The sequence below is a fragment of the Rhodococcus sp. ARP2 genome, assembly GCF_001029585.1.
GTDB lineage: Bacteria > Actinomycetota > Actinomycetes > Mycobacteriales > Mycobacteriaceae > Rhodococcus_F > Rhodococcus_F erythropolis.
The window spans coordinates 1-56090 of record NZ_LEKE01000060.1 but is presented as its reverse complement, the minus strand read 5'-3'; the positions used below and the strand labels follow the sequence as shown (position 1 = coordinate 56090).

The window sequence follows — 56090 nt, the reverse complement described above, 5'->3', positions numbered from 1 at the left end:
GCATCGAAATAACCGCCGAAGGGTCGAGAAGCCTTGTCCTCTAGAGAGATCGGAGGGGCAAGCCTGCTGTAGCCCGAGGTGTCGCCAGTGCCGCGGACCCCGAACATCCCTCTCGCGCCGGTGTTACCCGAGGTCATCGCAGCAGCCCCTTCATGTCGATGGTGGGGGTGGATGCCAGTGCGGCGCGCTCGGCTGCCGCGCGTGCCTCTTCGCGGTTCACGCCGAGGGGCATTTCCTGGATCTTTCGGTGCAGTTCGATGATCGCGTTCAGGAGCATCTCCGGCCGCGGCGGACAGCCGGGCAAGTAGATGTCGACCGGCACGATGTGGTCGACGCCCTGAACCACTGCGTAGTTGTTGAACATTCCGCCGGACGACGCGCATACACCCATGGCCAGAACCCATTTCGGCTCGGCCATCTGGTCGTAGACCTGACGAAGTACCGGGCCCATCTTTTGACTGACCCGCCCGGCCACGATCAGAAGGTCTGCCTGTCGCGGCGACGCGCGGAATGCCTCCATACCGAACCGCGCCAGGTCGAAGCGACCCGACGTGGTTGCCATCATCTCGATGGCGCAACACGCGAGCCCGAAGGTGGCAGGCCACAGTGATCCTTTGCGGGCATAACCTGCCAGGCCCTCGACCGTGGTCAGTAGAAATCCGCTGGGGAGCTTTTCTTCGAGACCCATATCCGACTCTTTTCAGTCGTAACAGCTGCGGTGTGACCGGTTTTGTCTGACTCGTGTGTGCTGTTCCTGTGTTCGCTGAGCTAGTCCCAACCGAGACCGCCTCGTCGCCATTCGTATGCGTATGCCACCGAGACGTTGACTATGAAAAGGCCCATCGCCGCGAGGCCGAACAAGCCGAGCGAATCGAAATGCACCGCCCACGGATAGAGGAAAACGATCTCGATGTCGAAGATGATGAACAGCATTGCCGTCAGATAGAACTTGACGGGAAACCGTCCGCCACCAGCGGTACGGGGTGCCGGTTCGATTCCGCATTCGTAGGCTTCGAGTTTCGCCCTGTTGTACCGCTTCGGGCCGACCACGGACGCGAGAACAACCGACACCACAGCGAAGGCCATCGCGATGACCCCGAGAACGAGAATGGGGATGTAAGCGTTCATCTCACCCGAACTCCTCTCCGCTGTGCGGATGTCCGCCTAGCCCGAAGGTGCCGTTAACCCGAAGGTGCCGTTAACCCGAAGGTGCCGTTAACCCGAAGGTGCCGTTCGATTTCGATACTGCCAGCAATTCGACACTTATGTGACCTGCGACACCCACACTAGGGGAGGCCTCCGACATTGGGTTGATTTTCGAGGTGCCGAGTTTCGCTCTCGAAAGTCCGAAGTAGTCGGCGCCGCAACGAATCACCGCTGCAACGGGTGCTCACCGGCTCAGTTGCCGACGCAGAAGCGCGATGACGGTGGAAGAGAGTTCCATCGGATCTATCGGCTGCGGCACTGAGGCTTCCGCTCGCGACCACGACGCCAGCCACGCATCGTCGGGTCGACCGGTCAGTACGAGGATCGGCGGACAGTCGACGATCTCGTCCTTGAGTTGTTTCGCGACGCCCATGCCGCCCGCCGGACTCGCCTCGCCGTCGAGGATGGCGAGATCGATTCCGCCGGCATCGAGCTTGTCGACGACGATCGGCGCCGTCGCGACCTCGACGTAATCGATGGTGGGCATCGAAGGATGTGGGCGCTCTCCGAGAGCGAGCCGAACTTGCTCGCGGGTGTGTGCGTCGTCGCTGTAGACGAGGATGCGCACGGGTGCCATGGAGTTGGGCTCTGCGGTCTCGGCGGACACGCGGCCGACGTTACTCCGGGCGGTCCACGGCTACCGGCGAATGTTCAACATCGGCAAGAACTTCCGAGAAATCGCAGCTGGGCTTCACAGCAAACGGCCCCTACCCGGCGATGAACGCCGAAGTAAGGGCCGCCTGAATTGCGTGTGCGCTCAGAAGTTTTCGACGAACTTCGTCAGGCCCTTGCTTGCAGTTTCCAGGGCCGTCTTCTGCGCCTTCTTCACCAGGAAGCCCGGCAGCGGGATCTTGGGATCGATGGTCAGTTCGAAGGTGACCTTGGTTCCACCATCGGTGGGAGTCAAGACGTACGAGCCGTCCTGCTGGTTCTGCTGGCCGCTCTCGACGAGGGTCCAGGTCACCTTGTCGTCGCCCTCGAAGGTGTAGTCGACTACCTGCTCGTCGTTGATTCCCAGAATGGACACGGCCATGCGAACGCGATGGGGTCGACCGTCGTCGTGAGTGCTCTCGATGGTGATCTTCTTGTGCGCAGACGACCACTCCGGCAGCCGATCGACTGCAGCTACGGCCTTCATCACCGTTTCCGGATCAGCCTTGATCTCGAATTCCTTGACGCCCGAAACGGCCATGAACGTGCTCCTTCTCGCCTTGCGGCAACGGTTCGTGATTACTGCAGTTGCGCAATTAGATCATCGGCGATCAGGGTGGCGTCGAACTAGTCCATGCCGTTCTTGCGCATCTGGTCCCGCAATGCGCCCTGAACGGCTTGTGAAACCCACGAGTTGAGGGAGACTCCGTTCTGATTGGCTGCCTCCTCGGCGCGGGCTTTGATCTGCTCCATCATCCTCAACGTCACTCGGCTGATATCGCCGCTGACGTCGTCGAACGAGTAAGTGGAGTCCTTTCTCTCATCGTCTGCCTTCTCGTTTCCGCCCTCGCCGCCGGTCGAATTCGTCGGGCGGACGACGTCGGTCACGATCTCGTTGCCGTCGAGATTGACCCTGACCTCACGGCCGTCGAGTTTGGTCCCGATCTCCTTGGCCAACTCCGTCGCCGCGGCCAACAAGACCAGGCGGACCGAGGGTTCGATGGCGGCGGACAACGACGCCGCAATCCGGCGCGTGTGATCGTCGCCGAGTTCGGCTGCGGTGACGAGGTCATTCTGCAGCTTCGCGGTGTACTCCGAAATGTCCATGACACCAGAGTGACGTCAAAAGTGACGTCAGTCAAGGATGTGATGACGTCACTCGATCTCGGGGGTGGTTGACCGCTATAGAGTTGCCCAGCACCTGAGGCGAACGGCGCCCGGGTTTCGTGCTGGTCGTTTCGTGCTTGTCGAGGAGTGGGTTGTGCCGAACACGGTGTCGCTGAAAGTGCAGTTGGTGGCGAAGTCCGAGTTCTTCCCGCCCGAGGACATTCCGTGGGAGACGGACGCGGATGGCGGCGAAGCGCTCGTCGAGTTCTCCGGCCGAGCCTGTTACCAGAGTTGGTCCAAGCCGAATCCGCGAACCGCAACCAACGCCGGCTATCTGAGACATCTGCTCGAGGTCGGACACGTTTCGGTGCTCGAGCATGCGACGGTGAGCTTCTACATCACTGGTATCTCGCGCTCGTGCACTCACGAATTGATTCGTCACCGGCACTTCTCGTACTCGCAACTCTCGCAGCGATTCGTTCGCGAGAATGATGCGAACGTTGTCGTGCCTCCCGCGGTCGAAGGTGATCCCGAGCTCGAAGCACTGTTTCTGTCTGCCACCGACGAGAGCCGTCGCGCTTACGGCGAACTGCTGACCGCCCTCGAGGGGAAATTGCAATCAGTGCCCGGTGCCCCGATGCGTGGGAAGCAAGCCAGGCAAGCTGCGCGCTCGGTGCTGCCCAACGCAACCGAGACGCGCTTGGTCGTGACCGGGAACTATCGGGCCTGGCGGCACTTCGTCGAGATGCGCGCCACCGAACATGCCGACGTCGAGATCCGGCGAGTCGCGATCGAGTGCCTACGTCAGCTTCGTGACGTCGCCCCAAATGTGTTCGGGGACTACGAGATTCTCCGCGGAAGCGACGGATCGGAAATCGCCGTCAGTGCATTTGCGGCCGAGTCGTGACTCGTGTGCAGAAGTAAGAGCTGAACCGGGTAACCTTCTGACCATGACCTACGGTGATTCCGCTTCTCTTGTCGAGCGTCCGTTCGGCACCATTTCCGTTGCGATGGTGACCCCGTTCACTGCCGACGGGAAGTTGGACGTCGACGCGGGAGTGCGCCTCGCAGCCCATCTCGTCGACAACGGCTGCGACGGCCTCGTTCTTGCCGGCACGACCGGTGAGTCTCCCACCACCACCGAGTCCGAGAAGCTCGACCTGCTCCGCGCAGTGATCGACGCCGTCGGCAACCGCGCGAAGATCGTTGCAGGCGCCGGGAGCAACGACACCGCCCACAGTGTCGAACTCGCCCGTGACGCGGCTCGCGCCGGTGCGCACGGTCTGCTCGTCGTCACCCCGTACTACTCGCGTCCGCCCCAGGCCGGACTCTTTGCACACTTCACCGCCGTCGCCAACGCGACCGACCTGCCCGTCATGTTGTACGACATTCCGCCCCGCTCCGTCGTCCCCATCGAGACCGAAACGATCCGCCGACTCGCCGAGCACCCGCGGATCAAGGCCGTCAAGGATGCCAAGGGCGACCTCAACGCCGGCGCAGAGTTGATCGGCACCACCGAGCTTCAGTTCTTCTCCGGTGACGACCCGCTGAACCTGCCGTGGCTCGCTGTCGGTGCTACCGGCTTCGTCAGCGTCATCGGCCATCTCGTTCCAGGTCGCCTCCGCGACCTCCACACCGCGTTCGTGTCCGGCGACATCGCCCGCGCACGCGAGATAAACCTCAGTTTGATCCCTGTGATTCGTTCCGTTGCCCGCCTCGGCGGTGTCAGCGCTTCGAAGGCGGGTCTGCGACTCATCGGAATCGATGTCGGAGAACCACGCCTTCCGCAGGTTGCACCCACTAAAGAGCAGATCGACGGTCTTGCCGCCGATCTGCATGCGGCAGGAGTTTTGTAAATGACCCGTCCCCCCCGACGTCGTAGTGCCAGTCGTCAAGCCGGTCCGCCTTCGCCTCCGGCTCCCGAAACGGCCGCGAAGGCCGCACCGGTAGAGGCACCAGCTGCGCCGGCGGCAGAAGCGGCCCCCTCCGCAGCCGCCCCGCCCAAGAAGGCCGCAGCAGCCAAATCTGCAGCGACCAAGTCCGCAGCCACCAAATCTGCTGCACCCAAGAAATCGACCGAAGACAGGTCGCCACGCAAATCTGCCGGCGGCAACCGTCCGGCAGCGTCGAAGGCGGGCAACGGGCGCGGAAACAAGCGCCCCGAGAACCGTCCGGCCGTCGATCCCACAGGTCGCCTCGGAACACCCCCGAAGGCGCCGGCATCAGGTCTGCGCATCGTTGCTCTCGGCGGCATCGGCGAAATCGGTCGCAACATGACGGTGTTCGAGCACCGCGGCAAGTTGCTGATCGTCGATTGCGGTGTGCTGTTCCCCGAGGACCAGCAGCCCGGCGTCGACCTGATCCTCCCGGACTTCCGCTACATCGAAGACCGTATGGACGACGTCGAAGCCGTCATCTTGACTCACGGCCACGAGGACCACATCGGTGCTCTGCCGTTCTTGCTGCGCCTGCGCGCGGACATTCCGGTCATCGGCGCGAAGTTCACTCTCGCCCTCGTTGCCGCCAAGTGCCGCGAGCATCGCCTGCGACCGAACCTCGTCGAGGTCGTCGAAGGAAACACCACCACTCACGGCCCGTTCGACTGCGAGTACTTCGCCGTCAACCACTCGATACCCGACGCGCTCGCGATCGCGATTCGCACCGACGCCGGAGTTGTACTGCACACCGGTGACATCAAGCTCGATCAGCTGCCTCTCGACGGCCGCCTGACCGACCTCGCCGGTTTCTCCCGCCTGGGCGACGAGGGTGTCGACCTGTTCCTCGTGGACTCGACCAACGCCGAGGTCCCGGGATTCGTCACGCCCGAGCGTGAAATCGGGGGAGTGCTCGACAACGTCATCGGCAAGGCGAAGCAGCGCGTCATCGTGGCATCGTTCGCCAGCCACGTGCACCGCATCCAGCAGGTCGTCGACGTTGCCGCTCGGTACAACCGTCGCATCGTCTTCGTCGGCCGCTCGATGGTCCGCAACATGCAGATCGCCCAGGATCTCGGCTACCTCACGGTGCCAGACGGACTGGTCGTCGACATCGACACCGCCGCCACCCTTCCCGACGATCGCCTCGTTCTCATCTCCACGGGTTCGCAGGGTGAGCCGTTGGCAGCGCTCTCGCGGATGGCGCGCGGCGAGCACCGCCAAATCAACATCCGGGCCAACGACTTGGTCGTTCTCGCGTCCTCCCTGATCCCGGGCAACGAGAACTCCGTTTTCGCCGTGGTCAACGGTTTGGCCAAGCGCGGTGCCACCGTCGTGACCCAGCAGAGCGCCAAGGTTCACGTCTCGGGCCACGCGTCGGCCGGTGAGCTGCTCTACCTGTACAACGCGGTTCGGCCCACCAACGCCATGCCCGTCCACGGTGAATGGCGGCACCTGCGTGCCAACGCCGCCCTGGCCAAGGCCACCGGCGTTCCGGAAGAGCGCATCGTGCTGGCCGAGGACGGCGTCGTGGTCGACATGGTCGACGGCCTCGCCGAGATCGTGGGACGCGTACCGGTCGGACACGTCTACGTCGACGGTCTTTCCGTCGGTGACGTCGGCGAGCCGACGCTCTCCGATCGCCTCGTACTCGGTGAAGGCGGCTTCATCGCCATCACCATCGTCATCAACGAGTCGACAGGACGCGCAGTCAGCACTCCCGAGGTGTCCGGTCGCGGCTTCTCCGACGATCCGACGGCACTCAAGGCCGCCGCGGATCTCGTGGAATCGGACCTGGCCCGGTTGGCGAGCGAAGGCGTCATCGACGCTCATCGCATCGCGCAGTCCGTGCGCCGCGTCGTCGGACGCTGGGTCGCGGACAAGTACCGCCGCCGTCCGATGATCATTCCGACGGTCATCGCGGTTCCGTAGATTCGGCACAGCAGGTCGCTTCCGCTCGAACCCGGTCCGGTTCGAGTACTTTGGCGAAGGTGACCTTCGCTCATGACGAACGACTCGCCCTGGTGGACAGCATGGTCGAGTTCGGCCCCGATGCTCCGACACTGTGTGGGGAGTGGACCAATCGTGACCTGGCAGCACATCTGATTGTCCGGGAGCGGCGTCTCGACGCCGCTCCCGGAATCATGTTGAGCCCTCTTGCCGGTCACACCGAGAGCGTGCGAAAGGCCGCAGCGGCGCGTCCGTGGGAGGAGATCCTCGACGACGTTCGGAGCGGGCCGCCGCGATGGTCGCCGATGTACTGGCTCGACGCGCAGGTCAACACCACCGAGATGTTCGTTCACCACGAAGACGTACGCCGCGCACATCTGAACTGGGCGCCGCGTCCGTTGTCGGAGGGTCGGCAGGCTCAGCTGTGGAAGTACGCACGCCAGATCGGCAAGATGGGCTACCGCAAGGCCGCTGTCGAGGTAATTTTCGAACTTCCCTCCGGCGAGAGTGCGGTCGTCCATAAATCCGGCTCTCGCAGTGTTGTCTTGCAGGGCGAACCCGCCGAGTTGCTGCTGCACGCATTCGGTCGCAACGAAGTGAAGATCGAAGCCAAAGGTGAACTGGCCGACGTCCAATCCGTGATGGCGCTCGATCGCAGTTTCTGATTGCCTTTTTCAACCTGAGTGGCGCTCGACAGACGGGTTGCGAAGATCACGTTTCGCACTCGCGACCAGTGTTGCTGGTGTTGCGGATGGTCCAGATGGGGTCGCACAGACTAGCCTGAACTCCATGGCAGGTAAGTCGAGCGCCCGGGGATCCAGTACAAGCACGTCCACGTCCAGGGCATCGACCAGGTCGTCAGCCTCCACTCCGAGTGCGCGCACGACCGCAAAACCTCGCACCTCCCGCACCACACGGACCGTGTCGACTCCTCGGAACGTCACGACTTCGGCCAGGGCTGGTGGGCGCCCGGCCTCGGGCAAAGGCTCCAAGCCAGCGCCCAAGAAGGCCTCCGGTACGTCGTCGGCCGCGCGCCGCCCGGTATCGAAAACGTCTCAGCGGGCCAGTCCGTTGGCGGCTGTCGGCAAGGGAATCGGAGCCGGGTGGTCCCTGGCTGCCCGCGGCGTCGGCGCCACCACACGCACCGTCAGTAAGGTCGGCGAGATCGAAGCCGGCCACCGCCGCGACGGAATAGCGCTCGGCCTGATCGCATTCAGCGTCGTCATCGCCGGCGGCGTCTGGTTCAAGGCCGGTGGTCCGATCGGCGGCGGCATCGACACCCTTGTGCGCGCTATCTTCGGCGCGGCCTCGGCCGTGCTCCCCATCGTCGGCGTCGGCCTCGCGATCCTGTTGATGCGCACAGAACCGAAACCTGAGATCCGCCCCCGACTGATCATGGGATCGTTGCTGGTCGGTCTGCCGGCGCTCGGCCTCTGGCACATCATCTCGGGTTCACCGACAGACTCCACCGGTCGCTCCAACGGTGCAGGGTTCGTCGGGTACGTCGTGGGCGGCCCGCTCACCAACGGGCTCACCGTCTGGCTGTCTGCGCCGCTGCTGGTCATCGCCGCCGGATTCGGAATCCTCCTTCTGACCGGAACCACGCTGCGTGAGGTGCCGAGCAAGTTCCAGTCGTTCTTCGGTGCCTCGTATCGCTCGGACGAATACGGCGACTACGGATCCGAATTCGACGAGGACGGCGAGCACCACTACGGCGAATCTGCTTACGATCCTTCACTGTTCGACGCCGACGGCTACCCGGTCGACACCTACGCCGAGCCACCGCTCAAGCCCGCCAAGCGGACCAGCCGACGCGCACCGATCGACAACTACCCGACGGACGAGTTCGAATCCGGCGACAAGAAGACCGAAGTACTCGGTCTGTGGAACGCCGACGACACCGCAGTACCCGACGAGCCCGTCGTGGCTGCTGCCGCGCCCGTCGTGGAGACTCCGGCGCCGCGCCCCAAGGTGCCGGCCCGTTCCGTCCCTATCGCCAAGCCTGTGCCGAAACCCGAACCGGAGCCGGAGGAGAAGGAACACTTCGTCACCGATCGGGTCACCGACGGCGACTACAACCTCCCTCCGACGACGTTGCTGATCGAAGGGGACCCGCCCAAGCTCCGCAGTTCTGCGAACGACGCGATGATCGAAGCGATCAGCGAGGTCCTCGAACAGTTCAAGATCGACGCCGCCGTGACCGGATTCACCCGAGGCCCGACAGTGACGCGGTACGAGGTCGAACTCGGCCCAGGCGTGAAGGTCGAGAAGATCACCGCGCTCGCCCGCAACATCGCCTATGCAGTGGCTACCGACAACGTCCGTCTCCTGGCCCCCATTCCGGGTAAGTCCGCCGTGGGCATCGAGGTACCGAACTCCGACCGCGAAATGGTTCGCCTCGCCGACGTGCTGAACGCGCCGAGCACCCGACGCGATCACCATCCACTGGTGATCGGTCTGGGCAAGGACATCGAAGGTGACTTCGTCAGTGCCAACCTCGCGAAGATGCCCCACCTCCTGGTGGCAGGTTCGACCGGCTCGGGTAAGTCGAGCTTCGTGAACTCGATGCTCGTCTCGTTGCTCACCCGAGCAACGCCGGAAGAAGTACGGATGATCCTCATCGACCCGAAGATGGTCGAGCTCACGCCGTACGAAGGTATCCCGCACCTGATCACGCCGATCATCACTCAGCCGAAGAAGGCCGCGGCAGCGCTGGCCTGGTTGGTCGAGGAGATGGAACAGCGTTACCAGGACATGCAGGCCAACCGGGTGCGTCATATCGACGACTTCAACTCCAAGGTCAAGTCCGGCGAAATCACCGCCCCGCTGGGCAGCGAGCGCGTCTACCGTCCGTACCCGTACATCCTGGCAATTGTGGACGAGCTGGCCGACCTCATGATGACCGCTCCCCGCGACGTCGAAGAAGCGATTGTCCGCATCACGCAGAAAGCCCGTGCTGCCGGTATCCACCTGGTGCTGGCAACGCAGCGCCCGTCCGTCGACGTCGTCACCGGCCTGATCAAGACCAACGTGCCGTCTCGTCTGGCGTTCGCGACGTCTTCACTGACGGACTCGCGAGTCATCCTCGATCAGCCAGGCGCCGAGAAGCTCATCGGTATGGGTGACGGCCTCTTCCTGCCCATGGGTGCGGGTAAGCCGACCCGTATGCAGGGCGCGTTCATCACCGACGAAGAAATCTCGGCGGTCGTCGACTTCGCGAAGAACCAGGCGGAGCCCGAGTACACCGAAGGTGTCACCGCGCAGAAGGCCGGGGAGAAGAAAGACGTCGACCCCGACATCGGCGACGACATGGATGTCCTCTTGCAGGCCGTGGAATTGGTGATCACCAGCCAGTTCGGTTCGACGTCGATGCTTCAGCGCAAGCTGCGAGTCGGGTTCGCCAAGGCCGGCCGACTGATGGACCTCATGGAAAATCGTGGCGTAGTCGGACCCAGCGAGGGCTCGAAGGCCCGCGAGGTACTCATGAAGCCTGAGGAACTCGACGGTCTGCTGTGGTCGATTCGCGGCGGCGACCCGGATGAGGCACCCGCAGACGAGTAGGGACACCTCGGCGGACAAGCCGTCGACAGACGACCGGAGGAACCCGTGCATGTGACGCCGTTGGCTTGGGGAATCACGATCGCGGTGATCCTCGGCCTGTTCGTCTTCGACTTCTTCGCCCACGTCCGCACTCCGCATGCGCCGACCTTCCGGGAGTCCGCATTCTGGTCGACGGTCTACATCTCGATCGCCATCGTCTTCGGCCTCGTCGTGATGTGGATCTGGGGCACCACGTACGGCGGTGAGTACTTCGCCGGCTATGTCACGGAAAAGGCGCTCTCGGTCGACAATCTGTTCGTCTTCGTGATCATCATGTCGACCTTCGCGGTACCACGAGAGTTCCAGCAGAAGGTATTGCTGATCGGTATCGTCCTCGCGTTGGTGATGCGCGGAATCTTCATCGGTGTCGGTGCCGCCGCCATCAACGCATACAGCTGGGTGTTCTACCTCTTCGGTGCGTTCTTGATCTACACCGCGTACACCCTGATCCGCGATCACGGGCATGAGAAGGAAGCCGAGGAGAAGCGCGACAGTCGCATCATCTCGCTCGTGAAACGGGTGCTGCCGACTACCGAGGAATACGACGGCGACAAGTTGATCACCCGGATCGACGGCAAGCGCGTCGTGACTCCGTTGTTGTTGGCGCTCATCGCAATCGGCTTTGCCGACGTGCTCTTCGCGCTCGATTCGATTCCGGCGATCTACGGTCTGACCCAGGAACCGTATCTGGTCTTCACCGCCAACGCCTTCGCGCTGATGGGCCTACGGCAGCTGTACTTCCTGATCGGCGGGTTGCTCGAACGGCTGGTCTATCTCTCGTACGGGCTCTCGATAATCTTGGCGTTCATCGGTGTGAAGCTGGTACTTCACGCGTTGCACGAGAACACGCTCTCGTTCGTCAACGGAGGTGAACACGTCTCCGTGCCGGAAATCTCCACGGCACTCTCACTCGGAGTGATCATCGGAGTATTGGCGGTGACGACGGTCGCGAGCCTGTTGAAGACTCGCGACCGGGCCGGGGAGTAGGCCGACGCTCTCAGGCGCTGAACTGACCCAACACCGGAACCCACTCGGTGATCCGGACCTTCTCGATCAAATCGGCGATCGCGAACGGATCGTGGGTGAAGAGGAGTGAAACGGTGTCGGCGTCAGCGGCGTCGACGATGATCAGCGCGCCGTTTCCATCTGCAAACGGGCCAGATGACAGAACGATCGAGCGGGAAACCAGATCCGCGAGCCAGGCGCGGTGATCGCTGCGGACTTCGTCGCGCTGAGGGTTCTTCTCGGGTGCGTAGGTGTATTCGACGAGGAACAACGACATCGTGAACCGCTTTCGGAGGCTGGTGATCGAGACGGGTGTGTTTGAAGAGTCTGAACGGTTCAGAGAGTCAGGAGCATGCGAGTATTGCCGAGTGTGTTGGGTTTCACATAGCTCAGATCGAGGAACTCGGCGACGCCGGCGTCGTAGGACCGACACATTTCGGCATAGACCTCGGCGGTGACGGGAGTGCCGTCGATCTCCGCGAATCCGTGACGGTGGAAGAACTCGGTCTCGAACGTCAAAACGAACAACCGTTCCAACTCCAATTCCTTGGCGACCTCGATGAGTTTGTCGACGACGTGGAAACCTGCGCCCTGCCCTTTCGCAGTCGGATCGACTGCGACGGTGCGGATCTCACCCAGGTCCGCCCACAGCACATGCAGTGCGCCGCAAGCGATTACCTGGTCACCCCGCTCGGCGACCCAGAACTCCTGGACTGCCTCGTACAGCGTCACGAGATTCTTCTCGAGCAGGATCTTGCCGGCGTAGATGTCGATCAGACGCTTGATTTCGGGGATGTCCGACGTTCGCGCGCGACGCACGATCAACTGGCTCTCGGTATAGGTCGGCGCGGTCGAAGTCATGTGGTGCACATTAGTCAATGGCCCTACCGATATTCTAAGTCGCGTGCCTGTCCGCCCCACGCAATTCCCGCGCCGCTCGGCTGTATCCCGGGTTCGGCTCACCGCCTGTGCGGTGATCCGATGAGTACCCCGCGCGATCAGACCGACGCCCATCGCGCCGCCGTCGGCCCGTCCGACGGCACACCTGTCGCGGACAACCCGGTTCCGTTGCTGAACATCGCGAACATTCTCACGATGATCCGAATGGTTCTCGTTCCGGTGTTTCTCGTTGTTCTGTTCGTCGACGGCGGACACTCGACGTGGTGGCGTCTCGGGGCGATGGGCGTGTTCATCGTCGCCGCGATCACGGATCGGATCGACGGCCAATTGGCTCGGAAGTACGGTCTGGTCACCGATTTCGGGAAACTCATGGACCCGATCGCGGACAAGGCGCTGATCGGAGCCGCGCTGATCGGGCTCTCGGTTCTCGGTGACCTGTCGTGGTGGGTGACCGGAGTGATCATCGCCAGGGAACTCGGAATCACGCTGCTGCGGTTCGCGGTTCTGCGGCACGCGGTCATCCCGGCGGGCAAGGGCGGCAAGCTCAAGACCCTCGTGCAGGCCGTTGCGATCGGGTTCTACCTCTGCCCGCTGCCGAGCAGTTGGGACATCGTCAGCGGGCTGCTGATGGCTGCTGCCGTCGTGCTGACGGTGGCGACGGGAATCGAATACATCGTGCAGGCGATCAGGCTTCGCGCCGGAGTTCGCGCAGTCGAGTCATGACCGACCCGCTGCTCGGACTCGGAGTGGTCGAACTTGTCGAGGCCCTCGGCGCCGCGAAGCAGACTGTCGCCGCCGCCGAATCTCTGACAGCAGGGTTGTTCACGGCTGCAGTCGCGTCGGTGCCGGGGTCGAGCGCGGTGCTGCGCGGGGGCCTGGTCGTGTACGCGACCGACCTGAAAGCAACGCTGGCTGGTGTGGATCCAAGCCGCCTGGCAACGGACGGCCCCGTGTCCGAGAGCACGGCGGTGGCATTGGCGCTCGGTGCCCGGACGAAGTGCGGTGCGGACTGGGGTATCGGTCTGACCGGAGTCGCCGGTCCGAGTGAGCAGGACGGACACCCGGTCGGAACAGTGTTTCTCGGTATCGCCGGCCCTGACGGAACCGAATGCGAACCGCTCGCGCTCGGCGGCGAACGGTGGGAGATTCGGACAACCGCGGTCGCGACTGCCGTGTCGCGGTTGCGTGATCGTGTCGTAGAGCGTGCGGCACGATAGGCTCGGGAACCAATCGGATGTGTTCGGACGTTGACGATTGTGAAGACGTACGACCATGCACGATGAGGTCACGGATGAAGGAGGAGCGAGATGGCGCTGCTATTGCGTGAGGCAATCGGTGACAGTCTCCGGCGTACGCGCGTTTCGCAGAGCCGCACGCTACGTGAGGTGTCGAACAGCGCGCGTGTGAGCTTGGGCTATCTGTCCGAAGTGGAACGTGGACGTAAGGAAGCATCGAGCGAATTGTTGGCGGCGATCTGTGATGCGCTCGCAGTCCCACTGTCCGACGTGCTGGTCGACGTGAGCGAGACCCTGGCCACGAAGAAGAGCGCTCCGGTAGCTGGTCGGCAGGTTGCCGAACCTGCCGTGTCGGCTTCCGGTTCTGTCTCGGCTTCCGGTTCGCCGACTATCGCACGCGATACCCGCGTCGTGATTCCGGCACCGAACGCTCGAAGGTTGGCGGCGGCGTAGCCACTACCGGCCGTAACCGATAGATTTTGTACGTAACCGCCGGTTTCCAGCAGGTGGGGTCAGAGCAGATAGGGCGCAGCCCTTGTTTCGGTGCGCGACGGTCGCGCTCCGGGTCGCGTTCGGCGCGGCGCATCAGATGGAGGCAGGATCAAACCAATGGCTAATCCTTTCGTCAAGGGCTGGAAGTACCTGATGGCGCTCTTCAATTCGAAGATCGATGAGAAGGCAGATCCAAAGGTTCAGATTCAGCAGGCGATCGAGGACGCACAGCGCCAGCATCAGGCGTTGTCCCAGCAGGCTGCGTCGGTGATCGGTAATCAGCGTCAACTCGAGATGAAGCTCAGCCGTCAACTCGACGAGGTCGAAAAGCTCAACGCCAACGCGCGCCAGGCAGTCAACCTCGCCGATCAGGCCGCTGCTGCCGGCGACAACGACAAGGCGATTCAGTACACCAACGCTGCAGAAGCTTTTGCGGCCCAGTTGGTGACGGCCGAGCAGGGCGTCGAGGATCTGAAGGCACTGCACGACCAGTCCTTGCAGGCAGCCGCTCAGGCCAAGAAGGCCGTCGAGCAGAACGCGATGACTCTGCAGGCAAAGGTTGCCGAGCGCACCAAGCTGCTCAGCCAGCTCGAGCAGGCCAAGATGCAGGAGCGCGTGAGCGAGTCCCTTCGTTCCATGGACAGCACGCTGTCGGCTCCGGGCAACACACCCAGCCTCGATGCTGTGCGCGACAAGATCGAACGTCGCTACGCTGACGCACTCGGCTCGGCCGAGCTCGCCCAGAACTCCGTTCAGGGCCGCATGATGGAGGTCCAGCAGGCCTCGGTCCAGATGGCAGGGCACAGTCGCCTCGAGCAGATTCGTGCATCTATGAAGGGCGAGGCGCTGCCGTCCGGCGGCGCAGCAGCCACTCCCGCGACTCCGTCCGTCGAGAAGCAGCCCCCGGCTGCCGGTCAGACCGGGCAGTAGCCGAATCCTCGATGTCGGCAGTGATGCTCTGATGTTTTCTTCACGAGACGGTCGATCTGGGCGTGAGCCCCGGTCGGCCGTTCCCGTTTCCGTATCCGGCGCTTTCGGAGCCTTGGGACGCACCGCGGATACATTGCGCGAGGTCGGGCTTTCGGCGGCGGATGCCGCTCGGCGGTGGCAGGACCCGCGGGCCAAATTCGAGCGCAAGCGTGCCCGTGCGCGCCGACGCGCTCAGCGTTGGGGTTTCATGTCCGGCGGATCCGTGGTCGGCACGGCCGGCCTCGCCGTCGCGTCGGCTCCAGAGTGGTCGGTGGTCGTGGCAGGCGGGGGAGCGGCACTGTTCGCGGTTCCCGCCGTGATCGCGGTCGGCCGCTACCGTTCGATGAGTTCCGCCCCACCGCCGTCAGCGCCGATTCGCCGGCGGTTGCCACCGTCGTCGTCTCGCGCGTTCATCCCGATGTCGCGCCTCATCGGCGCCGAGACTTCGCTGTTCGAGATCTTGAGTGTGCTCAGACGCGCCGACACCATCGACCCCGGTGAGTTGGACGAAATCACTGTTACCGCCGATTCGGCACTGAGAGCGATGTTCGCGGTGTCTTCGGATGTCGTCGCGATGGAACGCGCCGTGGCCGCGACGCCGAAGGTAACCGAACCTCTTGATCCCACCATCGACGGCGCAGTCCGTGAGTTGCAGTCGGGGCTGGATCAGTACGAGGATCTGGTGACCTCTGCAGCTGCTCTGACAGCGCCTCACAGCCCGTCGGCGCTGGTGGGGTTCAACCGAGAACTCTCGGCGCTGCACGCGGCCGCCGAGCGACTCTCGGCGCTTGCCGACGCCATCGGCGAGGTGGACGACATCACCCGCAAGTACAACTGATCGGCTCTCGCGCCTGATCGATGCAGACTGTTCGACATCTCAGTCGTCGGCGCCGCGGGCCGCCAATGCTTCACCCATTGCGTCCGCGGTCATCAGGGTGCCGACGATGACCGGCACTGCGAAGGATCGCAGCGAGAATCCGAGCCCTCGCGCCTTGCGTGCCTCGGACACCTGTGTGATGACCTCGAACATCAGCGGGATACACCGGATCGTCATTGCGAGGAGCAAAGCAATCCGTTCGGGATTGACGCCGAAGCGTCGCAAGGGTGTCAGAAATCTGGTGATCGCGTCGAGCATCTCGGAGATCCGTGTGGTCAGACCCATGATCGCCGCGAAGGCGATCGAAATGATCAGAACCCCGCAAACGACGGCCGCTCGCTGCCATCCCGCGACTATCAGCTGGAACGCCCCGATGAAGAGCAACATCCACAGCGCCGGACGCAGCTGCCGGATCGCAGTCATCGGAGGAATGCGCGCAATCGCGTACAGGGCCACAACGACGATCGTGGGAGCTGCCAGTTGCCACGGCTCACGCACGAAGATCGAGACGGCGAGGATGGCCACGACCAAGGCGAAGAGCTTGATCCCCGTCGGCATCCGGTGCAGGAGTGAGCAGCCCGGACGGTAGACGCCGAGAGTGGTCACGAGACCAACGACCGGTAGTGGTCGATGGAGTCGGCGGGGGAGCCGTCAGCGACGACGCGGCCTTGGTCGACGACCAACACCCGTTCGAAGGATTCGAGGAGATCGAGTTGGTGGGTCACGACGATCAGTTGCTGATCGAGTGACTCGAATACCGAACTGATCAGCCGAGAGTTGCGAAGGTCGAGGAGCGTGGTGGGTTCGTCGGCGACGAGTACGTTCGGTTCCGTCACCATGATGGCCGCGAGCGCGAGGAGCTGTTTCTGCCCGCCGGAAAGCTGGTGGGTGGGATGGTCGGCGTGCCCGGCGAGGCCGTAGCGTTCGAGCACCGAGGCCACCTTTGCGGCGCGCTCGGTTTTGCCCAATCCGCTACGGCGGAGCGAGAATTCGATGTCTTCGGCAACCGTCGGCATCACGATCTGGTGGTTGGGATCGGTGAAGACGAATCCGACCTGCTTGCGTACGTCGCGGCCCTTCTTCGCCGTGTCCAAGCCGTTGACGTGGACGTGTCCTTCCGTTGGAACGACCAGTCCGTTGATCATGCGAGCGAGGGTCGACTTGCCGCTTCCGTTCGCACCCACGATTCCAATTCGCTGCTCGCTCAGTCGCAGATTTATCTGCTGCAGGACCGTTCGTTCACCGAAGCTGTGTCCGACGTTCTCGAAGACGATCTCACTCATCGGAGATTAATTCGCCACCACGGTCTTGTTCGACGAGATCACCGAGTCGCGCAGCAGTGCTGGGTATGCCCGATGGACCTGGGACGCGACCAACGCGGTGACGACCGCTTTTGCGGCGTCGAGAGGAATGAAGGCGGCGTTGGCCGACCATGCGGCAACGAAGCTCATGTGTCCGCGGACCATCATTCCGACGATGCCGAACGCGTAGAGAATGACCACGCCGCCGAGAAGGTTGATGCCGATGCCCGCGATGATCCGGTACTTGGGCAGCATCTTGGCAGTCAGCCATCCGATGACAAACGCCGTCGGGATCCAACCGATGAGGAATCCGGCTGTCGGGCTGGAGAGAGACACGAGTGCGGTGCGACCGCCGGCAAGGACCGGTAGACCGACCAATCCCAGGGCAATGACCGTCAGGACGGCGAGAACACCCTTGCGCGGTCCGAGTAGAGCGCCGGCCATCATGACGCCCATGGACTGAAGTGTGATCGGCACGCCGGAAATGCCGATGTTGATCGACCCGGGTAGGCCCAGCGCGATGATGAGTGCGGCGAAGACGGCTACATGCGCGAGATCGCGAGCGGGGAAACGGGTCGTAGACACTGCGGACGTGCTCCTTCGTCATGCGGGATCGAACTTCGCGAGTTTACGCCAGGAGCAAGCTCCGATGGGTTGGACACCTGACCTGCGTGAGGGCCGGTCTCGGGGTGAACCCTGATCTTTACCTGAACTTGCCGCTGAGCTGCTGCTTTGTCACGCCAGACCTGTCAGGCTGGTTCTACGGACGACGCAGCACCTGTCCGATTCGACTGAATATTCAACGGCACGTTGGAGGCAAGCATGTTTTGGAAGATCGTTTTGGCCGTCGTACTGGTGTGGGTCGCACTCGCGGTGGTCGGTGCGCTGATCAAGGGGCTTTTCTGGGTTCTGGTGGTCGGCGCTGTCGGCTTCGGAATCTATTTCCTGGTGAAGGCGATGTCGGGAAGTGACGACAATTCGCCCGCTTCGCGGTTCTGACGGGCAAGATCTGCCCTATGGAAAACTTCCCCGAGGACTGGCAGCGCGCGATTGTCATCGTGGCGCATCCCGATGACATCGAATACGGCGCAGCCGCAGCAGTGGCGCAGTGGACCGATCGCGGCAAAGACGTGCGATATGTCCTGGCCACGCGCGGCGAGGCCGGAATCGCCGGTCTGTCGCCCGAGGAGTCCGGCCCGGTCCGCGAGGAAGAAGAGCGTCGCTCGGCCGCGATCGTCGGTGTCAGTGAGGTGGAGTTCCTCGGCCTGCCCGACGGTCGTCTCGTGGAAGGCTTGGAGTTGCGCTCGACTCTCGCCGCAGCAATTCGTCGTCACCGCCCGGAATTGGTGGTGACGATGAACTTCTCCCATACCTGGGGACCTGGCTACCTCAACAGCGCGGATCACCGAGCGCTCGGGATCAGCGTCCTGGACGCGACCGCTGATGCGGCGAACGAATGGATCTTTCCGTCATTGACGGCGCAGGGACTGGCGCCGTGGTCCGGCGTTCGGTGGGTTGCGGTCAACACGATGACTCCTACCCACTGCGTCGACGTGACGTCGACGGTCGATCGCGCCGTGGATTCACTCGCGGAACATGCGCGATATCTGGCGGCGTTGAGTTCCACGTCGATCCGGGAACAGGCGCGCGCACAGATCGACATGGTCAGCGGACCGAAGCCTGGATTCGACGCCGAGCGCGCAGTTGGTTTCGAGTTGTACTATTTCTGATGATCTCTGAGCGAGAGAACTCGCAAGTCCCGACGGGATTACCGGTGACTTGTCCGGTATTGTGTTACACACGATGGTAATCCGTAACGCAGATGGCCCAATTGTCCCTCGCAAGGCAGACGGTCAGCGCATCCCCAGCCGCGAGATCGACGACGTGATTCTCGACGCAGCAAGGTCGTGTGTCCTCGATTTCGGAATGCAGCGAACCACACTGGCGGAGATCTCGCGTCGCGCCGGCGTGAGCCGGCCGACCGTCTACCGGCGATGGCCGGACACGCGAGCCGTCGTCGCGGATCTGCTCACTCGGGAGATTCGATCGGTGCTGCCCGAGGTGACCTTCACCGGGTCTGCGGCCACATTGCTCGTGGAAGCGATCGGGGACGTCGTCGGCCAGATTCGCGACCATCCGCTCTTCGTGAAGATTCGGCACGCTGATCAAGAGTTGCTCACCACCTACATCGTGGACCGACTCGGCGCGAGCCAGAAGTCGATTCTCGAACTGATCACTTCCGTCGTCGCTGCCGGTCAACAAGACGGTTCGATTCGCGAGGGAAGCGTCAACGAGATTGCGGCGATGGTTCTACTGATGGCTCAGTCCGTCGTCATCTCCGCACCGACTCTCGAGCCGGAACTTTCCGCCGACGCGTCGGTCGAGCAACTCAGACATGCGGTCGCTGCGTATCTGGCACCTGCAAAGAATTCGGGAGAATAGCTGTGGACCCTCGAGATTCAGCAGGCAGTGATTCAGCAGGCGGCGATTCAGCTCTCAATGCACAGAGGCGTACTCGTGAGCTCGAGCAGTTGGCGAACGGCGATTCGGTTGACGTCCTGGTCATCGGCGGCGGAATCACCGGTGTCGGTGTCGCTCTCGACGCCGTGACTCGTGGGCTCAGTGTTGCGCTGGTCGAAAAGCACGACCTCGCGTTCGGCACCAGCCGCTGGAGTTCGAAACTGGCACACGGCGGCCTTCGGTACCTGGCTTCCGGCAATGTCGGTATAGCGCGTGAAAGTGCGGTCGAGCGCGGCATTCTCATGACGCGCACCGCGCCGCACCTCGTTCGCGCCATGCCTCAACTCGTACCGCTGTTGCCCGAAACGTCGTTCTTCGGGAAGGCCCTGGTGCGTACCGGTTTCCTGGCCGGTGACGCTCTGCGCATGTCGGCGCGAACCCCGGCTTCGGTTTTACCCAGATCACGGACGGTCAGCGCTGCGCGGGCGCGCGAATTGGCTCCCGCGGTCAAGCAGGAGAACCTACGAGGCGCCTTGACCGCGTTCGACGGGCAGCTCATCGACGACGCCCGCCTCGTCGTCGGCATCGCCCGAACCGCAGCGTCCTACGGCGCGCGAATCCTGACCCGCGTCGGTGCATACGACGTATCCGGAACGTCGGCCACCTTGCGCGACGAGTTGACCGGGTCCGAGTTCTTGATGCGTGCCCGCGTCGTGGTCAATGCGACCGGTGTCTGGGCTGATCAGGTCGACTCCAGCATCACCCTGCGCCCCAGCCGCGGGACGCACCTGGTGCTCGATGCAGCGCGATTGGGGAACCCCACGGCAGCACTGACCGTGCCGATTCCCGGCGAGACCAACCGTTTCGTCTTCGCGCTGCCCGCGCAGCTCGGCCGGATCTACCTCGGGTTGACCGACGAAGCAGCGCCGGGACCGGTGCCCGACGTACCGACGGCGTCCGAGGACGAGATCGACTTCCTGCTCGACACCGTGAACACGGCGTTGGAAGTTCCGCTGACCCGTGAGGACGTCTTGGGGACCTTCGCGGGTCTGCGTCCGCTGCTGGACACCGGTGAAGGCTCGACGGCCGACCTCTCGCGCAATCACGCTGTAGTCCGTTCGGACTCGGGCTTGGTCACGGTGGTGGGCGGAAAACTCACGACGTACCGCAAGATGGCCGAAGACGCCGTCGACGCCGCGGTCGAGGTCGGATCGCTGAGCGCCGGGGCGTGTCGGACACGCGCGTTGCCGCTGGTAGGCGCTGCATCGCCGGTGGAATTGAAAAAGATCAAGGCACCGGCGTCGTTGGTGGCGCGATACGGCACAGAGGCCGAGGTCGTGGCCGCGGCGAGCAGCGATCGACTCCGGTCGGTTGCGGACTTGGAGATCTGCGGCGCCGAGTTCGATTTCGCGGTATCGCATGAAGGCGCACTCGACGTCGACGACGTCCTTGATCGCAGGACGAGAATCGGATTGGTGGCTTCGGATCGCGAACGCGCACTGGGTGCGGCGGAACAGGCCTTTCACTCGGTGTGACACTCTGATCCGGTGCGTGTAGCCGTTGTTGCCGGGCCGGACCCGGGTCATGCTTTTCCCGCAATAGCGTTGTCGCTGGCGTTGATCCAGGCCGGCGACGACCCGATTCTGTACACGGGGACCCGGTGGGTCGAGGCAGCGCGAGCGGCCGGCGTGGAAGCCGAGCCTCTCAAGGGCTTGGCCCCGCGGCCGGGAGACGACGATCTTGATGCAGGCGCTCGGATTCATTCGCGCGCCGCCTATATTTCCACCGAACTGCTTCCCGACCTGAAATCCGTCTCCCCGGATCTCGTCGTCTCCGACATCCTCACTGCCGGAGGCGGATTGGCCGCCGAACGACTCGGCATCCCCTGGGTGGAACTTTCGCCTCACCCGCTGTACTCACCGTCGCGGGGGTTACCGCCGATCGGTAGTGGGCTCGCGCCCGGCATCGGAATTCGTGGTCGACTTCGCGACACCCTGATGCGCGCCGCAACAGGACGTTCGATCAAGCAAGGGTTGGCGCAGCGCTCGCAGGCCCGTGTCGGCATCGGGCTACCCGCCCTGGATCCAGGCCCGAATGCTCGCCTGATCGCAACACTTCCGGCACTGGAAGTGCCACGTCCCGACTGGCCGGAGCACGCTCACGTCGTCGGCCCGCTTCTCTGGGAGCCGACCGAGGTGATTCTGGATCCACCGCCAGGTGACGAACCGCTGGTCATGGTGGCGCCCTCCACGGCGCACACCGGCGCAGTGGGAATGTTCGAGGGCACGGTCGAAGGACTCGGCGGCGCCGGTGTGCGACTGATCGCGTCGATGCTCGACGGAGCCGAAGGCGAGCATCCCGATTGGGTTCGTGCAGGTCTCGGACGCCAGGACGCGATGCTGCGTGACGCGTCGGTGTTGGTGTGCGGCGGCGGGCACGGCATGTTGGCGAAGGCCTTGCTGGCCGGCGTGCCGACGGTCGTCGTTCCCGGGGGTGGGGACCAGTGGGAGTTGGCCAATCGCGCTGCGCGGGCAGGGACGTCGGTGATCGTGCGGCCCGCAGATGCCCGCTCGATTCGCGATGCCGTACTGCAGGTGCTCTCCGACAAACGATTCGCGGAAGCTGCGATGTCTGCTGCCGCGACTGCGTCGCAGGTCACCGATCCGGTGGCGGTGTGCCGACAGGTGGTCAACGGCGGTGTGACGGCGTGAGCATGTTGCGCCTGAATGCAGGTGCACCGTTCTGTGGACTACGGTGGCGGCTGTGCGGTTGACCGAATTTCATGAAATGGTGCGCGAAGAGTTCGGGCAGGTACGAGGCGACTCGATGCTGATCGACCATGTACTCCAGAGTCTCGACGGAATGACTGCTGCGGAGGCCGTCGAAGCAGGTTGGGAGCCTCGCGAAGTGTGGCGTGCGCTCTGTGTGGAGTTCGACGTACCGCCCGCCCGCCGCTGATTTTTCGGCGTGTCGAACGCCTCCCATCTTCTGTTCGAACACGTGTTCGTCTATGCTGAAGCTGTTCGGTGGTGACGCTCCTTTCGTAACTGCGAACTTTCGGTTATCGACAAGCACAGTGATCGACAAGCACAGCGATCGACAAGCGCGAAAGCAAGATCGAAAAGTCTGTCGGTGGCCGGATCTACTCTGATCGCAACACACCAACAGGGTCGGCTCAGGCAGGCGCTGAAGAGACGGAGTCTGCTCAGGCAGGCACTGAAGACTGAAACAAGGATGGGGATCACGATGGCACCACAGGCACCTGATCGGGACAAGGCACTCGACCTCGCGTTGGCGCAGATCGACAAGAACTTCGGCAAGGGTTCGGTGATGCGCTTGGGCGAGGGTGTTCGTCAGCCCATCGCCGTCATTCCCACCGGTTCCATCGCGCTCGACGTCGCGCTGGGTATCGGCGGACTGCCGCGTGGCCGCGTCATCGAGATCTACGGCCCGGAATCTTCGGGTAAGACCACCGTGGCACTGCACGCAGTTGCCAATGCTCAGGCCAACGGCGGCATCGCGGCGTTCATCGACGCGGAGCACGCACTCGATCCCGACTATGCAGCCAAGCTGGGCGTCGACACCGATGCACTCCTGGTCTCGCAGCCCGATACGGGTGAGCAGGCCCTCGAAATCACCGACATGCTGATCCGTTCGGGCGCCCTCGACATCGTCGTGATCGACTCCGTGGCCGCTCTTGTTCCTCGCGCCGAGATCGAAGGCGAGATGGGTGACAGCCACGTCGGTTTGCAGGCTCGACTGATGAGCCAGGCACTGCGCAAGATCACCGGTGCCATGAACAACTCGGGCACCACCGTCATCTTCATCAACCAGCTTCGCGAGAAGATCGGCGTGATGTTCGGTTCTCCCGAAACCACCACCGGTGGTAAGGCACTGAAGTTCTACGCTTCGGTCCGCCTCGACATCCGTCGTATCGAAACTCTCAAGGACGGTACCGACGCAGTCGGTAACCGCACTCGAGTCAAGGTCGTCAAGAACAAGGTCGCGCCGCCGTTCAAGCAGGCCGAGTTCGATATTCTCTACGGCCAGGGCATCAGCAAGGAAGGCTCGCTCATCGATATGGGTGTCGAGCACGGGTTCATCCGCAAGTCCGGCTCCTGGTACACCTACGAAGGTGACCAGTTGGGTCAGGGCAAGGAAAATGCTCGTAAGTTCTTGCTGGAGAACACCGATATCCGTGACGAGATCGAGAAGAAGATCAAGGAAAAGCTCGGTATCGGTGCTGACGTCACTGCAACCGACGAAGCTCCCGCCGACTTCTGAGTTCAGTCATGAGCTTCGACGACGGTGACAACGGCGAGAATGCTCGTGAAGAGTACGGCGCTCCTCGGCGTCGATCCCGTCAACGATCCGAGAAGCCGTCGCAACGCGCAGAAGGTGGGACAGAGGCGCAGGCCAAAGATGCTTGCCTGCGCCTTCTGACCGACCGGGCGCGCAGCCGCTCCGAACTGGAAACCAAGCTGAGCGGACGCGGCTTCGAACCCGAGATCATTACCAAGGTCCTCGATCGACTCCAGGAAATCGGGTTGATCGACGACGCGGACTTCGCGAACCAATGGGTTCATTCGCGGCATACGTACTCGGGCAAGGGAAAGCGTGCGCTTGCAGTCGAGTTGCGGCTCAAAGGAATCGACCAGGACGTCGCTTCCGAAGCGTTGTCGCAGATCGATCCGGAAGATGAGCGCGAGCGAGCAGCGGAGCTGGTTCGGCGGAAGCTGAAGAACAAGCCCGTCGATGATCGTGACAAGGTCACGCGTCGACTGGTCTCGATGCTGGCACGCAAGGGATATTCAGCTGGGATGTCGTACGAGGTGGTCAAAGCCGAGATGGCGGCGGTCACCGACTTGTAGCGAAGTGCAGCATTCAGAACAACAGGGCGGGGGTACCACCGAAATTCGGTGGTACCCCCGCCCTGCTGTGTATTCGCGCTAACGCGGCTGGATTCGACTCACGGCTCCATCTGATTCACGGCTTGGTCAGGTCCATGCCCGGAACCGAAACGGCTGGGTCGGCGGACGGAGCCGCGATGGGGCCCTTGCCCTTTCGCTTTCCGGAACGCAGGCGCTTCTCCACCTTGGTTGCCAGGAAGGTCAGAGCCGAGTTGAGAGCGATCATAATCGCGGCGACCACGATGAGCGCCGGCAGGAAGTTTCCGTAGAAGGTGCCGAGCTGTTGGGCCTGACGCACCAGCTCGACATACCCGATCAGGTAACCGAGGGCGGAGTCCTTCAACGCCACGACCATCTGTGAAATCAGTGCCGGGAGCATGGCGGTAACCGCCTGGGGGAGCAGGATCGTCACCATGATCTGCGTCTTGCGCATGCCCAGTGCCTTGGCGGCCTCACTTTGCCCTCGTGGGAGTGAGTTGATTCCGGCACGGACGATCTCGGCGATCACTGACCCGTTGTACAGAGTCAGACCCACGACGACTGCCGCGAGTGCGAGGTACTTGGACTTGAAGACCTCGTATTCGGCGAACACCTGATACGAGAAGATCATCAGAATCAGAACCGGTACTGCTCGGAACAATTCGACGATGACGCCGCAAATCTTCCGAATGATGTTGTGCTCGGAGAGTCGGCCGATACCCAGGGCAGAACCGAGGATGAGCGCGAAGACGATGGACATCGCAGCCGCGATCAGCGTTCCCCGGATGCCGGGTATCAGATACGTTGTCCACGACGTGGATTCGAGGAACGGATCCCACTTCGCTGCTGTCAGCTGGCCCTTTTCGTCGAGTGCGCGGTAGATGACGTAACCGATTGCGACCATGAGTGCAGCGACGACAACGGATGCGAATCGGTAGAGATTTCGCGCTCTGGGACCTGGCGCGTCGTAGAGGACTGTTGCGCGGTTGCTCATCGTGAAACCTCGAATCGCTTGCTCAGCTTGCCGAAGATCAAGCCCATGGGAAGTGTCAGGATCACGAAACCGACAGCGAAGATTCCACCGACGACGAAGATCGCCGCTTCGTTTTCGATCATCTTCTTCATCAGCGCTGACGCTTCGGATACGCCGATCACCGCGGCGATGGTCGAGTTCTTGGTCAGTGCGATCAGCACGCTACCCAGCGGTGCTGTGACCGCGCGAAATGCCTGAGGCAGGACGATCAGCCGAAGATTTTGTGCAAACGACAGACCGAGTGATCGGCCCGCTTCGGCCTGGCCGACCGGAACGGTATTGATTCCCGATCGAAGTGACTCACACACGAACGCGGCGGTATAGACACTGAGGCCGAGTACTGCGAGTCGGAAGTTGTTGTCTGTCAAGAACGTCGGTGAGTCCGACTTGGCGAGATTGACTCCGAGCGTCTGCGACAGACCGAACAGACAGAACAGCAGAATCAGTGTCAGGGGGGTGTTGCGGAACACGGTCACGTACGCGGTACCCAGGAATCGGGCGACCGGAACCGGTGACACGCGCATGGCCGCGATCAGGACACCGATGATGACGGCGCCGATCGCGGAGAAGAACGTCAGCTGGATCGTGGTCCAGAAGGCTTCCAGAATCTGGTCGCCGTACTTGCTCAGAAGGTTCACTTGCCGTCTCCCCAGATCACGGGATCTCCGTTGGTGGCGTCACGCGCTGCGGCTCCCGAAGTGGGGAGCCGCAGCGAGATTGACGGTGAAAAAAGCAGGTCAGTAACGATCAACGGTGGGCGGGGCCGGGATCGGGTAGCCCGAAGCACCAACGGTGTTGTTGAAGGCTTCTTCCCACGCGCCGGTGGAGATCATCTTCTCGATGGCATCGTTGATCTTGCCGCGACCCTCGGAATCGTCCTTGGCCAGGCCGACACCGTACTTTTCGGTCGTGAACGGTTCTCCGACGACCTTCAGCTCGCCCGGGTACTGGGCAGCGTAGCCGGCGAGGATGATGTCGTCGGTGGTGACAGCGTCGACAGCGCCGTTGCGCAGAGCCTCGACACAAGCGGAGTAGGTGTCGAGCGGCTGGAGCTGGACGTCCTTTGCGTAGTTGTCCTGGATGTTCTGCGCCGGAGTCGAACCCGACACCGAGCAGAGCTTCTTGCCGCCGGTCAGGGAATCAGGGCCGGTGATGTCGGTGTTGTCGGAGCGAACGAGCAGCGACTGGCCTGCGATGAAGTACGGGCCGCCGAAGCTGACCTTTTCCTTGCGCGTGTCGGTGATCGAGTATGTCGCGACGATGTAGTCGACCTCGCCGTTCTGGATCAGGGTCTCGCGCTGGGCTGACGGAGATTCCTTGAAGGTGATGCCTTCGGGCTTTACGCCCAGTTCGTTTGCGATGTAACGGGCTACCTCGACGTCGAAGCCGGAGAAGGTGCCGTCAGGGTTGCGCTGACCGAGGCCGGGCTGATCGAACTTGATGCCGACGGTGAGAGTGCCGTCGGAAGCGCTCTCGGTGATCGACTTGTTCTCCTCGCCGCCGCCACAGGCCGTGGCAGCGAACGCGATGGCCATGATTCCGATTCCGAAACGGACGGAACGATTGATCTTCATGAAGATCCTCTCAGTTGTCGACACACGAACAGTGCAGTCGAGATGAACGGTGCAGCCGAGGTGAACGGTGCAGTCGAGCAAGTTGTCTTGTGGAGGAGGACAGGACTGTCGGAGGGGAGACTGTAATCAGTGCGTGAGGATCTTGCCGAGGAAGTCCTTGGCCCGATCCGACTTGGGATGGGTGAAGAACTCTTCGGGCGTGGTGTCTTCGACGACCTGGCCGTCAGCCATGAACAGCACACGATCGCCGGCTTTGCGCGCGAAGCCCATCTCGTGCGTGACCACGAGCATGGTCATGCCTTCCTTCGCGAGGGAGGTCATGACGTCGAGGACTTCGTTGACCATCTCGGGGTCGAGAGCGGAGGTGGGCTCGTCGAACAACATCACCTTCGGCTGCATCGCAAGAGCGCGAGCAATGGCGACACGCTGTTGCTGACCGCCGGAAAGCTGCGCCGGGTACTTGTCGGCCTGATTGGCGATACCGACACGTTCGAGCAACGCCTGCGCGGTCTTCTTGGCTTCGTCCTTTTTTGCCTTGCGGACCTTCATCGGTGCGAGCATGACGTTCTCGAGGATCGTCTTGTGCGCGAACAGGTTGAAAGACTGAAAGACCATCCCGACGTCGGCACGAAGCGCGGCAAGTGCTTTGCCCTCTTCAGGGAGCGTCTTGCCGTCGACGGCGATGGTGCCGGAGTCGATGGGTTCGAGGCGATTGATGGTGCGGCACAGAGTCGATTTACCGGAGCCCGACGGACCGAGGACGATCACCACTTGGCCCTTGGGTACCTCGAGATTGACCTCTTGCAGGACGTGAAGTTCCCCGAAGTGTTTGTTCACCGAGGTCATCGAAATCATGGATGTGGAATCGCCGGAGGTGGTCGGCGTCGTCGCATCGTCGGCTTGGGTCATAAACGAGAACCTTAGGCGTAGTTTGCGTCGACGCCCGTGATTTCGCCATGGTTCTTGCCATATGTAATGGAAATTTTACTGTGACGACGTTTATGTCGCGTTTCGGCTGTTTATCAGGGCGTTATTACACGTCGTAGTGGACGTGAGCTAGGCTGAAGCGTGTCACTGATCGACGAAATGTCCCCTGCACTTCCGGAGCCGACTGCAGTTCCGGAGGCAACTGCTACGCCTGTTCGCACCTACGAGGTGCGGACGTACGGCTGTCAGATGAACGTCCACGATTCCGAGCGACTGTCCGGTCTGCTCGAGGACGCCGGGTATTCGAAGGCGGAGACCGGAACCGATCCTGATCTTGTCGTCTTCAATACGTGTGCGGTCCGCGAGAACGCGGACAACAAGTTGTACGGCAACCTCAGCCAGCTCGCCCCCAACAAGGAGGCGAACCCCGACATGCAGATCGCGGTCGGTGGGTGCCTGGCGCAGAAGGATCGTGACACCGTCGTCAAGAAGGCGCCGTTCGTCGATGTCGTCTTCGGCACTCACAACATCGGCTCGCTGCCCGCGCTGCTCGACCGCGCGCGCCACAATCAGCGCGCCGAAGTCGAAATCCTCGACGCGCTGGAGGCGTTTCCGTCGACACTGCCAGCCAAGCGCGAATCCGCCTACGCGGGTTGGGTTTCCATCTCGGTGGGCTGTAACAACACGTGCACGTTCTGCATCGTTCCGGCCTTGCGTGGCAAGGAAGTGGATCGACGTCCCGGCGACATTCTGGCCGAGGTGCAGGCACTCGTCGACGAGGGTGTCTCGGAAGTGACCCTGCTCGGACAGAACGTCAACGCCTACGGCGTGTCGTTCGTCGATCCGGAACAACCGCGCGATCGCGGAGCCTTCGCCTCCCTCTTGAAGGCATGTGGACACATCGACGGCCTCGAACGGGTCAGGTTCACATCGCCGCACCCGGCAGAGTTCACCGATGACGTCATCGAAGCTATGGCAACCACTCCCAACGTCTGCCCGCAACTGCACATGCCGTTGCAGTCCGGTTCGGACAAGGTTCTCAAGGCGATGAAGCGCTCGTACCGCAAGTCGAAGTACCTCGGGATCATCGAGAAGGTGCGCGCCGCAATGCCGCACGCCGCCATCACCACGGACATCATCGTCGGGTTCCCGGGGGAGACGGAAGAGGATTTCGAGGAGACGCTGGACGTCGTGCGTAAGGCGCGATTCTCCAACGCCTACACCTTCCAGTACTCCAAGCGCCCGGGCACGCCGGCGGCGGAGATGGCTGATCAACTTCCCAAAGAGGTTGTCCAGGAACGCTACATGCGATTGCTCGCGGTTCAGGAAGAAGTGAACATCGAGGAAAATCGCAAACTCGTCGGCACCGAGGTAGAACTACTGGTGGCCGCGGGGGAGGGCCGCAAGAACGCAGCGACTCACCGTCTCAGTGGTCGCGCGCGAGACGGCCGCCTGGTGCATTTCCGACCCGAAGGAAACCTCGACGGCACAATCCGACCCGGCGACGTGGTGACGGTCGTCGTCACCCACGGAGCCCCCCATCACCTCGTGGCAGATGACGGAGTGCTCACACACCGTCGGACCCGCGCCGGTGATTCGTTCGAAAAGGGCATCACACCCAAGACCCCGCCCATCGGCGTAGGTCTCGGACTACCGAAGATCGGTGCCCCAGCCCCACAACCCGTCCAGATGGGATGCAACGCATGACCTCGCAACACGAGAACAAGACACCTCAGCCGGGCGACGACGCCTTCGAGGGCTACCGCAAGGACCTCGACGACGCGGAACGCAAGGTCGCGGGGGAAATCGATCCGGGTGCGCGCGCCATGGTTGTCGCGGTTGCGGTGCTCGTGCTGGTCGGCACACTTGCACTGCCCCATGCGGGAGTTGCGAACGGCTGGGATGTGCTCGCGTACAACCAGGATGCGGAAAGTGAACGAATTGCACTGTTCTCACGCTTGTTCGTGTGGTTCGTTGTCATCTTCGGCATCGGATTCTCGATGCTCGCACTCGTGACGCGGCGCTGGAGTCTGGCGTGGGTCGCGCTGGCCGGTAGTGCCGTGGCGAGTGCGCTGGGAATGATGGCCGTCTGGTCACGTCAGACCATTCCCGCCGGATTCAACGTGGCAGGACCGTCGATCGGGCTGGTCATCGGATGGTTTGCCGTCGTGTTCTTGACGTTCCATTGGCTCAAGGTGGTCTGGACCCGAACCAACATTCAGCTCGCTGCCGAGGAACAACGCCGGATCGCTGCGGCTGAAGCCGAGAAGCATCAGGAATGGAACGTCGGCTGACACGGAAGTTCTCTTAGCCAATAGCGCAAGACAATGCCGGCTGACTCCTTTCGGAGTCAGCCGGCGTTGTTGTCAAAGCAGCTCGTCGTCGATTACTCGCTGACAGCGCTCTCGGCTGCTTCGGCCCACTCACGCCACTGCTTTGCCTGAGCGAGAGCCTTCTCGGCGTCCTTCGTCTTGCCGGCAGCCTGAGCCTTGGCGGCCTGCTCCTCGAACTGGCTGACCCGCTCCTTGAACTGCGCGACCCGGGCAAGTGCTTCCGGATCGGTACGACGCCACTCGGCGTCGACGGCGTCGCGCACCTTGGTTTCGATGGCCCGAAGCTTCGCTTCGAGTTCCTGCATCCGGTCGCGCGGCACCTTGCCGATCGCGTCCCACTTCTCCTGCAGGTCGCGCAGCGCTGCACGAGCGTTCTCGAGTCCGTGTGCCGGATCGATGTTCGCGTTCGCAGCGAGCAGCTCTTCCTTTGCAACCGCGTTCTGCTCGAATTCGGCGTCGCGCTCGGATGCAGCAGCGTTGCGTGCGGCGAAGAACACGTCCTGAGCGCCCTTGAAGCGCTTCCACAGGTTGTCGTCGGCCTCGCGCGGTGCGCGGCCGGCAGCCTTCCACTCGCTGAGCAGATCGCGGAATTCTCCAGCGGTCTGTCCCCATTCAGTGGAGGTCGACAGCTTCTCGGCGCGCTCGACCAGTTCTTCCTTCGTAGAACGGGCGCTCGCACGATCACGATCGAGTTCGGCGAAATGCGCTCCACGCCGTCGGTTGAAGGACTCGCGAGCCTTGGAGTACCGCTTCCACAGTGCGTCGTCGACCTTGCGGTCGATTCCGCGAATCGTCTTCCACTCGTCGAGAATCTCGCGCAGTCGATCACCCGCGGTCTTCCACTGGGTCGACTCCGAACCGATCTGTTCGGCCTCGACTGCGAGGGCCTCCTTGCGGGCGGTGCTCGCGGCGCGAGACTGTTCCTTCTCTTCCTTCGCGTGCGCTGCGGCCTCGTCGGACCCGGCAACGATCACGTCGAGTCGGCGGGCCAAAGCGTCGAGGTCACCGATCACGGCAGCGGTGGAGAGGGATTCGGACAGAGCGATGGCGGCAGCCTTGGTCTTCTTGGCGTCTCCGGCGCCCGACGTCAGACGAGCCTCGAGTAGCGAGACCTCGGTCGCGAGGTCGTCGTAGCGACGACCGAAATGGGCGAGGCCCTCGGTGGCGTCCCCGGCCTGCCACGAACCGATCTGGCGTTCACCGTCAGCGGTCTTCACCCAGGCGGTTCCGTCTTCCTCGACGCGGCCGAACTTGCTCGGGTCGCTGGCCGGCGCGGCGGTGACGGCATGCGAGGCTGCCGGGCCGGGGCGAGGTGCTCCGGGGCGGGGCGCACCGGGGCGTGGTCCACCAGGTTTGGGAGCACCGGGTTTGGGTGCTGCCGGGCTCGGGCTGGCCGAACTGCTGTCGGCGCCGGTGGTGGGTTCACTGTTCTCGGTCATCGGTCCTCGTCTCTGCCGCGCGTCACGGCTGCCTGATCGCATTCCTGGTTCCATTGAACCCGGTACTCACGTTCTCCGACTATTGAATCAGGTAAGAGGGTGTGAGGTCGCCACCTCGGGGTCGACTAGCGTGGCAACTGTGTTGACTTCCGCTGTTCTCGTCCCCTCGGCGCCGTTACTCGTGCCGGAATTGTCCGGTGATTCGGCCGAGTCCGCTCAGGTGCGCGCTACAGCGATAGCCGCCGTGCGCCGGCTCTCTCACGAGGCAGTTCACTGGGTGGGCGTCGGTGTCGGCCCCGAGAATGCAGAACCCGAGAATGCAGCAGGCGAACTCTGGCGATCGGGCGTCGGACGTGGGCAGATCGGTACTTTCGCGGGATTCGGCGCCGATGTCCGGACGTCCCTGGACGCGGATGCGGCAGGTGAACCGATGCTATCTCTCGAACTGTGCGCCCTTGTTGCCGGCTGGCTGCGTGCCCGAGCGGACGTGGAGATCACTGTCGACATGCACGTCGTCAGTGCAGAGGCGTCGGCGAATGAATGTCGTGAATTCGGGCAGCAGCTGCGCAAGCAACTCGACAGCGACAACCGACCGCAAGGGCTTCTGATCGTGGCTGACGGTGCGTCCACGCTGACGGCCAAGGCGCCCGGAAGCTTCGACGAGCGCGCCGCTGGCGTGCAATCGGCCATCGACGATGCCCTGACCGCCGGTGACCCGGAGGCGCTTCTTGCTCTCGATCCGCAGCTCTGCCGGAGTGTCGGAGCCCAGGGGCGCGCGGCGTGGCAGGTCCTGGCCGGTGTCTTCATGGACTCGTCTCGGTCAACCACGACACGTTCGGTGGTCGACTACAGCGATGCGCCGTTCGGCGTCGCTTACCACGTCGGGACGTGGCGGCCGTGAACGTCCCTGAAGAACTTCGCCCGATCGCAGTTGTCGGTCCGACCGCGTCGGGAAAGTCCGATCTCGCGTTGGCACTGGCCGAGGAATTCGGCGGTGAGATCATCAATATCGACGCGATGCAGCTCTATCGCGGCATGGATATCGGGACCGCAAAACTGACGCCGGCCGAGCGCCGCGGGATTCCGCATCACCTGCTCGACGTTCTCGACGTGAAGGAGACCGCCACCGTCGCGCGTTATCAAAGCGACGCGATCGCGATCGCCGAGAATCTGATCGCGGCGGGCAAGGTTCCGGTGATCGTCGGCGGATCCATGATGTACGTCCAGTCCCTACTCGACGAATGGTCCTTTCCGGCAACGGATCCCGAAGTTCGTGCGAAGTGGGAGGCAGTGCTGGCCGACGGTGGGGTCGGTGCGGTGCATACGGCGCTTGTTGCTGCTGATCCGGTAGCGGCGGCGTCGATACTGCCGACGGACGGTCGGCGGATGGTTCGGGCGCTCGAGGTCGTCGAGCTGACAGGTCTGCCGTTCGCGGCCTCAGCTCCGCAGATCGGTGACCCTCGTTGGGGAACCCGCATTCTCGGCGTGGATCGGGATACGGAAGAACTCGACACACGGATTCGGTTGCGAACCGAACTGATGTTTTCAGGCGGACTTGTCGACGAAGTCGCCGTACTCGTCGAGCAAGGATTGCGTGAGGGCGTCACAGCGCCGCGAGCCATCGGCTACGCACAGGTGCTCGCACATTTCGACGGTGAATACGATCTGGCCGAGGCACTCGAACGGACGTTCATCGGGACGCGGCGCTACGTTCGCCGCCAACGATCATGGTTCCGTCGTGACGCACGCGTGCACTGGCTCGACGGTGCCGATCCGGAGCTGGCTCGCTCGGCCTTCGCTGCCCTTGCAGATCGCGGCCTGTAACACGATCACGCCGATCAGCTATCTTACAGTTAGCTCTTTCGCGATCCATTCGTTTCGCGATCGACGGACTGGAGGACAACGAACATGGCGCAGACCGGGACACACGCGCGACCGAGAGGCCGACGCGCGGGTCGGCTGCCGCTTCTCCTACTGCTCGTCACATTTCTCGCGGTCGGCGGGGTGCTCGTCTATTTTGCGGTAAGTGCGGCCGGGAAGCCCATCAGCGCACCTGTTCCCGAAGCACCCTTCGACGTGGGAGCTCCAACCGATCCAGGGGCGAGTTGGGCGCCTGCGCCAACGGATCTGCCGCCGAACACGCTTGCGATTCCCGATCTGGATGTGCGAGCCGACATCGTGACCAGTGGGTTCGGCGCCAACCGCGGAATGATCCTTCCGCATCCTGACAAGGTTTCGCATTTCACCAACGGCGTGCAGTTCGGATCTTCGGAGGGCACCAATCTTGTTGCCGGCCACGTCGACGACGGTGATCGCACGCACGGCGCCTTGTGGGCGCTGCACCAGATGAAGCCCGGAACACCGATCTATGTCAGTGACGACACCGGAACGATGTTCACCTATCACGCAGCGAGCCTGAAGCTGTACGAAAAGGTGGCTTTGCCGGCCGAGTTCTTTTCCGAAACGGGTGCGCCCAGGCTGGTCCTCGTGACCTGCGGCGGCGCAACCGTGCCCGACCCCTCGTTGCCGTCCGGCTTCACGTACGAACAGAACGTCGTGGTCACCGCGTCACCTGCGTGAGTCGGTCGGTAGGTCCGGATAGGATGGCGACCATGGATTTCAGTAAGGGCCACGGCACGCAGAACGACTTCGTTGTTCTCCCTGACCTCGACGTTCGGGTCGATCTCGAGCCGGCGCGAGTTTCAGCGTTGTGTGATCGTCAGCGTGGCCTCGGCGCCGACGGCATCCTTCGTGTCGCCCGGGCAGGCGCACTTGCGGACGCGGGCGTGCTCGGTGCGCTGCCCGACGGCGTCGCTGCCGAAGACTGGTTCATGGACTACCGCAACAGCGACGGCTCCATCGCGGAGATGTGCGGAAACGGAGTTCGCGTATTCGCCCACTATCTCAAGGCCTCGGGCTTGGAGAGCAAGGACGAGTTCGTGGTCGGCAGTCGTGCCGGAGCGCGTCCGGTCGTGGTGCACGGCTACGACGCCACACATGGTGACGTGACCGTGGCGATGGGCCCGATCAAGGACCTCGGCACCAGTTCGGCAACAATCGACGGCCGCGTCTTCGCCGGCGTCGGCATCGACGTCGGTAATCCGCATTTGGCGTGTGTCGACGAGCACGTGACGGCAGAAGTTTTGAGTGCGCTCGATTTGAGTGTTTCTCCGGGCTTCGATCCCGGGTTCTTCCCGCACGGGGTCAACATCGAGATCGTGACGCCGATCCACGACGGTGGGGTCCACATGCGCGTACACGAGCGTGGTGTGGGCGAGACTCGTTCCTGCGGAACCGGAACGGTCGCAGCTGCGGCCGCGGCGCTGAAGTTCGACGGCCGCGACGAAGGCTCGGTGTTGGTGCGCGTGCTCGGCGGCGAAGTGCAGGTCACCGTCGAAGGCGGCGAAGGGTCGTTGCGGGGGCCCTCGGTTCTGGTGGCGAACGGGACGATCAGCGATGCCTGGTGGCAATCGCTCGTGTGATATCGCCCGCGGGAAATACGCCTGCAGGAAATACGCCTGCAGGAAATACGGATGCACCGTGGCCAGGTTTCGTGGGACCATGGATCTTGTATGACGAACACACATGAAAACGAAGAGTCCACCGCTCACGAGCAGTCCGAGTACGCGCAAGCCGAATACACGGCAGCGTCCGCATCGGGCAACCCGTCGACCGGTGAGATGCAACTCGCAGATCGCGGCGCCCTGCGCCGCGTGGCCGGTCTGTCGACCGAGCTCGAGGACGTCACCGAAGTCGAGTACCGCCAGCTTCGACTCGAAAGAGTTGTCCTGGTCGGCGTCTGGACGCAGGGAACTGCCGAGCAGGCCGAGGCGAGCATGACCGAGCTGGCCGCACTGGCAGAGACAGCAGGCTCCGAGGTCCTCGAAGGACTGGTTCAGCGCCGCGACAAACCCGACGCTGCCACCTACATCGGTTCCGGCAAGGCCCAGGAACTGCGCGAAGTAGTCCTGGCGACCGGCGCCGACACGGTCGTCTGCGACGGTGAGCTGACGCCGGCGCAGCTCACGGCGCTGGAGAAGATCGTCAAGGTCAAGGTCATCGACCGGACGGCGCTGATTCTCGACATCTTTGCTCAGCACGCCACGTCTCGTGAGGGTAAAGCCCAGGTGGCTTTCGCTCAGATGGAGTACATGCTCCCGCGTCTGCGTGGTTGGGGCGAGTCGATGTCGCGCCAGGCCGGTGGCCGTGCCGGCAGTAACGGCGGTGTGGGCCTGCGTGGTCCCGGTGAGACGAAAATCGAGACGGACCGTCGCCGTATTCGTGAGCGCATGGCAAAACTGCGCCGCGAGATCAAGGGCATGAAGGCCGCCCGCGACACCAAGCGCACACGTCGACTGCAGAGCGACATCCCGTCGATCGCCATCGTCGGATACACGAACGCGGGCAAATCGAGTCTGCTCAATTCGCTCACCGGATCCGGTGTGCTCGTGGAGAACGCGTTGTTCGCCACCTTGGACCCGACAACTCGCCGCGCCGCACTCGACGACGGCCGCGAGTACGTACTCACCGACACGGTCGGCTTCGTGCGACACCTTCCGACTCAGTTGGTCGAGGCATTCCGGTCGACTCTCGAGGAAGTGACCGACGCGGATCTGCTTCTGCACGTCGTCGACGGTTCGGATCCGTTGCCGACAGAACAGATCAAGGCTGTGCGGGAAGTCGTCACCGATGTTTTGCGCGAGACGAATTCGAAGGCTCCGCCGGAGTTGATCGTGGTCAACAAGATCGACGCGGCAGATCCGGTTACCTTGACGCAACTACGTGGTCTGTTGCCTGGTGCCGTGTTCGTCTCGGCGCGGACCGGTGAAGGAATCGCTGAACTACGAGCACATCTCAGCGAGGTGCTGGTTCGGCCGGAGGTCGAGGTCGACGTGCTGGTGCCGTACACGCGCGGTGATCTGATGGCTCGAATCCACTCGGACGGAACGATTTTGGAATCGACTCACGAAGAGGCGGGAACGCGGGTGCACGCACGCGTGCCACAGATGTTGGCCTCGGCATTGGTGGAGTACGCACCTAGTGCGTAGTTTCGGGGTCGTGGTCGCGGTGCTTGCTGCGACTACGGCAACCGCACTGCTTCCCGGAGCGCTCGCACAGGCGTCGTCGTTCGAGCCGAGCGAGTTCGCCCCACTCTGTACACCTACCGATCCTGCGCTCCAGGAGTTGTCGGGGATGGTCGTCGTCGACGATCGGATCTACGCGATGGGTGACGGCGGCAGTGACGACTTCGTGTTCGAAATGGACCTGAACTGTGTTGTCCAGAAACAGATTCCGGTTCCGATTGATCCATACGACGTCGAAGATCTTGCGGTGAGTGGTCGGACGCTCGTTCTGTCGGATACCGGCGACAACCTCCGAACCCGCGACACGGTGGCGTTCATCACGATGGACCTCGATTCCGGTGACGGTACGTTGCACCGCCTCACGTACCCGGACGGCGCGCACGACACCGAATCGATTCTGCTCGACCCTGACGGCCATGTGTTTGTCGTGACCAAGGAATTGTTCGGCTCCAGCAGTGTCTACACACCCGTCGGGGATCAGAAACTGAGTGACTTGGCGCAACCCGGCCCGACGCCGCTCGAGCGCGTCGGAGCCGTATCTCTCGGACCGGAGAAGCCCGTGTCGGTGATGTTCACCGGGGGAGCGGTGTCGTCGGACGGTTCGGCGATCGCGCTTCGGAGTTACTCCGATCTGTACCTGTACGAGGTCGTGGACGGCGGAATCGGCGCGACGCTCACCGATACCGAACCCCTGCGGATCCCGCTCCCGACGGAGCCTCAGGGCGAGGCCGTGGCATTCAACGACGCGGGCGATGTTCTGATCGGATCGGAATCTGCCGGCGGAGCTTTGCCGCCGGTTCACGTGATGCGCGCGCTCGTGGAAGCGACCGAATCGACGGCAGTCTCTTCTGGCGATTCGGTCGGCGTCGGGGTCGATCCATGGACATTCGTGTGGGCCGGATTGGTCGCGGCAGGATGTGCGCTCGGAGGTGTGGCGTTCGTGAGATCTCGACGACGCCGCTGATTCCCACCAATTCCACGAATTCGCAGACTGCCGGTAGATGTGGATACTGGAACGAATGCACGGGCATCAACTCCTGACGCGGCTCTCGCGTATCTCACTCGAGCACGGACACATCACCGCAGCGCTGCTCGTTGGTTCCGTCCTCGTCGGCGTCGGCGCGCTGCTTTTGCTTCGGTGGTTGCCGCGTCGGGCCGTGCTTGTCGCACTGGGCTTGTCAGTGGTCGGGTCTGCCGGCGGCGCGATGTTCGTGTGGCTCAGCTTTCGGCCGTTGCCCGCGCAGCTACCTGTGTCGAGTTTTGTGTGGATAGCGTTGGCGATATTCGGAGTCATCGGCGCGGCGCTTGTTCTCCTTCGGCGTCCAGGACTGGCCCGCGGCCTTTCGGTGACGGTGTTGGCCGGTCTGGCCGCGATCGTCGCGGTGGGTCAGGTCAATGCCCAGACCGGCACTTACCCCACGCTCGGATCACTGGTCGGGCACTGGCTGGTCGGCTCGGTCGAGCACGTTGCTTTCGATTCGCTCCCCAGGGCCGAACCTCGGCTACAACGGGGACTTCCCACCGAAACTCATTGGGAGGTTCCGGTGCGGATGCCGAGCAACGGCGTCGTGACGGAAGCGTCGATTCCGGGAAACATCTCGGGTTTCGACGCGAGGCCGGCGACGTTGTATCTCCCGCCGGCCTATCTTGCCGATCCACGTGCGGAGTTGCCCGTCCTGGTGTTGGTGGCGGGTGAGCCCGGCAGCCCCAGTGACTGGCTGGACAGTGGCCGTCTCGCGACCACCGTCGACGCCTATGCATCGAGGCATTCCGGGCTTGCTCCCGTGGTGGTGGTGCCCGACGCGTTGGGGGACTACGACGCCAACCCCGGCTGCATGGATTCTGCGCTCGGCAACGTCGCGACGTATCTGGACCAGGACGTCCCGAACTGGATCGAATCGAACCTTCAAGTGAATCCGGACGCTGCGCAATGGGCTATCGGTGGGTTTTCGTACGGCGGGACGTGCGCGATCGAGATGGCCGTGAACTTCCCGGACCGATACCCGTCGTTCCTGGACTTCTCCGGCCAGGACGAACCGTCGACCGGTGACCACGAGGACACTGTGGCTGCGATGTTCAACGGCGACGAAGACGCTTTCGACGCGGTCAACGCCCGAGACCTGATGGCGCAGAATCGGTATCCGCAGTTGTCTGGTGTATTTGTCGCGGGTGAAGACGACGACATCTACCGCCCTCAGCAGGAGATCATGTTCGAGGCCGCGCGCGCCGCCGACATGAACGTGGACTACTACACCCTTCCCGGCGGGCACTCGGGTGATGTGTGGGGCACTGCTCTGGAACTCGAAATGGACTGGCTGGGCCGGACACTCGCACTGACTCCGTGAGAGTGTCCGGCCCGCTACACAGCACCGACTGACATCAGGTCAGGCGTCGAGATCAGCGGCTACCAGTTCGGCGACCTTGGCGAGTGCGTCGGCGTCGTCGGACTCGATGGTGACTTCGGTGTCCTTGGCGGCTCCGAGCGTCATGATCATCAGTGCCGAACCTGCATCCACCGGTTCGCCGTCGGCGACTGCGAGGGTGACCGTGGCGCCGGAGGCTCCGACTGCTTCGGCGATGAGAGCGGCGGGGCGGGCGTGGAGGCCGACTGCGGAACCGACGGCAACTGTCTTGCTGGGCATGGGATCTCCTCGTTGTGAATCTATCGGTGCGGACGTTGTGGGGTCTTTGGGCGGATTTGGTGACAACAGTGGTGACTGCAGTGTTGCTTGCTGTCGATCATGCCGCAGCGGGCACGATTTCGGGGTCGAGTTCGGCATCGGACGGACCCTTGCGGAAGAACTCCTTGGCTCCGACGACGGCGAGCGCAGCTACCACGGTTCCCGCGGCGAGCGAGACCAGGAACCAGCCGATTCCGCCGACTGCGAAGAAGACGAAGATCCCGCCGTGCGGGGCGCTGAGAGTGACGTCGAAAGCCATGATCAGCGCACCGGTGACGGCGCCGCCCGCCATCATCGAGGGGATCACGCGAAGCGGGTCGGCAGCGGCGAACGGAATCGCGCCCTCGGAGATGAATGCCGAACCCAGCAACCAGGCAGCCTTTCCGTTCTCACGTTCGGCTTCGCTGAAGAGCTTGGGACGCAGCACCGTCGAGGCAAGTGCCATGGCCAGTGGCGGAACCATACCGGCAGCCATGACTGCCGCCATGATGCGCAAAGTGGCCGGGTCGTTGACGTTGAGTCCGGCTACAGCGAAGGCGTAAGCCGCCTTGTTGACCGGTCCGCCGAGGTCGAAGCACATCATCAGGCCGAGAATGATGCCGAGGAAGATGGCCGAGCTGCCGGACAGTCCGTTGAGCCAGTCGGTGAGACCGGAGGTGATCGCGGCGAGCGGACGACCGAGGACGATGAACATCAGTGCTCCGACAACCAGCGTCGCGAACAGCGGAATGATCACCACCGGCATCAGGCCCCGCAGCCACTGCGGGACGGCGATCCGGCCGATGTAGAGCGCGACGACACCGGCGATGAGACCACCGACCAGGCCGCCGATGAATCCGGCACCGACAAACACGGCGACCGCGCCGGCTGTGAAGCCGGGAGCGATGCCAGGCCGGTCGGCGATAGCGAAGGCGATGTAGCCGGCCAACGCGGGCACCAGGAAGCTGAATGCCAACGAACCGATCTGGAACAGCACTGCGCCGAGATAGGTGGCCAGACCACCGTCGGGAAGGTTGGTGATCGAGTTGTTGAGAACGATGTCCTTGGCAGGACCGGAGATCTCGTATCCGCCGAGCAGGAAGCCGAGTGCGATCAGCAGACCGCCGGCCGCGACGAACGGGATCATGTAGCTGACACCGGTCAGGAGGACCTGACGGAGGTGGGTGCCGAACCCTACGGAACCGGCATCGGAATCCGCGGCCGCGGCGGCGGTGCCGTCCACGGTGGCGGCGGCGGGATTCTCGGAGGCGCGCAACGCTTCTGCAAGCATCTTGTCCGGCTCGTTGATCGCCCGCTTCACACCGGAAGCGACAACGGGTTTGCCGGCGAACCGTTCGCGGCCCTTCACTCCGACGTCGGTGGCGAAGATGACCGCGGCGGCTCCGGCGATGACCGAAGGGTCAAGGGGGGTGCTTCCGCTCGAGCCCTGCGTTTCGACGTGAACCTTGACCCCGGCGCGTTCACCCGCGGCGACGAGTGAGTCCGCAGCCATGTAGGTATGAGCGATTCCGGTCGGGCACGCGGTGACCGCGACGATGTGACGCTCCGCGGGCGTTGGGGCCTCCTCGGTGGAGTGTTTCCCAGTGGAAACAGGAGGAGTGGGTGTGGCTGCCGCAGCCTTTGCTGGAGCATCCTTCGGCGCGGGATTGAGTACCTCGTCGACCAGTCGCACGATCTCGTCCGGCGTCGACGCCTCACGAAGCGACGTGACAAACGCGGGTCGGACGAGCGCTCGGGCCAAGGACGAGAGCAGCTTCATGTGCTCGGCTCCGGCGCCTTCGGGTGCCGCGATCAGGAACACCAGATCGGCGGGGCCGTCGGGTGCCCCGAAATCGACCTTCGGATCCAGTCGAGCAAATCCCAGGGACGCGGACGAGACGGCCTCGGCGCGGCAGTGGGGAATGGCGATTCCGCCCGGCAGTCCGGTCGCGGACTGCGCTTCGCGAGCGAGTGCGGCAGCGACCAGCCCCGCGGCGTCGCTCGCCCGTCCCGCTGCAGTCAATCGCGCTGCGAGAGAACGAATGACATCTTCCTTGGTCGTACCCAGGTCGGTGTCGAGTGAGATCAGTTCGGGACTGATGATCTCGGGGCCGGAACCGCCGGCTGCGTTGGTATCGGACATGTCAGGTTCCTTAGGGCGTCAGGCGAGTTCGGTGGGGACGGGGATGGGAGAGGAGGCATCGGCTGCAGATACCGAAACCGCTGCCAGATCGATCTGTTCGGGCGTGGGAAGAGTTGTGCCGGGAAGGGAGGCAGCGGCGCTTCCGTAGGCGACCGCGTGACGTAACCGCTCGGATTCCGAGCCGCCTCCCGCTTCGGCGAGGATGTAGCCGGCCAGCGACGAATCGCCTGCGCCGACGGTACTGACTGCGACAATCGGGGGAGCGGTGGCGATCCACGCGCCGTCGGCGGTGACGAGGACAGCACCTGCTGCGCCGAGCGTGGCGAGCACACTGCCGACGCCGCGGTCGACCAATCGCTGCGCCGCCGTGATCGCAGGCCCGGGATCACCGTTCTCGGCAGCACGTTCGAGGACGTGGCCGTCGACGCCGGTCAGTTGTGCGAGTTCCTCGCCGTTGGGTTTGAGCAGGTCGGGTGCCGAGTCGGGGAACGCTTCGGCGAGTGCCGTCAGCGGGGCGTCCGAGGTGTCGACCGCCACCTTGCACGGGTGATCGCGCAGTGCCGCGACGAGTTCGCCGTACCACCCGAGCGGAACGCCGGGGGGCAGTGAGCCGGACAGCGCGAACCACAGTGCGGTATCGGCGCGAACAATCAACTCCTGTGCCAGGGCGTCGAGCGTCGAACCGGACAGCGTTGCGCCGGGTTCGTTGATCTTCGTCGTTGTCCCGTCCGGTTCCGCAATGGTGATGTTGGTGCGAGCCAGACCCGTTGTGGCGACACCGATGTGGGGAATCCCACCGGCTGCCAGCGCCGAGAGCAGAGGGTCACCACCGTTTCCCGGTAGAACCGCGAGCACGTCGAGGTCGGCTGCGGCGAGAACACGCGCGACGTTGACCCCCTTGCCGCCGGGGTCGCTGCGAGTGGAGTGGGCGCGTAGGACGGAGCCTCGTTCGAGCCGTTGCTCGAGTTGCACGGTCCGATCGATACTCGGGTTGGCTGTCAGTGTGACGATCATGCGATCACCACCTCGATTCCGTGGTCGTGGAACTCGGATGTGTCTGTGGGACTGATCTCTTCGTCGGTGATGAGGACGTCGATGCTGTCGAGCGGGGCGAAGCTGATCAAGTGCTCGCGGCCGACTTTGGTGGAATCGGCCACCACCACAACGTGATTGGCGGCTTTGACCATTGCTCGTTTGACGGCGGCCTCTTCGCTGTCCGGAGTGGAGAGTCCGTGCCCGACGCTGATCGCGTTCGTTCCGATGAAGGCGACGTCGACTCGCAACGTGCTCAGCAGGCGTAGGGCGTCCTCGCCGACCACGGCTTGAGTCACCCCGCGTACTCGACCGCCGAGCAGTATCAGGGAAATCGAGTTCATCGATGCCAGGCGTGCGCCGATCGGGACGGAATTGGTGACGGCTGTGAAGTCGTTCTCGGTCGGCAGTTCGGGGATCATGCGGCCCGTGGTCGTGCCCGCGTCGAAGATCACGCTGCCGCCGGTGGGAGGGAGGTAGGTGACCGCGCAGCGGGCGATCCGGTCCTTCTGTTGCGCGCGGGTCTGATCGCGTTCCGCCATGCCCGGTTCGGTGACGTGGAGGGATCCGGTGGGAACGGCGCCGCCGTGTACACGCCTGATCTGTCCGATCCGCTCGAGGAAGGCCAGATCGCGACGCACGGTCTCGGTGGTCACACCGAAGGTCTCCGACAGAGCCGCCACGGACATGCGTCCGCGCTGCGACACCATGGTGCCGATCGCTTGTTGGCGTTCTTCCGCGTACACGTGCTCTCCGATTCCGAAGTGTGATCCGACGGTGCGTTGTGGATCACAGTGAATGTTGCTTTATGTTGTTTTACGCCCGAGTGTGTTGACATGTCAAGACTTGGGAGTAATCTTCGTCACAACGAAGGTGAGGGCTTTACGCGCTCGAGGTGATCCGGTGTGACACCGGGCCCATCGCTCAAGGAGGACAGATGACCGAACAGCTCAACCGAATCACCGTGCACGGCACCCCCGTGGTGCCTGGAATCGCCTACGGACCGGCGATCTGGCCGTCCAGCCGACCAGAACTCGTCACCGATGCGCCGGCACTCGACGAGGCCGATCGAGAGGCCGCCGTAGACGCCTTCGTCGGAGCGGCGAAGGCTGTCGAGAACCGCCTTCTCGGACGGGCCGCCGAAGCTACCGGCGCGGCCGCAGAGGTCTTGCAGGCCAACGCGGCGATGGCAGCTGATCGTGGCTGGATCGGGGCGGCCAAGAAGTCGATCGCCGGCGGAGTGCCCCCGGTGCAGGCTGCGATCGCGGCGACGGAGCAGTTCGTGGTGCTGTTCACCAAGGTCGGCGGTTTGATGGCCGAGCGCGTCACCGACCTCAAGGACATCCGCGATCGCGTGATCGCCGAACTCTCCGGATTACCCGAACCTGGAGTTCCCATGCCAGAGACACCGTCGGTGCTGTGCGCGGACGATCTGGCTCCTGCAGACACCGCGGGCCTCGATGCAACCAAGATCATCGGACTCGTGACCATTTACGGCGGCCCGACCAGCCATACGGCAATCATCGCGAGGCAGTTGGGCATCCCGTGCATCGTCGCCGCGAAGGAATTGGAATCCATCTCGGCAGGAATACCGATTCTGATCGACGGAACAACCGGCGACGTGATCGCGGAGCCGGATCCCGGGCACGCGCGTGAACTGGTCGAACAATCCCGGATCGATCGCGAACGCGTCAGCACCTGGACCGGACCGGGCCAGACGGCGGACGGCCGGCCGGTAGACGTTCTCGCCAACGTTCAAGACGGCGCGGGCGCTCGCGCCGCGGCGTCGACTGCTGCGGGGGGCATCGGGCTCTTCCGGACCGAACTCTGCTTCCTCGGCCGTGAGACCGAACCGACCGTAGACGAGCAGGCGGCGATCTACGCCGAGGTTCTCGAGGCCTTCGCAGGAAAGAAGGTCATCATTCGCACGTTGGACGCGGGTTCGGACAAGCCGCTCAAATTCGCCAACCATCAAGAGGAAGCGAATCCGGCACTCGGCGTTCGTGGGGTCCGAATCGCCTGGCAGGACATGGGAATTCTAAACCGCCAGCTCGACGCGATCGCGGCAGCCGCGGCGTCGACCAACTCGTCGCCGTGGGTGATGGCACCGATGATCGCCACCCCGGCCGAGGCGAAACGTTTTGCCGATGCGGTGCGGGCACGCGATCTTGTTCCCGGTGTGATGGTGGAGATCCCGGCGGCGGCGCTGTTGGCCGACCAGATTCTCGAACACGTCGAATTCCTCTCGATCGGTACCAACGACCTCGCTCAGTACACGATGGCCGCTGATCGGATGTCCTCCGAACTCGCCGACCTGACCGATCCGTGGCAGCCCGCGGTGCTCGCCCTTGTCGCACGTACGGCCCAGGCCGGTCAGGCGGCAGGCAAGCGCGTCGGCGTCTGCGGTGAGGCGGCCGCCGATCCACTGTTGGCGTGTGTTCTGGCCGGACTCGGAGTTTCCTCGCTCTCCTGTGCTGCGGCGTCGGTCGCGGGTGTGGGCGCGAAGGTCGGATCCGTCACCATGGCGCAATGTGAGGCGGCTGCGGCAGCGGTGCTGGCAACCGGTGATCCGGTGGCAGCGCGCAAAGCGGCGGCTGACGCAATCAGCTGAACTGGTTTCGTTGGTCTCGGTCGGAGACCGAGCGCCTGACCTCTAGTATTTCGACCTGTGATCGAACGAGAAACAATGACCGGGGCCGGCGGAATCGGCTGGACTGTCCACGGAGACGGCAAGCGGATCGCCGACGGAGCCGTCGTGGCGCCGGACGAACGACTGAGTTGGCCGCGCACCATCGGAATCGGGATGCAACACGTCATCGCGATGTTCGGAGCGACACTGCTCGTTCCGACCATCACCGGCTTCCCCGTCACGACGACGCTGTTGTTCTCGGGTATCGGCACCGCGCTGTTCCTGCTCATCACCCGGGGCCGGATCCCGAGCTATCTCGGTTCGTCCTTCGCGTTCATCGCCCCGCTGACAGCGTCGGCAGGATCGGGCCCGGCCGCGCAACTCGGTGCCGTCATGGCCGTCGGCATCGTGTTGATGTTGATCGGCGTCGCCGTACGTCTGATCGGCAGCCGGGTCATCGACGCCGTCATGCCGCCGGTGGTGACGGGCGCTGTCGTCGCGCTGATCGGTCTCAACCTCGCTCCGACGGCGGTCGGCTCCTTCGAATCGCAGCCGCTGATCGCCACGGTGACGCTCGTTTCGATCCTGCTGGTCACGGTCGTCGGTCCCGGGTTGCTCGGCCGGCTGGGCATTCTGGTCGGCGTCGTGATCGGCTGGGTTTTCGCCGCGGTCATCGGCGGACTCGACAGTGAACGAGTGTCCGCTCTGCGCGAAGCGGACTGGTTCGGGCTGCCGAGTCTGCACGGACCGTCGTTCGACTGGTCGGTGATCGTGCTCGCGCTCCCCGTGGTGATCGTTCTGGTCGCCGAAAACGTCGGACATGTCAAAGCGGTGTCCGCCATGACTGGTAAGTCCCTCGACGATCTGGCCGGCAATGCACTGTTTGCCGACGGTCTCGCCACTACCTTGGCGGGCGCCGGTGGCGGATCCGGAACCACCACGTATGCCGAGAACATCGGTGTCATGGCAGCGACGCGTGTGTACTCGACCGCCGCGTACTGGGTAGCCGCCGCTACCGCTGTGATCCTGGCATTTTCGCCCAAATTCGGCGCACTGGTCTTCACGGTTCCGAACGGCGTCATCGGCGGCGCAACGATGGTTCTCTACGGCCTCATCGGCATTCTCGGTGTGCGCATCTGGATGGAAGCGAAGGTCGACTTCACCGATCCGGTCAACCTCACGGTCGCCGCGGCGGCGTTGGTCGCCGGCATCGGGAACTTGACGCTGACCATCGGTTCGGTCGAGTTGGGCGGCATCGCCTGGGGATCGATCGGCATCCTCGTCGCGTACCCGATCATGCGATATCTCGCCAAATTCCGTACTTCGAGTAACAGATAACCGCTACAGTCACGAATCGTGATCGTTCGGGTCATCGACGGGTATCGCAACAGGTTCTACCGTCGGAGGCAGTGACGTGGGCCCGCGCACTTCGGCGTGCCCAGTCTCAGCGAATACACCCCAGCGGGTACATCCCCAGCGGGTACATCACTGAAGTGCCATATATCGAATTGCAAGGAGTCGGCGTGGAGCGCACCCTGTTCGAACCGGAACATGAACTCTTCCGGGAGTCGTACCAGAAGTTCTTGGCACAGCACGTGGCACCGAACCACGAGAAGTGGGAAGAGCAGAACATCGTCGATCGTGACGTCTGGGTCGAGGCCGGAAAGCAGGGCTTCCTGGGAACTGCGGTCCCTGAGGAATTCGGCGGCGGCGGTGTCAAGGATTTCCGCTACAACGCGATCATCACCGAGGAAACCACCAAGGGTGGGTTCAGTGGTATCGGCTTCACGCTGCACAACGACGTCGTGGCACCGTACCTCCTGGAGTTGAGCAACGAGGAGCAGAAGCAGCGTTGGCTACCCGGATTCGCGTCGGGTGAGCTGATCTCGGCGATCGCGATGACCGAACCGGGTACCGGTAGCGACTTGCAGGGCATCAAGACGAAAGCGGTTCGCGACGGGGACCACTGGGTCCTCAACGGTTCGAAGACCTTCATCACCAACGGAATCAACGCCGACATCATCATCGTTGTCGCGTGCACCGACCCGGACAAGGGTGCTCAGGGCTTCAGCCTCCTCGTGGTCGAGCGGGACATGCCTGGCTTCGAGCGTGGACGCAACCTCGACAAGATCGGCATGAAGGCTCAGGACACTGCCGAACTCAGCTTCACCGACGTACGCGTTCCCGCTGCCAACCTGCTGGGCGAAGAGGGAATGGGATTCTTCTACTTGATGAAGAACCTTCCCCAGGAACGACTCTCGATCGCCGTCGTTGCCGCTGCCGCAATGGAATCGGTTCTCGAGAGCACGATCCAGTACTGCCGCGACCGCAAGGCATTCGGCAAGTCGATCGGCAGCTTCCAGAACACCCGATTCGTACTGGCCGAATTGGCAACGGAGACCACGGCAGTGCGCATCCTGGTGGACAAGTTCATCGAGCAGCTCAATGCCGAGAAGCTGACCGTGCAGGAAGCTGCGATGGCGAAGTGGTGGACCACCGAAGCCCAGGTCAAGCTCATCGACCGCTGCCTCCAGCTGCACGGAGGCTACGGCTACATGAAGGAATACCCGGTTGCCAAGGCGTACATGGACTCTCGTGTGCAGACCATCTACGGTGGCACAACCGAGATCATGAAGGAGATCATCGGACGTTCGCTGAACCTCTGATTCGGGTGATGGACCGCTGATCGTCACGAAAAGACTCTGGGCCCCAGCTGATGCCGGGGCCCAGAGTTTTGTGATCGAGGTGCGAGCGAACTCAGATCTTCCGCATGACGGTGACAACCTTGCCCAGGATGACGGCGTTGTTGCCGGGAATCGGCTCGAAGAGTTCGTTGTGCGGCATCAGCCACACCTCCTTCTTCGTACGCTTGAACGTCTTCACGGTGGCTTCGCCGTCGATCATGGCGGCCACGATGTCACCGTTCTCCGCGACGTTCTGCTGACGGACGACAACCCAGTCGCCATCGCAGATCGCTGCATCGATCATCGACTCGCCGACAACCTTGAGCATGAAGAGCGAACCCTGGCCGACGAGTTCGCGGGGGAGTGGGAACACGTCCTCTACCGCTTCCTCGGCAAGGATCGGTCCGCCGGCAGCGATGCGACCCAGGATGGGGACGAACGCCGGCTCCGGTAGCGGGTCGGCACTGTTGTACTCGCCGGAATGCTTTGACACCGACGCGATGGCGGTATCGGCCGCAACCTCGTCGAGACCTCGAACATCGACTGCGCGAGGGCGATTGGGATCGCGTCGAAGGAAGCCCTTGCGCTCCAACGTTCGCAGTTGATGTGCGACCGACGACGTGGAGGTGAGCCCCACCGCATCACCGATCTCGCGAATGCTCGGCGGATACCCGCGCTCCGTCACCGAATCGCGGATGACTTCGAGAACGCGCCGCTGACGCTCGGTGAGCGTCTCGCTCGACGGAGACGGAACTGCAGAAGCTCCTGCCTCCGCGGCTGTGCTGGAGCGATCGTCCTTCATGGCCTGTTGCCTCCGTGTCTGAAGAAGTCGTGTCTGTAAAGGCTGTGTCTGAAAAAGCTGTGTCTGAAAAAGTGCCTGGTGCAAATCGCGCAGAAACCTGTCGGTGCCTCCTGCCAACATTCGAGCTGTCGACAAACACGGAGGCTTTCGCAATTCCCGCTGTGTGGTCTGACACGAATCTAGCCGGATTTGCTCGCGGTTTCAAACATCTGTTCGATTCGTGTCGCTTGAAGTAGAGACATTGTCGGCCAGGCGTGGTAGAAATTCGAACATGCGTTCCATCGAACGCATGATCGAACACATCGATCGGTGTCGACCAGCGGAGGTCACGATGGGTAACGCAGCACTGAGAAGCAACAGGGTTTTCGACGACGCGATTGGTGACGACGCGATTGGTGATGACGCGATTGGTTTCGACGGCACGTCGGCGTTGAAGTACCACCCCTCGTTCTATGGGCCCGATGGTGGATCCGACGCTGACGGTGTGTCGTTCGAACGGCGCGGCACGGCCGAAATGCGGGGCGTGGCCAGGTATGTCGACAACGAACCGCAGGCGGCCGTCGTTCGTCGTGTTCCGGCGGTTGGCGCGGTTTCAGGTTCGCGTTCATTGCGTGAATCTCCTCGCCGGTGGGACGGCGAGCACGATTCGTCACGCCCGTACGGAGGAAGTTTCGCGCACCGAAACAGAGTCGGTGTCTCACGGGTCGAACATGAAGTGGCTGCCGAGGACGTCAGTTGGAAGACAGTGTTCCTTGGCGCCGTATTCACTGCACTGGCAGTGTTGGCGTTGGTGGGGATCGGCGCTTTGTCGAGTGGTGATGTCGCTGCGACAAACGGTGCGACCGAAGTGGTTCGTGTTGCTGCGGGTGAATCCCTCAGTGATATTGCTGCCAAGGTTGCGCCTGGCCAGGCTGTCGGCTCGGTGATCGAGCAGATCATGGATCTCAATGCGATGTCGAGTTCCGGACTGTCCGTTGGGCAAACGCTGATCGTGCCGGCCTCGGGCCGCTGACCGTACCCCGTGCCAGGCGGGGGCGTACCGAGCGTGAGAGCAGTCGGTTCACAGCGAGTAAGCTGTCCACTTGACAGTCCCACCACCTCGGGTGGTCGCGTTGAGTACGTGGATCTGCTCTGTAAATCGTCGGAGGATTTGCAGTCGGTAGCGAATCTGAGTTGCGGCCATTTCGGCGACAACGAAGGAACCCCGATGCATTGCCCGTTCTGCCGGCACCCTGATTCCCGAGTGGTCGATTCGCGCGAGGCCGACGAGGGCCAGGCGATCAGGCGGCGCCGTTCGTGCCCCGAGTGTGGCCGCCGATTCACCACGGTTGAGACGGCAGTTCTCTCGGTTGTGAAGCGCAGCGGCGTGACGGAGCCGTTCAGCCGAGAAAAGGTGGTCAAAGGAGTGCGTCGCGCATGCCAGGGCCGCCAAGTGGACAACGATTCGCTGAATTTGCTGGCCCAACAGGTCGAAGATGCCGTACGTGCTTCGGGTTCTGCCGAAATTCCCAGCAACGAGGTAGGGCTCGCGATTCTCGATCCGCTTCGAAATCTCGACGAGGTTGCATACCTGCGATTCGCATCGGTGTACAAGTCCTTCAGTTCTGCCGCGGATTTCGAACGTGAGATCACCGACATGCGCGAACATGCCGAGACCCGTGCTGCCGACAAGGCTTCCGGCGCCGAGACCGTATCCGTCGACTGAGGCCTTTGCCTTAGATAACGCTGAGAGCACAAAGCGGCCGTAGGTAACGCTGAGAACACAAAGCGAACAATCGAACAAATCGGGCAAGTTATTCGCTTAGTGTCGACCAAGTACGTTCGTCCGCATCTCGGATCTTCACGGAGGCGTTATGAACTTAGTTGCAGTTCTCGGAGTCGTGAACAGCCTGGTAACCCTCGGGTTCGCCAACACTGTTGCCACCTTTGGTGGTTTCCTCACCAACGTCAACATTCAGACAATCTACTGATCGCGCAATTCTCGCCGAACGTCAACGCTTGATCGCTTCGATAGCTTTCAGGACTCGCTTTTCGGAAATCGGTGTGGGTGTACCGAGGGACTGCGCAAACAGGCTCACGCGCAGTTCTTCGATCATCCAGCTGATCGAGTCGACATCTCGAGCAGTGCGACGCTCTTCGGGAAGTGAACTCAACAACCGGTCGTACGCTGCGTACACCCGGTCGAGGACGTCCATCGCTTGCTGATCTCGTTGTGCACTTGCGGGTAGAGCTTCGAGACGGAATTTTGCTGCGGCAAGATACCGCGGCAAATCGCGTAGGCGGGCCGAGCCCAATTCGGCGACAAATCCCGGAAACAGCAGTGAGGTCAACTGTTCTCGGACGTCGTCTGCTGCTTCGCCGCGGGAGCGGTCCAGAACGACGCTCAGTTGGTGTGCTTGTTCGAGGATCGGAACAATCATGCGCAGGATCGCGGAGACGCGTCCGGCCAGTTCGGAGCGTGCGATCTTCACCAGGGCGTCGAACGCCTCAGGCGTGCGTACCGGTCCGCCGTGGGCAGCTATCACTTCGTTGGCAGCTGCCACCCGGCAATCTTCGACGAGGGCCTCCAAGCCGCCGTCCGGATTCTGGCCGAGAGCCAGACGCTGAGTGTTCGACAAGCCGGCGGTCACGGCCTTGAGCTGGGTGGGAACGGCCGCGAGAAGAAGCGCCCGAGTGCCTTCCCGCATCGCCTGCGCCTGCGCAGCCGGCGTACTCAGGACACGAACGGCAACGCCGCCGTTTTCCGGCACCAGTGCTGGGTAGCCGGTTACCTGCTGTCCGCCGATGGAGCGAGTGATGGTCGGTTCCAGTGCGCCGAGCGTTTCGGATGTCCAGACGGTTGCCGCTGCCCGTTCCGTACCGGTTGCCGCCTTGGCCACTTCCTTCTGTACGCGCGGGGCGAGCGTGCGTCGTAGCTGCGCCAGATCCTTACCCTTCGCGAGAACCGTGCCCGATTCGTCCTCGACGACAAATGTCATCCGAAGATGGTCGGGCAGCGCGGCGGGATCGAAGTCCTTGGCGTCGATCTGGATCCCGCCCAAGTGCGAGAGTTCGCGGGCCATTGCGGTCATCAACGGCTCGGATCGAGGTTTGACTGCTGCCAATGCTGCGGCGGCGTAGTCAGGTGCGGGCACGACAGCGCGTCGGATGTTCTTGGGCAACGTCTTGATCAGAGCAGTAACCAGATCGACGCGCATACCGGGGACCAACCAGTCGAAGCCGACCGGCTGAAGTTGCGCAAGCAGGCCGACCGGGATGTGCGCGCTGACGCCGTCGTCGTCCTTTCCGGGCTCGAATTGGTAAGTGAGTGGAAACTGCATGTCGCCCTGGCGCCAGGCGTCCGGGTACTCGCCGCCCAGTACTGCAGCCGCGTCGGAGTTGACCACCGTTTCCGGCGTGAAAGTCAGCAGACTCGGATTCTTGCGCCGCTCGGTCTTCCACCACTGGTCGAAATGCTTGGCGGATACGGCTTCCTGGCCGATACGTTCGTCGTAGAACTCGTAGAGAGTTTCGTCGTCGACGAGGATGTCGCGTCGGCGCGCGCGGTTCTCGAGTTCCTCGACGTTGTCGAGGAGTGCGCGGTTCTCGTGGAAGAACTTGTGGTTCGTCTGCCATTCGCCCTGCACCAGCGCATGGCGGATGAAGAGATCGCGAGAGGCCTCGGGATCGATTCGTGAGTACGTCACTGCGCGGCCCGTCACCAGGGGAACTCCGTAGAGAGTGACCCGCTCGTATGCCATCGCCGAACCGCGCTTGGAGGACCAGTGAGGTTCGGAATAGGTCCGTTTCACCAGGTGCGGGGCGAGTTTTTCAGCCCACTCAGGTTCGATACGCGCGGACATGCGCGCCCACAGCCTCGACGTTTCCACGAGTTCGGCGGCCATGACCCAGCGTGGTGGCTTCTTGAACAGTCCCGATCCGGGGAAAATCGCGAAGTGGCTGCCCCTGGCGCCCAGGTAGTCCCGCTTCTCGCCCTCGCGTAGCCCGATGTGTGAGAGCAAACCGGCGAGGAGTGACTGATGGATCGCGTTCTCGCTTGCGGGTGTCTCACCCACCGTCCAGCCGAGGCCGCGGGTGATCTGCCGGAGTTGCCCGTGCAGATCCTGCCATTCGCGGATGCGGAGCCAGTGCAGGAACTCGTTGCGGCACATCTTGCGAAACTGGTTGGAGGACAGGTCGTTACGTTGTTCGCGTAAGTAGTCCCACAGTTTCAGGTATGCCAGGAAGTCGGAATTCTCGACATTGAACCTGGCGTGCTTTTCGTCGGCGGCTTGCTGGAACTCGGCGGGCCGTTCGCGAACGTCCTGGATGGACAACGCCGCGACGATGACAAGGGTTTCGTGAAGGCAACCGTTGTTCTTGGCTTCCACCAGCATTCGTGCCATCCGCGGATCCACCGGAATCTGGGCCAGCTCGCGGCCGACCGGCGTCAGTTCGGGGTGGCTTGCCTCGGAACCTCGCGCGATGGCGCCGAGTTCTTCGAGCAGTCCGATTCCGTCCTTGACGGCGCGCTGGTCCGGCGGTTCGACGAAGGGGAAGGCGGCGATGTCGCCCAGACCGAGGGCCGTCATCTGCAAGATGACGGATGCGAGATTGGTCCGCAGGATCTCCGGCTCGGTGAACGCCGGCCGTGACTCGAAGTCCTCCTCGGAATACAGTCGGATGCAGATTCCTTCGGCGACGCGGCCGCAACGCCCGGAACGCTGACGAGCTGACGCCTGCGAAATGGGCTCGATCGGCAACCGCTGAACCTTGGTGCGCACCGAATATCGCGAAATGCGCGCGGTTCCCGGATCGACGACGTACCGAATGCCGGGAACGGTCAACGAGGTCTCGGCCACGTTGGTGGCAAGGACGACGCGTCGGCCGGTGTGCGGCGAGAACACTTTGTGTTGCTCGGCAGCAGACAGCCGCGCGTACAGCGGGACGATTTCGGTGTTGCGAAGACGCCGATCGCGTAAAGCGTCTGCGGTGTCGCGAATTTCGCGTTCGCCGGAGAGGAAGACCAAGATGTCGCCTTCGCCCTCCGCGCTCAGCTCGTCGACCGCCTCGCAGACCGCGTCGACGGGATCGCGGTCGAAGGTGATGTCGCCGGACTCGACGGTCAGTGGCCGGTAACGCATTTCGACGGGGAATGTTCGCCCGGATACCTCGACGATCGGCGCGGGCTTACCGTCGACAGCGAAGTGCTTGGCGAAGCGCTCGGGATCGATGGTCGCCGACGTGATGATGACCTTGAGATCGGGTCGGCGGGGGAGCAGCTGAGCCAGGTAACCGAGGATGAAGTCGATGTTGAGGCTGCGTTCGTGCGCTTCGTCGATGATCAGCGTGTCGTAGCGTCGGAGCATACGGTCGCGCTGAATTTCGGCGAGGAGAATGCCGTCGGTCATGAGCTTGACGTAGGTGCGGTCCGAGACCTGGTCGGTGAACCGCACGGTGTATCCGACGGCGTCGCCGAGTTCGGTGTCGAGTTCTTCGGCGATACGTTCGGCAACGGTGCGTGCTGCCAGCCGGCGAGGCTGTGTATGTCCGATCAGGCCGCGGACGCCACGTCCGAGTTCGAGACAGATCTTCGGGATCTGAGTTGTCTTACCCGAGCCGGTCTCGCCGGCGACGATGACAACCTGATTCTCCGAGATCGCGGTCGCGATGTCGTCCTTGCGCTGACTGACGGGCAGAGCTTCCGGATACGAGACTGCGGGAACATTGGCGGATCGTGCCGCCAACCGTGTGCGCGCCGTTTCAATTTCCTCGGCCAGCGCCACCAAAGCGTCTGGTGTGCGGGCACGGTCGAGTTTGCGACGGAGTCGACTCTCGTCGCGGAGTGAGACCTGCGCCAGCGCGCTCTTCAGGTCACTCCGCTTGGGGGAGAGTGGGGCCGGTGGTGTTGTAGACATGCTGATGACAGCCTATCGAACGCGTTCACAACTACCGCTCGCAGATCGTTTTGATGTGCAAATATCGACCAGTGACGACAAATACCGCAAATGAGGCTGCTGCACCGGTCGCGTCGACGCCTGTTGCCGTGCGAGTACTTCGCCTGTTGTTCGCGTTCTACGGACTCACGGCGCTGCTGTGGATTCCGATTCGAAACGCCGACGGATTCTCGTTGTCGAACTATCTGAGCTACTTCACCATCGAGAGCAACATCCTTGCGGTGATCGTATTGCTGGTCGGCGCCCTTCGGGATCCGCAGTCTCGGACATGGCAGTCGGTTCGCGGTGCGGTGACGCTCTACATGGTGATCACCGGAATCATCTACGCCGTTCTACTGGCGAATATCGACGTCAATTTGAACGACGCGTGGATCAACTCGGCGCTCCACCGCATTCTTCCGCTGGTGATGCTCCTCGACTGGGTGTTCTTCGCTTCGAGGCACAGGATCTCCGAAATCCGCTCGCTGCAGTGGCTGCTGTTTCCAGTGATCTACGCGGTGTACACGTTGATTCGAGGGCCGATCGTCGACTGGTATCCGTATCCGTTCATGGATCCTCGCCACCAGGGCTATCTGGCCCTGTTCATCGGATTTGTCGTACTGGGCATCGCGATGGCCCTGATGGCGTTGGCGGTCAATGCCGTCGGACGGCTGGGAGCCGGGCTACGCGGACGGAACGCTGCGAAGTCCTAGTGGATTGCCGGAGGCGAGCACCTGCTCGAGGCGGTCCACGTTCGGGTGCTTACCGGGGTTCGCCCGCGCGTCCTCGGTGTGTTCGGCAAAGATCGTCAGTCCTGCCGAGGCGGCTTCGGGTGTGAGCGCGCCGTAGACCTGAGCGAGATGGTTGTACACCTTGACCGAGCCGGACTTTCCGGGCTTGTTCTCGACGGTGTCGATGACGGTTCCGTCGGCGTCGAGTACCTCGATGGCGGCCAGATGATCGATGGTGGGCAGTGCGGCGAGATTGTCGGCAAAAGTCATGGTCGACAGATTACGTGTGTACCCGGAAATGCCGGTGCCCGGCGAGCGCCGTCGTGCGCCGATTCCCGGTGTCGATATAGTCGCAGCACATCGTTTGCACACCAGCATCGTTTGTATTCGAAGGGGACAATGATGGCTTCGGCATTGTGGCACGGGTTCGCGGACATGGGCGCTGTGGAGAAGAACGGCGCGTTTGTCGTCTCTCGCGGTGAGGGCGCGTACATCTGGGACCGCGAGGGCACTCGGTATCTGGATGCG

At 63.0% G+C, this 56090-nt stretch carries 57 protein-coding genes and 1 pseudogene (1 of these 58 running past the window's edge); 35 read left to right on the top strand and 23 right to left on the bottom strand.

What is annotated here, in order from left to right; translation table 11 throughout:
- From ABX74_RS17085 to ABX74_RS17060, 6 genes are all read right to left on the bottom strand, one after another.
- Window positions 1–137: the start of an NADH-quinone oxidoreductase subunit C gene (locus ABX74_RS17085; RefSeq protein ID WP_019748174.1), read on the bottom strand. 526 nt of this gene lie to the left of the window's left edge; 137 of the gene's 663 nt are visible here — the first part of the coding sequence; its start codon is at window positions 135–137; the stop codon falls past the left edge of the window.
- Window positions 134–688, bottom strand: a complete 555-nt coding sequence (locus ABX74_RS17080) for a NuoB/complex I 20 kDa subunit family protein (protein ID WP_003942234.1) — start codon at window positions 686–688, stop codon at window positions 134–136. The genes ABX74_RS17085 and ABX74_RS17080 overlap by 4 nt, the downstream gene beginning before the upstream one ends.
- 80 nt (window positions 689–768) lie before the next feature.
- Window positions 769–1128, bottom strand: coding sequence for an NADH-quinone oxidoreductase subunit A (locus ABX74_RS17075; protein ID WP_003942165.1), 360 nt, complete (start codon window positions 1126–1128; stop codon window positions 769–771).
- A gap of 262 nt (window positions 1129–1390) precedes the next feature.
- On the bottom strand, window positions 1391–1783 hold the full coding sequence (locus ABX74_RS17070) for a response regulator transcription factor (protein WP_044480360.1): 393 nt from the start codon (window positions 1781–1783) through the stop codon (window positions 1391–1393).
- Between the two features lie 180 nt (window positions 1784–1963).
- Window positions 1964–2398 (bottom strand): SRPBCC family protein, encoded by a 435-nt coding sequence (locus ABX74_RS17065; protein WP_020907512.1) that lies wholly within the window; start codon window positions 2396–2398, stop codon window positions 1964–1966.
- A gap of 86 nt (window positions 2399–2484) precedes the next feature.
- Window positions 2485–2964 carry a toxin-antitoxin system HicB family antitoxin gene (locus tag ABX74_RS17060; RefSeq protein WP_021344051.1) on the bottom strand — a complete coding sequence of 160 codons (480 nt, stop codon included), beginning with the start codon at window positions 2962–2964 and terminating at the stop codon, window positions 2485–2487.
- Window positions 2965–3118: 154 nt separating this feature from the next.
- Between ABX74_RS17060 and thyX the strand changes: the two genes are divergently transcribed.
- The 6 genes from thyX to ABX74_RS17030 all read left to right on the top strand — a co-directional run bounded on the left by thyX (window position 3119) and on the right by ABX74_RS17030 (window position 11435).
- Window positions 3119–3871: an FAD-dependent thymidylate synthase gene (gene thyX, locus ABX74_RS17055; RefSeq protein ID WP_020907513.1), complete on the top strand. Its 753-nt coding sequence runs from the start codon at window positions 3119–3121 to the stop codon at window positions 3869–3871.
- Window positions 3872–3914: 43 nt separating this feature from the next.
- On the top strand, window positions 3915–4820 hold the full coding sequence (gene dapA, locus ABX74_RS17050; protein WP_003942142.1) for a 4-hydroxy-tetrahydrodipicolinate synthase: 906 nt from the start codon (window positions 3915–3917) through the stop codon (window positions 4818–4820).
- Window positions 4821–6830, top strand: coding sequence for a ribonuclease J (locus tag ABX74_RS17045; RefSeq protein WP_047889288.1), 2010 nt, complete (start codon window positions 4821–4823; stop codon window positions 6828–6830). It begins immediately after the preceding gene.
- A 59-nt stretch (window positions 6831–6889) separates the two neighbouring features.
- The gene (locus ABX74_RS17040) at window positions 6890–7513 is read left to right on the top strand and encodes a TIGR03085 family metal-binding protein (protein WP_003942175.1); all 624 of its coding nucleotides are present in this window, start codon (window positions 6890–6892) and stop codon (window positions 7511–7513) included.
- A gap of 124 nt (window positions 7514–7637) precedes the next feature.
- Window positions 7638–10409, top strand: a complete 2772-nt coding sequence (locus tag ABX74_RS17035; RefSeq protein WP_019748180.1) for a DNA translocase FtsK — start codon at window positions 7638–7640, stop codon at window positions 10407–10409.
- Window positions 10410–10454: 45 nt separating this feature from the next.
- Window positions 10455–11435: a TerC family protein gene (locus ABX74_RS17030; RefSeq protein WP_047889287.1), complete on the top strand. Its 981-nt coding sequence runs from the start codon at window positions 10455–10457 to the stop codon at window positions 11433–11435.
- A 10-nt stretch (window positions 11436–11445) separates the two neighbouring features.
- Here the strand turns inward: ABX74_RS17030 and ABX74_RS17025 are convergent, their stop codons facing one another.
- A complete protein-coding gene (locus tag ABX74_RS17025; protein WP_020907517.1) occupies window positions 11446–11730 on the bottom strand; it encodes a YciI family protein in 285 nt (94 codons plus the stop codon).
- Window positions 11731–11789: 59 nt separating this feature from the next.
- On the bottom strand, window positions 11790–12314 hold the full coding sequence (locus tag ABX74_RS17020; RefSeq protein WP_019748183.1) for an amino-acid N-acetyltransferase: 525 nt from the start codon (window positions 12312–12314) through the stop codon (window positions 11790–11792).
- A 120-nt stretch (window positions 12315–12434) separates the two neighbouring features.
- Here ABX74_RS17020 and pgsA point away from each other — a divergent pair, with 120 nt between their 5' ends.
- From pgsA to pspM, 5 genes are all read left to right on the top strand, one after another.
- Entirely contained in the window at window positions 12435–13076 is a 642-nt protein-coding gene (gene pgsA, locus ABX74_RS17015) for a CDP-diacylglycerol--glycerol-3-phosphate 3-phosphatidyltransferase (protein WP_019748184.1), read from the top strand.
- Window positions 13073–13570 (top strand): CinA family protein, encoded by a 498-nt coding sequence (locus ABX74_RS17010; RefSeq protein ID WP_021333594.1) that lies wholly within the window; start codon window positions 13073–13075, stop codon window positions 13568–13570. Before pgsA ends, ABX74_RS17010 begins: the two co-directional genes overlap by 4 nt.
- Before the next feature lie 90 nt (window positions 13571–13660).
- Window positions 13661–14041, top strand: a complete 381-nt coding sequence (locus ABX74_RS17005; RefSeq protein ID WP_003942191.1) for a helix-turn-helix domain-containing protein — start codon at window positions 13661–13663, stop codon at window positions 14039–14041.
- A 156-nt stretch (window positions 14042–14197) separates the two neighbouring features.
- Window positions 14198–15010 (top strand): phage shock protein PspA, encoded by an 813-nt coding sequence (pspA, locus tag ABX74_RS17000; RefSeq protein WP_003942098.1) that lies wholly within the window; start codon window positions 14198–14200, stop codon window positions 15008–15010.
- A gap of 31 nt (window positions 15011–15041) precedes the next feature.
- Window positions 15042–15887 (top strand): phage shock envelope stress response protein PspM, encoded by an 846-nt coding sequence (pspM, locus tag ABX74_RS16995; RefSeq protein WP_223257948.1) that lies wholly within the window; start codon window positions 15042–15044, stop codon window positions 15885–15887.
- 39 nt (window positions 15888–15926) lie between these two features.
- Here pspM and ABX74_RS16990 read toward each other — a convergent pair whose 3' ends face one another.
- Genes ABX74_RS16990 through ABX74_RS16980 form a run of 3 tightly spaced genes read right to left on the bottom strand, consistent with a single transcriptional unit; the run spans window position 15927 to window position 17812 of the window.
- Window positions 15927–16532 carry an energy-coupling factor transporter transmembrane component T family protein gene (locus tag ABX74_RS16990; RefSeq protein ID WP_020969466.1) on the bottom strand — a complete coding sequence of 202 codons (606 nt, stop codon included), beginning with the start codon at window positions 16530–16532 and terminating at the stop codon, window positions 15927–15929.
- Window positions 16529–17209 carry an energy-coupling factor ABC transporter ATP-binding protein gene (locus ABX74_RS16985; protein ID WP_047889285.1) on the bottom strand — a complete coding sequence of 227 codons (681 nt, stop codon included), beginning with the start codon at window positions 17207–17209 and terminating at the stop codon, window positions 16529–16531. The genes ABX74_RS16990 and ABX74_RS16985 overlap by 4 nt, the downstream gene beginning before the upstream one ends.
- A 6-nt stretch (window positions 17210–17215) precedes the next feature.
- The gene (locus tag ABX74_RS16980) at window positions 17216–17812 is read right to left on the bottom strand and encodes a biotin transporter BioY (protein WP_019748189.1); all 597 of its coding nucleotides are present in this window, start codon (window positions 17810–17812) and stop codon (window positions 17216–17218) included.
- A 237-nt stretch (window positions 17813–18049) separates the two neighbouring features.
- On the opposite strand from ABX74_RS16980, the gene ABX74_RS30435 reads away from it, so the two are divergent.
- The 8 genes from ABX74_RS30435 to recX all read left to right on the top strand — a co-directional run bounded on the left by ABX74_RS30435 (window position 18050) and on the right by recX (window position 24558).
- A complete protein-coding gene (locus ABX74_RS30435) occupies window positions 18050–18226 on the top strand; it encodes a hypothetical protein (RefSeq protein ID WP_003942133.1) in 177 nt (58 codons plus the stop codon).
- 17 nt (window positions 18227–18243) lie between these two features.
- Window positions 18244–18957 carry a PIG-L deacetylase family protein gene (locus ABX74_RS16970; RefSeq protein ID WP_047889284.1) on the top strand — a complete coding sequence of 238 codons (714 nt, stop codon included), beginning with the start codon at window positions 18244–18246 and terminating at the stop codon, window positions 18955–18957.
- A 73-nt stretch (window positions 18958–19030) separates the two neighbouring features.
- Entirely contained in the window at window positions 19031–19669 is a 639-nt protein-coding gene (locus ABX74_RS16965; protein WP_019748192.1) for a TetR/AcrR family transcriptional regulator, read from the top strand.
- Window positions 19670–19671: 2 nt separating this feature from the next.
- Complete coding sequence (locus ABX74_RS16960) at window positions 19672–21222, top strand: glycerol-3-phosphate dehydrogenase/oxidase (protein WP_046378471.1); 1551 nt, start codon at window positions 19672–19674, stop codon at window positions 21220–21222.
- 12 nt (window positions 21223–21234) lie between these two features.
- A complete protein-coding gene (locus ABX74_RS16955; RefSeq protein WP_047889283.1) occupies window positions 21235–22398 on the top strand; it encodes a glycosyltransferase in 1164 nt (387 codons plus the stop codon).
- A 52-nt stretch (window positions 22399–22450) separates the two neighbouring features.
- On the top strand, window positions 22451–22645 hold the full coding sequence (locus tag ABX74_RS16950; RefSeq protein ID WP_003942185.1) for a DUF3046 domain-containing protein: 195 nt from the start codon (window positions 22451–22453) through the stop codon (window positions 22643–22645).
- 288 nt (window positions 22646–22933) lie between these two features.
- Complete coding sequence (recA, locus tag ABX74_RS16945) at window positions 22934–23971, top strand: recombinase RecA (protein WP_007735170.1); 1038 nt, start codon at window positions 22934–22936, stop codon at window positions 23969–23971.
- Between the two features lie 8 nt (window positions 23972–23979).
- Window positions 23980–24558 carry a recombination regulator RecX gene (gene recX, locus ABX74_RS16940; protein WP_020969471.1) on the top strand — a complete coding sequence of 193 codons (579 nt, stop codon included), beginning with the start codon at window positions 23980–23982 and terminating at the stop codon, window positions 24556–24558.
- A gap of 115 nt (window positions 24559–24673) precedes the next feature.
- Here recX and ABX74_RS16935 read toward each other — a convergent pair whose 3' ends face one another.
- The 4 genes from ABX74_RS16935 to gluA form a co-directional block, all read right to left on the bottom strand.
- Window positions 24674–25570, bottom strand: coding sequence for an amino acid ABC transporter permease (locus tag ABX74_RS16935; RefSeq protein ID WP_047889282.1), 897 nt, complete (start codon window positions 25568–25570; stop codon window positions 24674–24676).
- Entirely contained in the window at window positions 25567–26247 is a 681-nt protein-coding gene (locus tag ABX74_RS16930) for an amino acid ABC transporter permease (protein WP_019748198.1), read from the bottom strand. The genes ABX74_RS16935 and ABX74_RS16930 overlap by 4 nt, the downstream gene beginning before the upstream one ends.
- A 99-nt stretch (window positions 26248–26346) precedes the next feature.
- On the bottom strand, window positions 26347–27183 hold the full coding sequence (locus ABX74_RS16925) for a glutamate ABC transporter substrate-binding protein (RefSeq protein WP_020907523.1): 837 nt from the start codon (window positions 27181–27183) through the stop codon (window positions 26347–26349).
- 126 nt (window positions 27184–27309) lie between these two features.
- Window positions 27310–28038 (bottom strand): glutamate ABC transporter ATP-binding protein GluA, encoded by a 729-nt coding sequence (gene gluA, locus ABX74_RS16920; protein ID WP_007735175.1) that lies wholly within the window; start codon window positions 28036–28038, stop codon window positions 27310–27312.
- A 231-nt stretch (window positions 28039–28269) separates the two neighbouring features.
- On the opposite strand from gluA, the gene miaB reads away from it, so the two are divergent.
- Together miaB and ABX74_RS16910 are read left to right on the top strand one after the other, a co-directional pair.
- On the top strand, window positions 28270–29817 hold the full coding sequence (gene miaB, locus ABX74_RS16915) for a tRNA (N6-isopentenyl adenosine(37)-C2)-methylthiotransferase MiaB (protein ID WP_047889317.1): 1548 nt from the start codon (window positions 28270–28272) through the stop codon (window positions 29815–29817).
- Window positions 29814–30404: a hypothetical protein gene (locus ABX74_RS16910; RefSeq protein WP_020907525.1), complete on the top strand. Its 591-nt coding sequence runs from the start codon at window positions 29814–29816 to the stop codon at window positions 30402–30404. The genes miaB and ABX74_RS16910 overlap by 4 nt, the downstream gene beginning before the upstream one ends.
- 92 nt (window positions 30405–30496) lie before the next feature.
- Here the strand turns inward: ABX74_RS16910 and ABX74_RS16905 are convergent, their stop codons facing one another.
- Window positions 30497–31882 (bottom strand): DUF349 domain-containing protein, encoded by a 1386-nt coding sequence (locus ABX74_RS16905; protein ID WP_019748202.1) that lies wholly within the window; start codon window positions 31880–31882, stop codon window positions 30497–30499.
- Window positions 31883–32021: 139 nt separating this feature from the next.
- Between ABX74_RS16905 and ABX74_RS16900 the strand changes: the two genes are divergently transcribed.
- The 7 genes from ABX74_RS16900 (at window position 32022) to ABX74_RS16870 (ending at window position 39311) form a co-directional block, all read left to right on the top strand.
- Window positions 32022–32783: a class III extradiol dioxygenase subunit B-like domain-containing protein gene (locus ABX74_RS16900; protein WP_047889316.1), complete on the top strand. Its 762-nt coding sequence runs from the start codon at window positions 32022–32024 to the stop codon at window positions 32781–32783.
- Window positions 32771–33706: a tRNA (adenosine(37)-N6)-dimethylallyltransferase MiaA gene (gene miaA, locus ABX74_RS16895; RefSeq protein ID WP_021344065.1), complete on the top strand. Its 936-nt coding sequence runs from the start codon at window positions 32771–32773 to the stop codon at window positions 33704–33706. The genes ABX74_RS16900 and miaA overlap by 13 nt, the downstream gene beginning before the upstream one ends.
- Window positions 33707–33790: 84 nt before the next feature.
- On the top strand, window positions 33791–34462 hold the full coding sequence (locus ABX74_RS16890) for a class F sortase (protein WP_020907529.1): 672 nt from the start codon (window positions 33791–33793) through the stop codon (window positions 34460–34462).
- Between the two features lie 32 nt (window positions 34463–34494).
- Window positions 34495–35364 (top strand): diaminopimelate epimerase, encoded by an 870-nt coding sequence (dapF, locus tag ABX74_RS16885; RefSeq protein WP_031331591.1) that lies wholly within the window; start codon window positions 34495–34497, stop codon window positions 35362–35364.
- 90 nt (window positions 35365–35454) lie between these two features.
- The gene (gene hflX / locus ABX74_RS16880; protein WP_047889281.1) at window positions 35455–36930 is read left to right on the top strand and encodes a GTPase HflX; all 1476 of its coding nucleotides are present in this window, start codon (window positions 35455–35457) and stop codon (window positions 36928–36930) included.
- Window positions 36923–37930 carry a hypothetical protein gene (locus ABX74_RS16875; protein WP_020907531.1) on the top strand — a complete coding sequence of 336 codons (1008 nt, stop codon included), beginning with the start codon at window positions 36923–36925 and terminating at the stop codon, window positions 37928–37930. Before hflX ends, ABX74_RS16875 begins: the two co-directional genes overlap by 8 nt.
- Window positions 37931–37985: 55 nt before the next feature.
- On the top strand, window positions 37986–39311 hold the full coding sequence (locus tag ABX74_RS16870; RefSeq protein WP_223257947.1) for an alpha/beta hydrolase: 1326 nt from the start codon (window positions 37986–37988) through the stop codon (window positions 39309–39311).
- 39 nt (window positions 39312–39350) lie between these two features.
- Here ABX74_RS16870 and ABX74_RS16865 read toward each other — a convergent pair whose 3' ends face one another.
- The 4 genes from ABX74_RS16865 to ABX74_RS16850 all read right to left on the bottom strand — a co-directional run bounded on the left by ABX74_RS16865 (window position 39351) and on the right by ABX74_RS16850 (window position 43547).
- Window positions 39351–39608 carry an HPr family phosphocarrier protein gene (locus tag ABX74_RS16865; RefSeq protein ID WP_003942144.1) on the bottom strand — a complete coding sequence of 86 codons (258 nt, stop codon included), beginning with the start codon at window positions 39606–39608 and terminating at the stop codon, window positions 39351–39353.
- Between the two features lie 97 nt (window positions 39609–39705).
- Entirely contained in the window at window positions 39706–41769 is a 2064-nt protein-coding gene (locus ABX74_RS16860; RefSeq protein WP_021344069.1) for a fructose-specific PTS transporter subunit EIIC, read from the bottom strand.
- A gap of 18 nt (window positions 41770–41787) precedes the next feature.
- On the bottom strand, window positions 41788–42783 hold the full coding sequence (locus ABX74_RS16855) for a 1-phosphofructokinase family hexose kinase (protein ID WP_021344070.1): 996 nt from the start codon (window positions 42781–42783) through the stop codon (window positions 41788–41790).
- A complete protein-coding gene (locus tag ABX74_RS16850; RefSeq protein ID WP_020969481.1) occupies window positions 42780–43547 on the bottom strand; it encodes a DeoR/GlpR family DNA-binding transcription regulator in 768 nt (255 codons plus the stop codon). Before ABX74_RS16850 ends, ABX74_RS16855 begins: the two co-directional genes overlap by 4 nt.
- 191 nt (window positions 43548–43738) lie before the next feature.
- On the opposite strand from ABX74_RS16850, the gene ABX74_RS16845 reads away from it, so the two are divergent.
- The 3 genes from ABX74_RS16845 to ABX74_RS16835 all read left to right on the top strand — a co-directional run bounded on the left by ABX74_RS16845 (window position 43739) and on the right by ABX74_RS16835 (window position 48096).
- A complete protein-coding gene (locus tag ABX74_RS16845) occupies window positions 43739–45412 on the top strand; it encodes a putative PEP-binding protein (protein ID WP_047889279.1) in 1674 nt (557 codons plus the stop codon).
- 75 nt (window positions 45413–45487) lie between these two features.
- Entirely contained in the window at window positions 45488–46768 is a 1281-nt protein-coding gene (locus ABX74_RS16840) for a uracil-xanthine permease family protein (RefSeq protein ID WP_020907537.1), read from the top strand.
- Window positions 46769–46953: 185 nt separating this feature from the next.
- Complete coding sequence (locus tag ABX74_RS16835) at window positions 46954–48096, top strand: acyl-CoA dehydrogenase family protein (RefSeq protein WP_019748214.1); 1143 nt, start codon at window positions 46954–46956, stop codon at window positions 48094–48096.
- Between the two features lie 91 nt (window positions 48097–48187).
- On the opposite strand, the gene lexA is transcribed toward ABX74_RS16835, so the two are convergent.
- A complete protein-coding gene (gene lexA, locus ABX74_RS16830; protein WP_020723648.1) occupies window positions 48188–48916 on the bottom strand; it encodes a transcriptional repressor LexA in 729 nt (242 codons plus the stop codon).
- Between the two features lie 271 nt (window positions 48917–49187).
- Between lexA and ABX74_RS16825 the strand changes: the two genes are divergently transcribed.
- Complete coding sequence (locus ABX74_RS16825; RefSeq protein ID WP_047889278.1) at window positions 49188–49928, top strand: LysM peptidoglycan-binding domain-containing protein; 741 nt, start codon at window positions 49188–49190, stop codon at window positions 49926–49928.
- Between the two features lie 195 nt (window positions 49929–50123).
- Window positions 50124–50621, top strand: coding sequence for a transcriptional regulator NrdR (gene nrdR / locus ABX74_RS16820; RefSeq protein WP_020907539.1), 498 nt, complete (start codon window positions 50124–50126; stop codon window positions 50619–50621).
- Window positions 50622–50907: 286 nt separating this feature from the next.
- Here nrdR and hrpA read toward each other — a convergent pair whose 3' ends face one another.
- Entirely contained in the window at window positions 50908–54813 is a 3906-nt protein-coding gene (gene hrpA, locus ABX74_RS16815) for an ATP-dependent RNA helicase HrpA (RefSeq protein ID WP_047889277.1), read from the bottom strand.
- Between the two features lie 53 nt (window positions 54814–54866).
- On the opposite strand from hrpA, the gene ABX74_RS16810 reads away from it, so the two are divergent.
- Window positions 54867–55544: a Pr6Pr family membrane protein gene (locus ABX74_RS16810; RefSeq protein WP_020907541.1), complete on the top strand. Its 678-nt coding sequence runs from the start codon at window positions 54867–54869 to the stop codon at window positions 55542–55544.
- Here the strand turns inward: ABX74_RS16810 and ABX74_RS16805 are convergent.
- Window positions 55515–55832, bottom strand: a complete 318-nt coding sequence (locus tag ABX74_RS16805; RefSeq protein WP_020907542.1) for a DUF2322 family protein — start codon at window positions 55830–55832, stop codon at window positions 55515–55517. The genes ABX74_RS16810 and ABX74_RS16805 overlap by 30 nt on opposite strands.
- A 129-nt stretch (window positions 55833–55961) precedes the next feature.
- On the opposite strand from ABX74_RS16805, the pseudogene ABX74_RS30190 reads away from it, so the two are divergent.
- A pseudogene (locus tag ABX74_RS30190) lies at window positions 55962–56090 on the top strand (aspartate aminotransferase family protein); the annotation flags it as partial.

What these genes read in the sequence shown, in the direction of transcription:
- ABX74_RS16845 (WP_047889279.1), top strand. Translation starts at nt 43,739, where the DNA reads ATGACCGAACAGCTCAACCGAATCACCGTGCACGGCACCCCCGTGGTG.
- nrdR (WP_020907539.1), top strand. Translation starts at nt 50,124, where the DNA reads ATGCATTGCCCGTTCTGCCGGCACCCTGATTCCCGAGTGGTCGATTCG.
- ABX74_RS16855 (WP_021344070.1), bottom strand. Translation starts at nt 42,783, where the DNA reads ATGATCGTCACACTGACAGCCAACCCGAGTATCGATCGGACCGTGCAA.
- ABX74_RS16810 (WP_020907541.1), top strand. Translation starts at nt 54,867, where the DNA reads ATGTGCAAATATCGACCAGTGACGACAAATACCGCAAATGAGGCTGCT.
- gluA (WP_007735175.1), bottom strand. Translation starts at nt 28,038, where the DNA reads ATGATTTCGATGACCTCGGTGAACAAACACTTCGGGGAACTTCACGTC.
- ABX74_RS16935 (WP_047889282.1), bottom strand. Translation starts at nt 25,570, where the DNA reads ATGAGCAACCGCGCAACAGTCCTCTACGACGCGCCAGGTCCCAGAGCG.
- ABX74_RS17070 (WP_044480360.1), bottom strand. Translation starts at nt 1,783, where the DNA reads ATGGCACCCGTGCGCATCCTCGTCTACAGCGACGACGCACACACCCGC.
- ABX74_RS17020 (WP_019748183.1), bottom strand. Translation starts at nt 12,314, where the DNA reads ATGACTTCGACCGCGCCGACCTATACCGAGAGCCAGTTGATCGTGCGT.
- recA (WP_007735170.1), top strand. Translation starts at nt 22,934, where the DNA reads ATGGCACCACAGGCACCTGATCGGGACAAGGCACTCGACCTCGCGTTG.
- ABX74_RS17025 (WP_020907517.1), bottom strand. Translation starts at nt 11,730, where the DNA reads ATGTCGTTGTTCCTCGTCGAATACACCTACGCACCCGAGAAGAACCCT.
- ABX74_RS16865 (WP_003942144.1), bottom strand. Translation starts at nt 39,608, where the DNA reads ATGCCCAGCAAGACAGTTGCCGTCGGTTCCGCAGTCGGCCTCCACGCC.
- ABX74_RS16825 (WP_047889278.1), top strand. Translation starts at nt 49,188, where the DNA reads ATGCGTTCCATCGAACGCATGATCGAACACATCGATCGGTGTCGACCA.
- ABX74_RS17005 (WP_003942191.1), top strand. Translation starts at nt 13,661, where the DNA reads ATGGCGCTGCTATTGCGTGAGGCAATCGGTGACAGTCTCCGGCGTACG.
- ABX74_RS17060 (WP_021344051.1), bottom strand. Translation starts at nt 2,964, where the DNA reads ATGGACATTTCGGAGTACACCGCGAAGCTGCAGAATGACCTCGTCACC.
- ABX74_RS16985 (WP_047889285.1), bottom strand. Translation starts at nt 17,209, where the DNA reads ATGAGTGAGATCGTCTTCGAGAACGTCGGACACAGCTTCGGTGAACGA.
- ABX74_RS16910 (WP_020907525.1), top strand. Translation starts at nt 29,814, where the DNA reads ATGACCTCGCAACACGAGAACAAGACACCTCAGCCGGGCGACGACGCC.
- hrpA (WP_047889277.1), bottom strand. Translation starts at nt 54,813, where the DNA reads ATGTCTACAACACCACCGGCCCCACTCTCCCCCAAGCGGAGTGACCTG.
- pspM (WP_223257948.1), top strand. Translation starts at nt 15,042, where the DNA reads ATGTTTTCTTCACGAGACGGTCGATCTGGGCGTGAGCCCCGGTCGGCC.
- ABX74_RS16925 (WP_020907523.1), bottom strand. Translation starts at nt 27,183, where the DNA reads ATGAAGATCAATCGTTCCGTCCGTTTCGGAATCGGAATCATGGCCATC.
- ABX74_RS17045 (WP_047889288.1), top strand. Translation starts at nt 4,821, where the DNA reads ATGACCCGTCCCCCCCGACGTCGTAGTGCCAGTCGTCAAGCCGGTCCG.
- ABX74_RS30435 (WP_003942133.1), top strand. Translation starts at nt 18,050, where the DNA reads ATGTTTTGGAAGATCGTTTTGGCCGTCGTACTGGTGTGGGTCGCACTC.
- ABX74_RS17010 (WP_021333594.1), top strand. Translation starts at nt 13,073, where the DNA reads ATGACCGACCCGCTGCTCGGACTCGGAGTGGTCGAACTTGTCGAGGCC.
- ABX74_RS17065 (WP_020907512.1), bottom strand. Translation starts at nt 2,398, where the DNA reads ATGGCCGTTTCGGGCGTCAAGGAATTCGAGATCAAGGCTGATCCGGAA.
- ABX74_RS16870 (WP_223257947.1), top strand. Translation starts at nt 37,986, where the DNA reads ATGCACGGGCATCAACTCCTGACGCGGCTCTCGCGTATCTCACTCGAG.
- miaB (WP_047889317.1), top strand. Translation starts at nt 28,270, where the DNA reads ATGTCCCCTGCACTTCCGGAGCCGACTGCAGTTCCGGAGGCAACTGCT.
- dapA (WP_003942142.1), top strand. Translation starts at nt 3,915, where the DNA reads ATGACCTACGGTGATTCCGCTTCTCTTGTCGAGCGTCCGTTCGGCACC.
- ABX74_RS16970 (WP_047889284.1), top strand. Translation starts at nt 18,244, where the DNA reads ATGGAAAACTTCCCCGAGGACTGGCAGCGCGCGATTGTCATCGTGGCG.
- hflX (WP_047889281.1), top strand. Translation starts at nt 35,455, where the DNA reads ATGACGAACACACATGAAAACGAAGAGTCCACCGCTCACGAGCAGTCC.
- ABX74_RS17080 (WP_003942234.1), bottom strand. Translation starts at nt 688, where the DNA reads ATGGGTCTCGAAGAAAAGCTCCCCAGCGGATTTCTACTGACCACGGTC.
- recX (WP_020969471.1), top strand. Translation starts at nt 23,980, where the DNA reads ATGAGCTTCGACGACGGTGACAACGGCGAGAATGCTCGTGAAGAGTAC.
- pgsA (WP_019748184.1), top strand. Translation starts at nt 12,435, where the DNA reads ATGAGTACCCCGCGCGATCAGACCGACGCCCATCGCGCCGCCGTCGGC.
- ABX74_RS17035 (WP_019748180.1), top strand. Translation starts at nt 7,638, where the DNA reads ATGGCAGGTAAGTCGAGCGCCCGGGGATCCAGTACAAGCACGTCCACG.
- ABX74_RS16860 (WP_021344069.1), bottom strand. Translation starts at nt 41,769, where the DNA reads ATGTCCGATACCAACGCAGCCGGCGGTTCCGGCCCCGAGATCATCAGT.
- ABX74_RS16890 (WP_020907529.1), top strand. Translation starts at nt 33,791, where the DNA reads ATGGCGCAGACCGGGACACACGCGCGACCGAGAGGCCGACGCGCGGGT.
- dapF (WP_031331591.1), top strand. Translation starts at nt 34,495, where the DNA reads ATGGATTTCAGTAAGGGCCACGGCACGCAGAACGACTTCGTTGTTCTC.
- ABX74_RS17075 (WP_003942165.1), bottom strand. Translation starts at nt 1,128, where the DNA reads ATGAACGCTTACATCCCCATTCTCGTTCTCGGGGTCATCGCGATGGCC.
- ABX74_RS16805 (WP_020907542.1), bottom strand. Translation starts at nt 55,832, where the DNA reads ATGACTTTTGCCGACAATCTCGCCGCACTGCCCACCATCGATCATCTG.
- ABX74_RS16840 (WP_020907537.1), top strand. Translation starts at nt 45,488, where the DNA reads ATGACCGGGGCCGGCGGAATCGGCTGGACTGTCCACGGAGACGGCAAG.
- ABX74_RS16905 (WP_019748202.1), bottom strand. Translation starts at nt 31,882, where the DNA reads ATGACCGAGAACAGTGAACCCACCACCGGCGCCGACAGCAGTTCGGCC.
- lexA (WP_020723648.1), bottom strand. Translation starts at nt 48,916, where the DNA reads ATGAAGGACGATCGCTCCAGCACAGCCGCGGAGGCAGGAGCTTCTGCA.
- ABX74_RS16965 (WP_019748192.1), top strand. Translation starts at nt 19,031, where the DNA reads ATGGTAATCCGTAACGCAGATGGCCCAATTGTCCCTCGCAAGGCAGAC.
- pspA (WP_003942098.1), top strand. Translation starts at nt 14,198, where the DNA reads ATGGCTAATCCTTTCGTCAAGGGCTGGAAGTACCTGATGGCGCTCTTC.